The 57671-nt window shown below is 73.9% G+C and carries 49 protein-coding genes (2 of these 49 cut by a window edge); 17 read left to right on the plus strand and 32 right to left on the minus strand.

The window, feature by feature from the left end:
* A protein-coding gene (locus NX801_RS02160) for a malonic semialdehyde reductase (RefSeq protein ID WP_258784993.1) crosses the window boundary here: on the plus strand, positions 1 to 261 show its final stretch. The gene continues 330 nt to the left of window position 1, outside the view; 261 of the gene's 591 nt are visible here — the last part of the coding sequence; the start codon falls outside the window, past its left edge; the stop codon is at positions 259 to 261.
* A gap of 158 nt (positions 262 to 419) precedes the next feature.
* Here the strand turns inward: NX801_RS02160 and NX801_RS02165 are convergent, their stop codons facing one another.
* The gene (locus NX801_RS02165) at positions 420 to 1022 is read right to left on the minus strand and encodes a DUF4245 domain-containing protein (protein WP_309505765.1); all 603 of its coding nucleotides are present in this window, start codon (positions 1020 to 1022) and stop codon (positions 420 to 422) included.
* A gap of 126 nt (positions 1023 to 1148) precedes the next feature.
* Here NX801_RS02165 and glpX point away from each other — a divergent pair, with 126 nt between their 5' ends.
* Complete coding sequence (gene glpX, locus NX801_RS02170; RefSeq protein ID WP_258784994.1) at positions 1149 to 2180, plus strand: class II fructose-bisphosphatase; 1032 nt, start codon at positions 1149 to 1151, stop codon at positions 2178 to 2180.
* 359 nt (positions 2181 to 2539) lie between these two features.
* Here glpX and NX801_RS02175 read toward each other — a convergent pair whose 3' ends face one another.
* Together NX801_RS02175 and NX801_RS02180 are read right to left on the minus strand one after the other, a co-directional pair.
* A complete protein-coding gene (locus NX801_RS02175; RefSeq protein ID WP_258784995.1) occupies positions 2540 to 2914 on the minus strand; it encodes a WhiB family transcriptional regulator in 375 nt (124 codons plus the stop codon).
* A 208-nt stretch (positions 2915 to 3122) separates the two neighbouring features.
* Positions 3123 to 3788, minus strand: coding sequence for a DUF1707 SHOCT-like domain-containing protein (locus NX801_RS02180; protein ID WP_258784996.1), 666 nt, complete (start codon positions 3786 to 3788; stop codon positions 3123 to 3125).
* Between the two features lie 723 nt (positions 3789 to 4511).
* Here NX801_RS02180 and NX801_RS02185 point away from each other — a divergent pair.
* Positions 4512 to 6221: a fumarate hydratase gene (locus NX801_RS02185; RefSeq protein WP_258784997.1), complete on the plus strand. Its 1710-nt coding sequence runs from the start codon at positions 4512 to 4514 to the stop codon at positions 6219 to 6221.
* Between the two features lie 210 nt (positions 6222 to 6431).
* On the opposite strand, the gene NX801_RS02190 is transcribed toward NX801_RS02185, so the two are convergent.
* Positions 6432 to 8021 (minus strand): ricin-type beta-trefoil lectin domain protein, encoded by a 1590-nt coding sequence (locus NX801_RS02190; protein ID WP_258784998.1) that lies wholly within the window; start codon positions 8019 to 8021, stop codon positions 6432 to 6434.
* A 108-nt stretch (positions 8022 to 8129) separates the two neighbouring features.
* Between NX801_RS02190 and NX801_RS02195 the strand changes: the two genes are divergently transcribed.
* The 3 genes from NX801_RS02195 (at position 8130) to NX801_RS30955 (ending at position 13319) form a co-directional block, all read left to right on the plus strand.
* On the plus strand, positions 8130 to 9530 hold the full coding sequence (locus tag NX801_RS02195; RefSeq protein ID WP_258784999.1) for a class II fumarate hydratase: 1401 nt from the start codon (positions 8130 to 8132) through the stop codon (positions 9528 to 9530).
* A 755-nt stretch (positions 9531 to 10285) separates the two neighbouring features.
* Positions 10286 to 10906 carry a cytidylyl-2-hydroxypropylphosphonate hydrolase gene (gene fomD / locus NX801_RS02200; protein ID WP_258785228.1) on the plus strand — a complete coding sequence of 207 codons (621 nt, stop codon included), beginning with the start codon at positions 10286 to 10288 and terminating at the stop codon, positions 10904 to 10906.
* A 325-nt stretch (positions 10907 to 11231) separates the two neighbouring features.
* A complete protein-coding gene (locus NX801_RS30955; RefSeq protein WP_428986037.1) occupies positions 11232 to 13319 on the plus strand; it encodes a SpoIIE family protein phosphatase in 2088 nt (695 codons plus the stop codon).
* A 404-nt stretch (positions 13320 to 13723) separates the two neighbouring features.
* Here NX801_RS30955 and NX801_RS02210 read toward each other — a convergent pair whose 3' ends face one another.
* Complete coding sequence (locus NX801_RS02210; protein ID WP_258785000.1) at positions 13724 to 16015, minus strand: transglycosylase domain-containing protein; 2292 nt, start codon at positions 16013 to 16015, stop codon at positions 13724 to 13726.
* A gap of 362 nt (positions 16016 to 16377) precedes the next feature.
* Here NX801_RS02210 and NX801_RS02215 point away from each other — a divergent pair, with 362 nt between their 5' ends.
* Positions 16378 to 17322, plus strand: a complete 945-nt coding sequence (locus tag NX801_RS02215; RefSeq protein WP_258785001.1) for an SPFH domain-containing protein — start codon at positions 16378 to 16380, stop codon at positions 17320 to 17322.
* Complete coding sequence (locus tag NX801_RS30960; protein ID WP_428986038.1) at positions 17319 to 17723, plus strand: type II toxin-antitoxin system antitoxin; 405 nt, start codon at positions 17319 to 17321, stop codon at positions 17721 to 17723. Before NX801_RS02215 ends, NX801_RS30960 begins: the two co-directional genes overlap by 4 nt.
* A 166-nt stretch (positions 17724 to 17889) precedes the next feature.
* Here NX801_RS30960 and NX801_RS02230 read toward each other — a convergent pair whose 3' ends face one another.
* Entirely contained in the window at positions 17890 to 18843 is a 954-nt protein-coding gene (locus NX801_RS02230) for a hydrogen peroxide-inducible genes activator (RefSeq protein WP_258785002.1), read from the minus strand.
* 175 nt (positions 18844 to 19018) lie between these two features.
* Here NX801_RS02230 and NX801_RS02235 point away from each other — a divergent pair, with 175 nt between their 5' ends.
* The 4 genes from NX801_RS02235 (at position 19019) to NX801_RS02250 (ending at position 22289) form a co-directional block, all read left to right on the plus strand.
* Complete coding sequence (locus NX801_RS02235; protein ID WP_258785003.1) at positions 19019 to 19573, plus strand: peroxiredoxin; 555 nt, start codon at positions 19019 to 19021, stop codon at positions 19571 to 19573.
* Between the two features lie 2 nt (positions 19574 to 19575).
* Positions 19576 to 20109, plus strand: a complete 534-nt coding sequence (locus NX801_RS02240) for an alkyl hydroperoxide reductase (protein ID WP_258785004.1) — start codon at positions 19576 to 19578, stop codon at positions 20107 to 20109.
* 375 nt (positions 20110 to 20484) lie between these two features.
* Positions 20485 to 21291, plus strand: a complete 807-nt coding sequence (locus tag NX801_RS02245; protein ID WP_258785005.1) for a MerR family transcriptional regulator — start codon at positions 20485 to 20487, stop codon at positions 21289 to 21291.
* Positions 21288 to 22289, plus strand: a complete 1002-nt coding sequence (locus tag NX801_RS02250; RefSeq protein ID WP_258785006.1) for a BtrH N-terminal domain-containing protein — start codon at positions 21288 to 21290, stop codon at positions 22287 to 22289. The genes NX801_RS02245 and NX801_RS02250 overlap by 4 nt, the downstream gene beginning before the upstream one ends.
* Positions 22290 to 22447: 158 nt before the next feature.
* Here NX801_RS02250 and NX801_RS02255 read toward each other — a convergent pair whose 3' ends face one another.
* The 8 genes from NX801_RS02255 to NX801_RS02290 all read right to left on the minus strand — a co-directional run bounded on the left by NX801_RS02255 (position 22448) and on the right by NX801_RS02290 (position 34328).
* Positions 22448 to 23305 carry a hypothetical protein gene (locus NX801_RS02255; protein ID WP_258785007.1) on the minus strand — a complete coding sequence of 286 codons (858 nt, stop codon included), beginning with the start codon at positions 23303 to 23305 and terminating at the stop codon, positions 22448 to 22450.
* On the minus strand, positions 23302 to 24663 hold the full coding sequence (locus NX801_RS02260) for an AI-2E family transporter (RefSeq protein WP_258785008.1): 1362 nt from the start codon (positions 24661 to 24663) through the stop codon (positions 23302 to 23304). The genes NX801_RS02255 and NX801_RS02260 overlap by 4 nt, the downstream gene beginning before the upstream one ends.
* A 178-nt stretch (positions 24664 to 24841) precedes the next feature.
* Positions 24842 to 25567, minus strand: coding sequence for a lytic transglycosylase domain-containing protein (locus NX801_RS02265; protein ID WP_258785009.1), 726 nt, complete (start codon positions 25565 to 25567; stop codon positions 24842 to 24844).
* Between the two features lie 826 nt (positions 25568 to 26393).
* Positions 26394 to 27716 (minus strand): RNA 5'-3' helicase PhoH2, encoded by a 1323-nt coding sequence (phoH2, locus tag NX801_RS02270; RefSeq protein WP_258785010.1) that lies wholly within the window; start codon positions 27714 to 27716, stop codon positions 26394 to 26396.
* 712 nt (positions 27717 to 28428) lie between these two features.
* A complete protein-coding gene (locus NX801_RS02275; RefSeq protein ID WP_258785011.1) occupies positions 28429 to 29190 on the minus strand; it encodes an isoprenyl transferase in 762 nt (253 codons plus the stop codon).
* 1017 nt (positions 29191 to 30207) lie between these two features.
* Positions 30208 to 31728 (minus strand): DUF2079 domain-containing protein, encoded by a 1521-nt coding sequence (locus NX801_RS02280; RefSeq protein ID WP_258785012.1) that lies wholly within the window; start codon positions 31726 to 31728, stop codon positions 30208 to 30210.
* An 89-nt stretch (positions 31729 to 31817) separates the two neighbouring features.
* Entirely contained in the window at positions 31818 to 32573 is a 756-nt protein-coding gene (locus NX801_RS02285; RefSeq protein WP_258785013.1) for a prepilin peptidase, read from the minus strand.
* Positions 32574 to 33179: 606 nt separating this feature from the next.
* Positions 33180 to 34328 carry a hypothetical protein gene (locus NX801_RS02290; RefSeq protein ID WP_428986039.1) on the minus strand — a complete coding sequence of 383 codons (1149 nt, stop codon included), beginning with the start codon at positions 34326 to 34328 and terminating at the stop codon, positions 33180 to 33182.
* Positions 34329 to 34564: 236 nt separating this feature from the next.
* Between NX801_RS02290 and NX801_RS02295 the strand changes: the two genes are divergently transcribed.
* The gene (locus tag NX801_RS02295; RefSeq protein ID WP_258785014.1) at positions 34565 to 34984 is read left to right on the plus strand and encodes a DUF192 domain-containing protein; all 420 of its coding nucleotides are present in this window, start codon (positions 34565 to 34567) and stop codon (positions 34982 to 34984) included.
* Between the two features lie 141 nt (positions 34985 to 35125).
* On the opposite strand, the gene NX801_RS02300 is transcribed toward NX801_RS02295, so the two are convergent.
* From NX801_RS02300 to NX801_RS02365, 14 genes are all read right to left on the minus strand, one after another.
* Entirely contained in the window at positions 35126 to 35791 is a 666-nt protein-coding gene (locus tag NX801_RS02300; protein WP_428986040.1) for an OmpA family protein, read from the minus strand.
* Between the two features lie 8 nt (positions 35792 to 35799).
* The gene (locus NX801_RS02305; RefSeq protein ID WP_258785015.1) at positions 35800 to 36408 is read right to left on the minus strand and encodes a hypothetical protein; all 609 of its coding nucleotides are present in this window, start codon (positions 36406 to 36408) and stop codon (positions 35800 to 35802) included.
* A gap of 47 nt (positions 36409 to 36455) precedes the next feature.
* Positions 36456 to 37229 (minus strand): pilus assembly protein TadG-related protein, encoded by a 774-nt coding sequence (locus tag NX801_RS02310; protein WP_258785016.1) that lies wholly within the window; start codon positions 37227 to 37229, stop codon positions 36456 to 36458.
* Complete coding sequence (locus NX801_RS02315) at positions 37229 to 37450, minus strand: hypothetical protein (protein ID WP_258785017.1); 222 nt, start codon at positions 37448 to 37450, stop codon at positions 37229 to 37231. The genes NX801_RS02310 and NX801_RS02315 overlap by 1 nt, the downstream gene beginning before the upstream one ends.
* Before the next feature lie 256 nt (positions 37451 to 37706).
* Positions 37707 to 38672, minus strand: coding sequence for a response regulator (locus tag NX801_RS02320; RefSeq protein ID WP_258785018.1), 966 nt, complete (start codon positions 38670 to 38672; stop codon positions 37707 to 37709).
* Between the two features lie 91 nt (positions 38673 to 38763).
* A complete protein-coding gene (locus tag NX801_RS02325) occupies positions 38764 to 40269 on the minus strand; it encodes a sensor histidine kinase (RefSeq protein WP_428986041.1) in 1506 nt (501 codons plus the stop codon).
* Between the two features lie 93 nt (positions 40270 to 40362).
* Positions 40363 to 41250 (minus strand): type II secretion system F family protein, encoded by an 888-nt coding sequence (locus tag NX801_RS02330; RefSeq protein WP_258785019.1) that lies wholly within the window; start codon positions 41248 to 41250, stop codon positions 40363 to 40365.
* Positions 41251 to 41290: 40 nt separating this feature from the next.
* Positions 41291 to 42238, minus strand: coding sequence for a type II secretion system F family protein (locus tag NX801_RS02335; RefSeq protein ID WP_258785020.1), 948 nt, complete (start codon positions 42236 to 42238; stop codon positions 41291 to 41293).
* 10 nt (positions 42239 to 42248) lie between these two features.
* Entirely contained in the window at positions 42249 to 43586 is a 1338-nt protein-coding gene (locus tag NX801_RS02340; RefSeq protein WP_258785021.1) for a TadA family conjugal transfer-associated ATPase, read from the minus strand.
* Between the two features lie 58 nt (positions 43587 to 43644).
* Complete coding sequence (locus NX801_RS02345; RefSeq protein ID WP_258785253.1) at positions 43645 to 44211, minus strand: TadE/TadG family type IV pilus assembly protein; 567 nt, start codon at positions 44209 to 44211, stop codon at positions 43645 to 43647.
* Positions 44208 to 44612: a TadE/TadG family type IV pilus assembly protein gene (locus NX801_RS02350; protein WP_258785022.1), complete on the minus strand. Its 405-nt coding sequence runs from the start codon at positions 44610 to 44612 to the stop codon at positions 44208 to 44210. The genes NX801_RS02345 and NX801_RS02350 overlap by 4 nt, the downstream gene beginning before the upstream one ends.
* Before the next feature lie 225 nt (positions 44613 to 44837).
* On the minus strand, positions 44838 to 46127 hold the full coding sequence (locus NX801_RS02355; RefSeq protein WP_258785023.1) for a CpaE/TadZ family protein: 1290 nt from the start codon (positions 46125 to 46127) through the stop codon (positions 44838 to 44840).
* Between the two features lie 8 nt (positions 46128 to 46135).
* The gene (gene cpaB, locus NX801_RS02360; protein WP_258785024.1) at positions 46136 to 46852 is read right to left on the minus strand and encodes a Flp pilus assembly protein CpaB; all 717 of its coding nucleotides are present in this window, start codon (positions 46850 to 46852) and stop codon (positions 46136 to 46138) included.
* 154 nt (positions 46853 to 47006) lie between these two features.
* A complete protein-coding gene (locus tag NX801_RS02365; protein ID WP_258785025.1) occupies positions 47007 to 47942 on the minus strand; it encodes a hypothetical protein in 936 nt (311 codons plus the stop codon).
* 368 nt (positions 47943 to 48310) lie between these two features.
* On the opposite strand from NX801_RS02365, the gene NX801_RS02370 reads away from it, so the two are divergent.
* Complete coding sequence (locus tag NX801_RS02370; protein ID WP_258785026.1) at positions 48311 to 50110, plus strand: chitinase; 1800 nt, start codon at positions 48311 to 48313, stop codon at positions 50108 to 50110.
* A 34-nt stretch (positions 50111 to 50144) separates the two neighbouring features.
* On the opposite strand, the gene NX801_RS02375 is transcribed toward NX801_RS02370, so the two are convergent.
* Complete coding sequence (locus NX801_RS02375) at positions 50145 to 51665, minus strand: Nramp family divalent metal transporter (RefSeq protein WP_258785027.1); 1521 nt, start codon at positions 51663 to 51665, stop codon at positions 50145 to 50147.
* A 331-nt stretch (positions 51666 to 51996) separates the two neighbouring features.
* Here NX801_RS02375 and NX801_RS02380 point away from each other — a divergent pair, with 331 nt between their 5' ends.
* Positions 51997 to 53346, plus strand: a complete 1350-nt coding sequence (locus NX801_RS02380) for a M14 family metallopeptidase (RefSeq protein WP_258785028.1) — start codon at positions 51997 to 51999, stop codon at positions 53344 to 53346.
* Between the two features lie 179 nt (positions 53347 to 53525).
* Here NX801_RS02380 and NX801_RS02385 read toward each other — a convergent pair whose 3' ends face one another.
* The 3 genes from NX801_RS02385 to NX801_RS02395 all read right to left on the minus strand — a co-directional run bounded on the left by NX801_RS02385 (position 53526) and on the right by NX801_RS02395 (position 55869).
* On the minus strand, positions 53526 to 53918 hold the full coding sequence (locus NX801_RS02385) for a RidA family protein (protein WP_258785233.1): 393 nt from the start codon (positions 53916 to 53918) through the stop codon (positions 53526 to 53528).
* Between the two features lie 161 nt (positions 53919 to 54079).
* A complete protein-coding gene (locus tag NX801_RS02390) occupies positions 54080 to 54832 on the minus strand; it encodes an IclR family transcriptional regulator (RefSeq protein WP_258785029.1) in 753 nt (250 codons plus the stop codon).
* Positions 54829 to 55869, minus strand: a complete 1041-nt coding sequence (locus NX801_RS02395) for a sugar kinase (protein WP_258785235.1) — start codon at positions 55867 to 55869, stop codon at positions 54829 to 54831. Before NX801_RS02395 ends, NX801_RS02390 begins: the two co-directional genes overlap by 4 nt.
* 368 nt (positions 55870 to 56237) lie before the next feature.
* On the opposite strand from NX801_RS02395, the gene NX801_RS02400 reads away from it, so the two are divergent.
* On the plus strand, positions 56238 to 57578 hold the full coding sequence (locus NX801_RS02400) for an amino acid deaminase (RefSeq protein WP_258785030.1): 1341 nt from the start codon (positions 56238 to 56240) through the stop codon (positions 57576 to 57578).
* Positions 57579 to 57651: 73 nt separating this feature from the next.
* On the plus strand, positions 57652 to 57671 hold the 5' end (the start) of the coding sequence (locus NX801_RS02405; RefSeq protein ID WP_258785031.1) for an N-acyl-D-amino-acid deacylase family protein. It continues 1618 nt past the right edge of the window; the window shows 20 of its 1638 coding nt (coding positions 1–20); it begins with the start codon at positions 57652 to 57654; its stop codon lies off the right edge, out of view.

Raw genomic sequence — 57671 nt, forward strand, 5'->3', positions numbered from 1 at the left:
TTCTTCGGCGAGCGCCCGGCCCGCGAGAACTCCGCCCTGCTGAACGCCGCCCTCCAGGCCGCGTACTTCATCGTGGGCGTCCGCGCCGCCGGCCTGGCCGCCGGCCCGATGACCGGCTTCGACCCGGCGGGCCTGCAGAAGGAGTTCCTGGACGGCGACCACACCCCCCTGATGGTCGTCAACATCGGCCGCCCGGCCGAGAACGCCTGGTTCCCGCGCAGCCCGCGGCTCGCCTACGACGACGTGATCAAGACCGTCTGACCCGGTCCGCCCGGCCGGGCGGACCCCATGGACCGGCGGCCCCGGACACCCAGCCCCCCTCGGTGTCCGGGGCCGTCGTCATGCGTATCCGTGTCGTGCGGAGCCGGGGCCAGGACCGGGGGCCAGGGGCCCGGATCACCGCCCGGCGTGGGCCGGGGTCACAGCCCGGCGGAAGCTGCGGGAGCCGGGAAGGCCGAGGACACCGGGGCCGCCGGGGCCGCCGGAGAGGCGGCCGGGGACGGCTTCCCGGTCTCCAGCGCCGCCGCCATCTCGGCGAGCCGGTCGGCCGACGCGGTGCCGGTCACCACGGTGGTGACGCCGTTCTCCCGGAGCACCAGGGCGTCGTACTTCGAGCCCTCGAAGTGCTGCCAGGCGCGTCCGCCCACCTGCCGGGTCTTCCCGGTGTCGGCCGCCTCGTGGGTGACCCGGGCGATGTACTTGGCCGGGGCCGCCGTGGACTGCTCCACCGCCACGTACTGGCGCTCCGGGGTGAGGAATCCGAGGTGCCAGGCGTCACCGCTCCGGCGCTTGTACGAGACCGAGGTCGGCGTCCACTCGCCGGGGAGGCCCTCCGGGGCGACCACCGGGTACGGGGCGGCGCGCTGGGCCGTCAGCAGCTCCACCCGGTAGTCCACCGGCTTGATCGGGTCCGCCGTGTCGTCGTGCGGGACGAAGAGATAGATCACGCCGGCCGCGGCGCAGATGACCGCCATCGACTGGAACATCCCGCGCACTGTCTGCTTGCCTCGCATACCTGCCACGTCCCTATGGTCGCATCAGGGCCCCCTGCTCATCCGTGGGCCCCTCTGCTCAATATGTCGACGTACCGATAGAGTCGTCAGCACCCTCATCACCACGGCCGTCGCCGTACAGAAAGGTGCGCCTCGATGACCGAGCACCACCTCCCGTCCGAACTCGAGGTCTCGCCGGAGGCCCCCGACCGCAACCTCGCCCTGGAGCTGGTACGGGTCACCGAGGCCGCCGCCATGGCAGCCGGCCGTTGGGTCGGCCGGGGCGACAAGAACGGCGCCGACGGCGCGGCGGTGAACGCCATGCGCACGCTCGTCTCGACCGTCTCGATGAACGGCGTGGTCGTCATCGGCGAGGGCGAGAAGGACGAGGCGCCCATGCTCTACAACGGCGAGCGCATCGGTGACGGCACCGGGGCCGAGGTGGACATCGCCGTGGACCCGATCGACGGCACCACGCTCAACGCCAAGGGCATGCCGAACGCCATCGCCGTACTGGCGGCCGCCGACCGGGGCACCATGTTCGACCCCTCGGCCGTCTTCTACATGGACAAGCTGGTCACCGGCCCGGAGGCCGCCGACTACGTGGACATCAACGCCCCGGTGGCGGTGAACATCCGCCGGGTGGCCAAGGCGAAGCACTCCTCCCCGGAGGACGTGACCGTGGTGATCCTGGACCGCCCCCGCCACGAGGGGATCGTCAAGGAGATCCGGGAGACCGGCGCCCGCATCAAGTTCATCTCCGACGGCGACGTGGCCGGCTCGATCATGGCCGTCCGCGAGGGCACCGGCGTCGATCTGCTGATGGGCATCGGCGGTACGCCCGAGGGCATCATCAGCGCCTGTGCGATCAAGTGCCTGGGCGGCGTGATCCAGGGCAAGCTGTGGCCCAAGGACGAGGACGAGCGCAACCGGGCGATCGAGGCGGGCCACGACCTGGACCGGGTGCTCTCCACCAACGACCTGGTCGGTGGCGAGAACGTGTTCTTCGTCGCCACCGGCATCACCGACGGCGAGCTGCTGCGCGGGGTCCGGTACCGCGCCGAGACCGCGACCACCCAGTCGCTGGTGATGCGCTCGAAGTCCGGCACCATCCGGCAGATCGACTCCACGCACCGGCTGTCCAAGCTGCGCGCCTACAGCAAGATCGACTTCGACCGGGCGAAGTAGCGTCCGCACCCGGGCCGCCGCTGAGCAGGAACGATCCTGCGGGCGGTCCGGGCGGTCACGCCGTTCGCCCGACGCCCGGCGCGCGACCCGGGAGGTCCGGACGGCCGGTCAGCCGGCTGCCCGGCGCGCGGCCCGGGCGGTGGCACGGAAACGGAAGGGGCGCCCCGCCTGCCGTGGCGGGGCGCCCCTTCCGTGTGATCGGCTGTTCCGTGATCGGCCGTTCGGCGAGTGGCCGTCCCGTACCCGGCCGTCCCGCGAGGCGACCGCCCCGTACCCGCGTACGGATCGGTCCGGCGGGTTCGCCCGACAGATGGGTCCGGCGGGTCGGTCGAGCGGTCAGGCGGGCGGTGCCCGGGTCGTCAGCCGGCCGCCGCTATCTGGGCGCCCGACGAGGCCGCCTTCTTCAGCTCCACCTCCCGGCGCCGCCGCCGGGCGAGCACCACCCGGCGCTCGGCCGCCGTGAGGCCGCCCCAGACCCCGTACGGCTCCGGCTGGAGCAGCGCGTGCTCGCGGCACTCGATCATGACCGGGCAGCGGGCGCAGACCCGCTTGGCGGCCTCTTCCCGCGCCAGCCGGGCGGCCGTCGGCTCCTTGGAGGGGGCGAAGAACAACCCCGCTTCGTCCCGGCGGCAGACCGCTTCCGTGTGCCAGGGCCCGTCCTGGTCCTCGCGCGGGGGGACGCGCTGGGCCGGTGCGGCGGCGGCCTGGAGGGGCTGATGCGGCAGTTGCAGCACGGTCTACTCCTGACGACGGCTTCGCGAGTGAGCGAGAGGCGATGCAGCAAGCCTTACCCGCTGTGCGTGCGCCTATGCCGTGCGTGGCCCCGCGTCCCGGTGCGCGGGGGCGCGGGTGGCCGGAAATCGACCGCGCGCCCGGCTCCGGCGCCGTCCCCCGCGCCCCGGAGGGCCCCCCGGGGTCAAGTGCGCCGGGCGGAGCGGTGGTTCAGCCGCCGAGGTGCTTGCGCATCCGGGCGTGCAGGTCCGCGATGAGCTTGCCGCGCCGGGGGCGGGCGTCGACGCTGCCGAAGACCGCCCAGCCGTTGACCACCACCACCGGCGCCTCCGGGTCGGCGGCCTCCAGGTTCCGCACGTCGAAGCTGCCGAAGACCCCGGTGCCGTTGCCGCGCAGCGAGATGTTCTCCGGGACCCGGATGTCCACGCTGCCGAAGACGGAGGTGGCGCTGATGGTGGTCAGGCGCTGGGTGAAGAGCGCCTCGGTGAGATCGATCTCGACGCTGCCGAAGAGCGAGAAGGCGTGGGTCCTGCGGCCGATCCGCCAGCGGCCCTTCCGGGTGGTGGCGGAGAAGACGGCGACCAGCTTCTCGGCCGGCTCCCCCGTCCCCTCGGGCAGGTTCCACCGCTGGGGCCCGGGCTCGCGGGCCGGAGCGGCGGCGGGGAGGTCCCGGACGAGGGGTTCGAGCTCCCCCACGGTCTTGGCGCGGTACACGGCGTCGATCCGCTCCCCGTGCTCCTGCGCGTCGAGCCGCCCCTCGGCCAGGGCGTCCCGCAGGATGTCCGCGACGCGATCCCGGTCGGCGTCCGAGGCCCGGAGGGAGCCGCCGGGCCCTGCGGGGGCGGCGGAGTGCGGAGGCTGCTTTTCGAGGTCCACGGAAGCAGCCTAGCGAAACGCGATAGATCGCGACCAGGGGACGTACGGCGGCCCTTCGCGCCCGCGCCCCCCGTCCCATGGCCCAGTCGCACCCATCCGCCCTCTGCCTCGCCGGCCGCCTCGCCGGCCGGCGACGGAGCCGTACGACGGCGCACGGAGCACATGGACGGAAGGTGCCGCCGGCGGAGCAGTACCGGAGACCGGGCCGGGCGCCGGACCGGGCCGGGAAACGGAGCCGGACCGGCCGCCGAACCGGGCCCGGCCGGAAGACCCCGGCGGTACAGCCGGGGCGGGTGAGGAACCCGGCCAGAGAAGCCGCCCACGGCCGGCCGCCGGGGGTGTACCGCCGGGACCGGCCGTGGAACCGGACCCGGCCGACGGAGGCATACCCCGTGGTCGGGGCCGGTCGACGGGGGCGTATCGCAGAACCGCGCCGGAGAACCAGGACGGATCGGTCCGGGCCGGCCGCCCGGGGCAGTGTGACCGGGCCGGGAGGGCGCCGGACCGGCCGGGGCGCGCTCTCGAACCGGGCCGGAGAACCACGCCGAACCGGGTGGAACCCGGCCGTCCCGGGCGTACCGCGCGGCGGGACATACCGCACGGACCCGGTGGGCGACAAGTGAGCCTGACCTTACCCGGATGGGCGAAAGCGCCCGTTCTACGCTGGGGAACGCGCCGCCAAAGGGGGCGGTGCCGCTGTCCGGCCCGTGAGGATTGACCGTCATGCCCGCTGAGTCCCGTCCGTCCCAGCCTGAGTTCGCGTACACCGATCTGCTCCCCCTGGGGGAGGACACCACGCCCTACCGGCTGGTGACCGCCGAGGGCGTCTCCACCTTCGAGGCCGGCGGCCGTACGTTCCTCCAGGTCGAGCCGGAGGCGCTGCGGACCCTGGCGGCCGAGGCGATCCACGACATCCAGCACTATCTGCGCCCGGCCCACCTGGCGCAGCTGCGGCGGATCATCGACGACCCGGAGGCGTCGTCCAACGACAAGTTCGTCGCGCTCGACCTGCTGAAGAACGCCAACATCGCCGCCGCCGGGGTGCTCCCGATGTGCCAGGACACCGGCACCGCGATCGTCATGGGCAAGCGCGGGCAGCACGTGCTGACCTCCGGCGAGGACGAGAAGGCGCTCTCCCGGGGCATCCACGACGCGTACACCCGGCTCAACCTGCGCTACTCGCAGATGGCTCCGCTCACCATGTGGGAGGAGAAGAACACCGGCACCAACCTGCCGGCCCAGATCGAGCTGTACGCCACCGACGGCGGCGCGTACAAGTTCCTGTTCATGGCCAAGGGCGGCGGCTCGGCCAACAAGTCGTTCCTGTACCAGGAGACCAAGGCGGTCCTCAACGAGGCCTCGCTGATGAAGTTCCTGGAGGAGAAGATCCGCTCGCTCGGTACGGCCGCCTGCCCGCCGTACCACCTGGCGATCGTGGTCGGCGGCACCAGCGCCGAGTTCGCGCTGAAGACCGCGAAGTACGCCTCCGCCCACTACCTGGACGCACTGCCGGGCCAGGGCTCGGAGCTGGGCCACGGCTTCCGGGACGAGGAGCTGGAGAAGAAGGTCTTCGAGCTGACCCAGAGGATCGGTATCGGCGCCCAGTTCGGCGGTAAGTACTTCTGCCACGACGTCCGGGTGGTGCGGCTCCCCCGGCACGGCGCCTCGCTGCCGGTGGCGATCGCCGTCTCCTGCTCGGCCGACCGCCAGGCCGTCGCGAAGATCACCGCCGAGGGCGTCTTCCTGGAGCAGCTGGAGACCGACCCGGCGCGCTTCCTGCCCGACACCACCGACGAGCAGCTGGAGCAGGGCGGCGGGGGCGAGGCGGCCGGGGACGTGGTGCGGATCGACCTCAACCGGCCGATGGACGAGATCCTCGCCGAGCTGACCCGGCACCCGGTCAAGACCCGGCTCTCGCTGAGCGGCCCGCTGGTGGTGGCGCGGGACATCGCGCACGCCAAGATCAAGGAGCGGCTGGACGCGGGCGAGGAGATGCCGGGCTACCTCAAGGACCACCCGGTCTACTACGCGGGCCCGGCCAAGACGCCCGAGGGGTACGCCTCCGGTTCCTTCGGCCCGACCACGGCCGGGCGGATGGACTCGTACGTCGAGCAGTTCCAGGCGGCGGGCGGCTCCAAGGTCATGCTGGCCAAGGGCAACCGCTCCCAGCAGGTCACCGACGCCTGCGGGGCGCACGGCGGCTTCTACCTGGGCTCGATCGGCGGTCCGGCCGCCCGGCTGGCGCAGGACTGCATCAAGAAGGTCGAGGTCCTGGAGTACCCGGAGCTCGGCATGGAGGCGGTCTGGAAGATCGAGGTCGAGGACTTCCCGGCGTTCATCGTGGTGGACGACAAGGGCAACGACTTCTTCCAGGACCCGGCGCCCGCCCCCACCTTCACCTCCATCCCGGTCCGGGGCCCGGGACTCGGCTGACCCCCGCCGGGCGGGGACCGGGTCCGGCTGATCCCTGGTGGGCCCGGGCCCCGGCCGTCCGGATGGGCGGCCCGAACCCGGGGCCCGGCTGACGACCCTGGCGCCCGGTCCCAGGGCCTTGGCCGACGGTCCGGGGCTCGGCGCGCCGGGCCCCGGAGCCGCCCGCCGCCGATGACGCCCCGAGCCGGGAGGCCCGGCGGCGCGGCGCGGTCAGGCGAACCGCTGGGCCGGGGTGCCGTCGCAGGGGCGGAGGCGGGCCGGGTCCTGGGCGGCGGCCAGCGTGACGCAGAGGCCGGTCGCGGCGGCGGGGCGCAGGGTGCCGGCGTCCCGGACGAAGCGCTGGTTGGCCGCGCCGGAGCACTTCCACACGACGAGCGCGGCGCCCGGTTCGTACTTCGCGCCCGGCACGTCCAGGCAGCGGTCATGGGTGAGTTCGGTGATCAGCGTCTGCCGGGCGGTGTCGTACCACCAGCCCTGGTTCCGGCCGCCCTGGCAGGCCCAGCCGCCGACCGCCGTGCCGTTCCGGCTCACCGCGCCGGTCACGTCCAGGCAGCTCCCGGTGGCGGCGTTGCGCAGGGGCGCGAACCGGTCGTCCCAGGCGCCCGGCACCAGGACCGGGGAGCCGGTGGTGGCGGGGTCGGCGCAACTGCCCTCGGTCAGCCCGGAGTCGTACAGCTGGGTCAGGCAGGAGGCGAAGGCGCCGTGGCCGCCGGCGTTCGGGTGGAAGGACTGGCGGACCGAGTTCTCGTCCGGCAGCCCCGGCTTGGTCACGTCGACGTAGAGCCCGCGCGCCCAGGGCTGCTCCTGGCACACCTCGCGGCCGTGGAAGAGCCGGGAGTTGTCGAGGTAGGCCGCCCCGGCGCCGGCCGCCGCCCGGCGCAGCCCGCGCTCGAAGGCGGGCACGGCGGTGTCCCGGCCCCAGACGGTGTCGGAGTCGTAGCCCATGCCGCCGCAGATCAGCTTGCCGGGGAACTTCGGGTTGTCGCGGAAGTCGGGGCCGATCGGGCTGGGGTAGCTCATCAGGACGAGCCGGTAGTCGCCGTCGGCGTATCCGGCGTCCCGCATCACGGTCCGCAGATCGCGCAGGGTGCCCTCGATCTTGGGGACCAGGGCGTCGACCCGGGCCTGCCAGCCGCCCGCGTACTTGGGCTCGCAGGGGCCCTGGAGGGTGAGGTAGCGGATCACGCAGTCGGTCATCACCGGGCCGAACTGGAGGTCGTCGTTGGCCCCGGCGACCAGCAGCACCAGCTTGATCCGGGTGTTGCGCGCCTTGACGGCGAGGTTGTCGCTCTGGACCAGCTCGTCGGCGTACTGCTTCGTCCCGCCGATCCGGATGTTGGCGCTGTTCGCACCGGAGCAGGCGACGTTGTACGTGACGTCGGCGGGGATCCCGGTGCGGTGGACGGCGGCCTGGGGCGAGCGGTGGCACCAGTTGCCGGGGCGGTTGGTGGCCGGGTCGTAGCTGCCGACGCCCTCGCCCGAAATCTCGCTGTCGCCCAGCGATATCAGGCCGGTCTTCCGCTCGGCGAGCGGCCGCTCGGCCGGGCTCCCGTAGAGCGCGGTGGCCTCGGCGGCCCGGATCGCCTCCAGCTCCGGCGGCAGCGGGGTGGCGGCGGTGCGGGCGGCGGACCGCGCGGCGCCGGGGGCGGTCGCGACGGCCGAGGTGACCGGGACGCCGGTGGCCGGCGCGGTTCCGGCGGCGGTCGCGGGTACGGTGGCGGCAGCCGTCCCGGCGAGCGCCGCGGCGAGCACGGCCACGGCCGCGGCCATCCGGCGCGGCCTGGTTCTGGTGCGCGTCATTGCGCCTCCTGAAAGGTGGGGTTACCCACGGTATTTACTGGCCGGTACGGCGCTTGGGAACGGCCCGAACAAGACAAGTGCTCCAGCTGCCAGGAGGTTTGGACGAACATGAGCGACACGAGCGAGTTCCGGATCGAGCACGACTCCATGGGCGAGGTGCGGGTTCCGGCACACGCCAAGTGGCGGGCCCAGACCCAGCGGGCGGTGGAGAACTTCCCGGTCTCCGGGCAGCGGCTGGAGCGCGCCCACATCGAGGCCCTGGCCCGGATCAAGGCCGCCGCCGCCAAGGTCAACGCCGAGCTGGGCGTGCTCGACAAGGAGGTGGCCGAGGCCGTCCAGGAGGCGGCGGCCGAGGTGGCCGAGGGGCGCTGGGACGACCACTTCCCGGTCGACGTCTTCCAGACCGGTTCGGGCACCTCGTCCAACATGAACACCAATGAGGTGCTGGCCACGCTGGCCGGGGAGCGGCTGGGGAAGCCGGGCGCCGTCCACCCCAACGACCATGTGAACGCCTCGCAGTCCTCCAACGACGTCTTCCCGTCCTCCATCCACATCGCCGCCACCGCCGCCGTCACCGGTGACCTGGTGCCGGCCCTGGAGCACCTGGCCGGGTCGCTGGAGCGGAAGTCGGCCGAGTTCGCCGAGGTGGTGAAGTCCGGGCGCACCCATCTGATGGACGCCACCCCGGTCACCCTGGGCCAGGAGTTCGGCGGTTACGCGGCGCAGATCCGGTACGGCGTGGAGCGGCTGCGCGCCTCGCTCCCCCGGCTCGCGGAACTGCCGCTCGGCGGCACGGCGGTGGGCACCGGCATCAACACCCCGCCCGGTTTCTCGGCCGCCGTCATCGCGGAGGTGGCCCGGACCACCGGACTGCCGCTGACCGAGGCGCGCGACCACTTCGAGGCGCAGGGCGCGCGGGACGGGCTGGTCGAGACCTCCGGCCAGCTGCGCACCATCGCGGTCTCGCTGACGAAGATCGCCAACGATCTGCGCTGGATGTCCTCGGGCCCGCGCACCGGTCTCGCCGAGATCAACCTGCCGGACCTGCAGCCCGGTTCCTCGATCATGCCGGGCAAGGTCAACCCGGTCATCCCGGAGGCGGTGCTGATGGTGGCCGCCCAGGTGACCGGAAACGACACCACGGTCGCGGTGGCGGGCGCGGCGGGCAACTTCGAGCTGAACGTGATGCTGCCGGTCATCGCCAAGAACCTGCTGGAGTCGGTCCGGCTGCTGGCCAACGCCGCCCGGCTGCTGGCCGACCGCACGGTGGACGGCATCACCGCCAACGCGGAGCGGGCCCGGGAGTACGCCGAGTCCTCGCCGTCCGTCGTCACCCCGCTCAACAAGTACATCGGCTACGAGGAGGCGGCGAAGGTCGCCAAGAAGTCGCTGGCCGAGCGGCGGACCATCCGCGAAGTGGTTCTGGACGGCGGCTATGTGGAGCGCGGCGACCTGACGCTGGAGCAGCTGGACGAGGCGCTCGACGTGCTGCGGATGACCCGGCCCTGATCCCGGCCGCACCCCGGCACCCCCTGGCCCCGGCGCCGTTGCCCCCGCCGGGGTACGGCTCCGGTGGCCGGTGCACGGCCCCTGTACGGCTCCGGTGGCCGGTGCACGGCCCCTGTACGGCTCCGGTGGCCGGTGCACGGCCCCCTGTACGGCTCCGGTGGCCGGTACGGGGCCCTGTACGGGCTCCGGTGGCCGGTACGGCCCGGCCCTCCCCGGCCCCGTGACCCGCGTCGCGGCGGCGCCGGCCGGGGGCGACCTAAGATCTGCGCATGACAGCCGGGACCACGGGGAGCAGCGGAAAGGGCACCGGGCGCGCGCCCGCACCGGTCGGCGCACCGCCGCGCGCGGGCGCGGAACGGACCGACTCGGGCGCGCGGGCGGCGGATCCGGGCGCCGAACGCAACAACTCGGGCGCGCGGCGCCCGGATTCGCGCACGGACCGGCCGGATCCGCGCACGGACCGGACCGGACCGGGCGCGTACGGCACCGAGGCGGGGGCCGTACGGGCGGACCCCGGCGTCCCGGCAGCGCGGCCGGGCACCGGACGGACCGGCCGCGCGCCGGAGGTGCCGGGACAGTCGCCGGAGGCGCCGGGGCGGCAGGCGGGGACAGCCGGACGGACGGCAGCGGGGACGGGGACGGCCGGCCGGACGGCGGCGGCGGCAGCAGCGGCAGCGGCAGCAGCAGCAGCCGGGAGTGCCGGACGAACGCCGACGGCGACGGGGGCGGCCGGACGCTGGGCGCCCGGCACCCCGATCCTCTGGCGGTACCGGGACAACGCCGGCGGCGGGTTCCACATCTGCCGCCCGGTCACCGTCGTCCAGGACACCGAGGAGCTGCTCGCGGTCTGGATGGCGCCCGGCACCGAGTGCGTCAAGCCCGTGCTGGCCGACGGCACCCCGGTCCATCTGGAGCCGCTCCCCACCCGCTACACGGCGCCCCGCACCACCCTGCGCACCCGCTGGACCGGCACCGGGGTGCTGAAGCTGGCGCGCCCCGGGGAGCCCTGGTCGGTGTGGCTGTTCTGGGCCGCGGGCTGGGAGTTCCGCAACTGGTACGTCAATCTGGAGGAGCCGGGGGTCCGTTGGCCGGGCGGTGTGGACTCGCTCGACCACTTCCTGGACATCTCGGTGGCCCCGGACCGCAGCTGGCGCTGGCTGGACGAGGACGAGTTCGCCCAGGCCCGGGCCGACGGCCTGGTCGATCCCGCCCGGGCCCGCCGGGTGCGGGCCGCCGGGGAAGCGGCGCTGGAGGTCGTACGGGCGTGGGGCTCACCGTTCGCCGACGGCTGGGAGCGGTGGCGGCCGGACCCGGGCTGGCCGGTGCCGTCGCTGCCCGCCGACTGGGATCGGGCCCCGGAACGGCCTGCTCCGTGAGACCCTTGAAGTGTCCCCGGGGCGCGACCGTAGGATCGCCCCCGTCCTTCCCGGAAGACGCTTCCCGGAGACCGGAGAACCGGACGCCCGGCGCCCGCCGGCCGCCGGGGGTCCGCGAGACGACCCGCACCATGTGGCCATCCTGTGACCGACCAGCACTGAGCACGGAAAACGAACTGACCGTAAGTCATCAGGAAAGGGGTTGGGCGGTGTCCGATGTGTGCCCGAATCCCTCATCCTTTGTCAAAGCCGGCCCCGGAGCGGGTATAGCGCCTGACAGAGCGATCGCCTCGCCCCACCGGCCCGGACGGACGGAATCCCACGCGTGACGGAGCATCCCACCTCCCACGATGGCCGGCAGCCCCTCGCTGCCCGGCCGCAGGAGCGCACCAGGCCGCGGCAGGAGGCGCCCCCGGCGCCCGCCGTGCCGGGCGCTCCCGCGCCCGCGCCGGGTCCCGGCCCGGGTGGGGGCCGGCGCGACGCGGGACGGCCGGCGGCGGCAGCCGGCCCCGGAGCCGAACCGGTCGCGGCGACCGGTGGAGCGCCCGGCGCGGCGACCGGTGACGGCGGGACCGCCGGGGCACCGGCCGGTCCGCCCGGTCAGGCCGGGGCGCCCGGTCCCCTCGGAGCCGTACCGGCGCAGTCCGGGCCCGGGCCGCAGGAACCGGCCGGGACGGCCCGGCGGGAGGGCGACCGGCTGCGTTTCGTGGGCGCGGCCACCCGGCGGATCGCCCGGGGCATAGACCTGGACGAGATCGTGCTGGGCCTCTGCCGGGCCACCGTGCCGACCTTCTCCGACGCCATCCTGGTCTACCTCCGCGACCCGCTGCCAGTGGGCGACGAGCGGCCGGTGGCGCCGTTCGTGCTGCGGCTGCGCCGGACCGACCGGCTGCGTTTAATGACCCCCGACACCGCGCCGGCCGCCGCCCCCGGCGGCCCCGAGGCGGACTTCGGCACGGTCGGCCCGGTGCTCGGCCTGGAGAGCGAGCCGGGGCCGGCGGCCGAGTTGTGCGAGGTGCGGCCCGGCGGCGCGCTCGCCGAGGTGCTGCGCGGGGTGCGCCCGGTCTTCGGAGACTCGGCGGCGGCCCGCGCGGCGCTGCCCGAGCTGCTCGGGGACGGCCGCGCGGTGCCGTCCGGGCACCGGGCCATTCTCGCCCCGCTGCGCGGCCGGCGGCGGGTGATCGGCGCGGCCGTCTTCCTGCGCCGTCCGGACCGGCCGCCGTTCGAGCCCAACGACCTGCTGGTCGCCGCCCAGCTGGCCACCCACACCGCGCTCGGCATCGACAAGGCGGTGCTCTACGGGCGGGAGGCGTACATCGCGGACGAGCTCCAGCGCACCATGCTGCCGGAGAATCTGCCGCAGCCGACCGGGGTCCGGCTCGCCGTGCGCTATCTCCCGGCCGCCGAGACCGCCCGGGTCGGCGGCGACTGGTACGACGCGGTGCCGCTGCCCGGCAGCCGGGTCGCCCTGGTGGTGGGCGATGTGATGGGCCACTCGATGACCTCGGCCGCCATCATGGGCCAGCTGCGCACCACCGCGCAGACCCTGGCCAGTCTCGATCTGCCGCCCCAGGAGGTGCTGCACCACCTGGACGAGCAGGCCCAGCGGCTGGGCGAGAACCGGATGGCGACCTGCCTGTACGCGGTCTACGACCCGGTGTCGCACCGGATCACCATCGCCAACGCGGGCCACCCGCCACCGATCCTCCTCCACCTCGGCGGCCGGGCCGAGGTGCTGCGGGTGCCGCCGGGCGCGCCGATCGGGGTGGGCGGCGTGGACTTCGAGGCGGTCGAGCTGGACGCCCCGGCCGGCGCCACCCTGCTGCTCTACACCGACGGCCTGGTGGAGTCGCGGCTGCGGGACGTGTGGACCGGGATAGAGCAGCTGCGCGAGCGGCTGGCCACCACCGCCCAGCTGACCGGCCCGGACCACTCGCCGCCGCTGGAGGCGCTCTGCGACGACGTGCTGGACATGCTGGGCCCGGGGGACCGCGACGACGACATCGCGCTGCTGGCCGCCCGGTTCGACGGGATCGCGCCGAGCGACGTCGCCTACTGGTTCCTGGAACCGGAGGACGCGGCCCCGGGCCGGGCCCGCAGGCTGGCCCGCCGGGCGCTGGCCCGCTGGAACCTGGAGGAGCTGACCGACAGCGTGGAGCTGCTGATCAGCGAGGTCGTCACCAACGCGGTCCGGTACGCGGAGCGCCCGGTCACCCTGCGGCTGCTCCGTACCGACGTGCTGCGCTGCGAGGTCGGCGACGACTCGCCCCAGCTGCCCCGGCAGCGCCGCGCCCGGGACACCGACGAGGGCGGGCGCGGGCTCTTCCTGGTCAACCGGCTGGCCCGGCGGTGGGGCGCGACCCGGCTCTCCACCGGCAAGGTGGTCTGGTTCGAGCTGCCCACCCGGGTCTGAGGGACGGGCGCGGGCGGGGCGGGAGACCGGGGCACCCCGGAGACCGGGGCCTCCGGGAGACCGGGACGTGCGGAAGACCCCGGCCTCCAGGAGCCCGGGGCGTACGGGAGGCCGGGGCGTACGCGGCCGGAGCCGTACGACGACGGGATGGTACGAAGACGGGGCCGGACCCTTCGGTGGGTCCGGCCCCGTTCCGCTGCCCGGCCGGCGTTCCGGCCGGTGCCGCGGCAGGCGTCGTACGGCTCCGGTCACGGCCCTCCCGGGCGCCGTACGGGCTCCGGGGGCGTACCTCCGGGCCCGTCACGGCTTCCGGACGCCGTACGGCTCCGGAGACGGTCCTCCGGGCGCCGTGCCCGGCCCAGTCGCCGTACGGCCCCGGGAACGGCCGCCCCGGTGCCGTACGGCTACGGCTGCGGCTGCAGCAGCCCCGGCTTGCCGGGCTTGCCGGCGGTTCCGCCGTCGTCCTCGCCCGGGTCGCCCGTGTCACCGCCGGGACCGCCCGGGTCGGGGTCCGAGTGGCTGGGCGACGGGGAGGACGGCGAGTGACTCGGGCTGGACGGCGTGCTCGGGCTGTGGCTCGGGCTGGTGGTGGTCCGGCTCGGCGAGGGGCTGTGCGACACCGAGGGGCTGGGCGAGGTGTCCGGCTTGTCACTGCTGCGGCTGGGTGACGGCGAGGTCGACGCGGAGCCCTCGGACGGCTCCTCCGGGCCGCGCGCGGCCTGGCCCCAGGCGCTGTCCGGGACCTCCAGGTCGAACTCCCCGCCGGAGCCCACCGCGTCCTCGGTGTAGTCGGCCCAGATCCGGGCCGGGAAGCCACCGCCGTTGGCCCGGCCGGAGTTGGCGGTGCCGGTGAGGCTGACCTGCTCGCCCTTGGGGCCCTCGCCGAAGAGCGCCACCACGGTGGTGAGCTCCGGCGTGTACCCGGCGAACCAGGCCGACTTGTTGTTCTCCGAGGTGCCGGTCTTCCCGGCCGCCTGGTACGACGAGGAGGCGGCGGCCCGGCCGGAACCCTCGGCCACCACGCCGGTGAGCACCTTGGTGACGGCGTCGGCGGTGTCCCGGCTGACGGCCTGGTCCCCGACCGGGTCGCGGAGCTGGGGCACCCGGTCCTTGTGCTCGGCGGACCTCACGATGCTCGGGGTGACCTTCTTGCCGTGGTTGTCCAGGGTGGCGTACGCCCCGGCCATGTCCCAGGTGGAGGCGTTCATGGTGCCCAGTGACATCGCGGGCCCGGTGCCGAAGCCCTCGCCGTCCTTCAGGCCGAGCGACAGCGCGGTCTTCTTGGCCTTCTCCGCGCCGACGTCCACCAGCATCTGGGCGTAGACGGAGTTGACCGACTTGTTGGTGGCCTCCTGGACGCTGATCGGGCCGTAGCTCACATCGTCCTCGTTCTGCGGGGCGAAGTGGGCGTCGATGCCCTTGACCGGGCGCTGGCTGGTGCCGTCGTAGGAGGTGTTGATGCCTATCCGGCGGCCGTCCTGGGTGGTCGACTCGTTCTCCAGGGCGGAGGCGAAGACCAGCGGCTTGAAGGTGGAGGCCGGCTGGTAGTCGCGGCGGGTGGCGTTGGAGACGTAGTGCTGGGTGGCACCGGCGCCGCCGTACATCGCGACCACCCGGCCGGTCTTCGGGTCGACGGAGGTGGCGCCCGCCTGCACGGTGGCGTCGACCTTGTTCTTCTTGCGGTCGAGCCGGTCCTCCAGCTCCTTGTCGACCGCCTCGGTCAGCTCCTTCTGCCGCTTCTCGTCGATGCTGAGGGTGATGTCCCAGCCTCCGGCGTCGATGTCGGCCTCGCTGACGCCCTGCTGCTGGAGCTCCTTCTTCGCCGCCTCGACCAGATAGCCGGTCTGGCCGTCCATGCCGGGCGCGGGCTTCGGCTTGTGCGGCACCGGGAACTTCAGCCCGGCCCGCTCGCCGCGGTCGAGCCAGCCCTCCCCGACCATGTTGTCCAGTACGTAGTTCCAGCGCTGGGCGACCAGCTTGCGGCTGGTGGGCGAGGCGGTGGTCCAGTCGTACTGGGTGGGGGCCTGGAGCAGCGCGGCCAGGTAGGCGCCCTGGGCCACGTTCAGCTTCTCCGCGTCGACGCCGTAGTACGCCTGGGCGGCGGCCTGGATGCCGTACGCGTTCCGGCCGTAGTAGCTGGTGTTGATGTAGCCGGCGAGGATCTCGTTCTTGCTCATCCGCTGGTCGACCTTGAGCGAGATCACCAGTTCCTTGAGCTTGCGGGTGGCCGTCTGGCTCTGGTCCAGGTAGTAGTTCTTGACGTACTGCTGGGTGATGGTCGAGCCGCCCTGCTTGCCCCGGCCGGCGAGGGTGTTGAACACCCCTCGGGCGGTGCCCTTGAAGTCCACGCCGTTGTCCTCGTAGAAGGACTTGTTCTCGGCCGCGACGAAGGTGTGCTGTACGGGCTTCGGGATCTTGTCGAGGGCGATGATCTCCCGGTTGACCTCACCGGTGCGGGCGAGGATCTTGCCGTTGGCGTACCGGTAGACGTTGCTCTGCATGGTCGCCTGGGCGTTGGCCGTGGGGACCGGCACCATCAGGTAGATCACGTAGAAGGTGCCCATGGCGAGCAGGCAGAGGCCGAAGAAGGCGCCCAGCAGCTTCTTCCAGGTGAAGAAGCGGCGTATGCCCGTGCCCTCTCTGTCCGCCCGGCGCGCATCGCGCTGCCGGGCCCGTCGCGCTTCCGCTCGGCCCATCGCTCCGTCGCTCCGCTCGTCAGTCTCGTACGCGCCCGCACTCGTGCTCGTACTCGTGGTCGTGGCTCGTGTTCATGGAACGCGATCGTGGTTCGGCCGGTCAGCCGGTCAGTCAGCCAGTCCGTCGGATTGCCGTCTCTCCGTACGACCGGATTGCCGTACGGCCAGATCAGCTCAGCAAAGTAGCACCGCCAGGGTCGACAAAGGCCGTCGGATCGACTCTTTCCGGACGTGACAATCAGCACCCACCCCCGAATGAACCGACTCCTCAGGGGTGCGTGAGGTTGCGGGAGGAGTTAAAGTGATATCACTTTGCTAGAGGCGGCCGGACCGCGGCCGCCCGGGGAATGACGGGGTGCTCCATGTCCACGACCAGCACGAACACATCCACCGACGCGCCGGACACGCCCGACATGCCGAAGCCGCGTGTGACGGAATTCGCTGCGCAGAGCATCAGCGGCGGACTGGCGCTGCTGCTCGGCCTGGTGGGTCTGGCGGCCGGAATCGGCCTGGTGCTCGCGGGCGCCGCCGCCTCCGCGACGGGCGTCAAGGCCGGCCTCATCGTGGCCGGGATCCTCATCGGCCTGGCCGCCTTCCTCGCCATGTGCGGACTGAACATGGTGGCGCCGGGCGAGGCGCGGGTGGTCCAGCTCTTCGGCCGCTACCGGGGCACCATCCGGGAGGACGGGCTGCGCTGGGTCAACCCCTTCACCTCGCGGGAGAAGATCTCGACCCGGGTGCGCAACCACGAGACCGCCGTACTGAAGGTGAACGACGCCTACGGCAACCCGATCGAGCTGGCCGCGGTGGTCGTCTGGCGGGTGGAGGACACCGCCCAGGCCAGGTTCGAGGTGGACGACTTCCTGGAGTTCGTCTCCACCCAGACCGAGGCGGCCGTCCGGCACATCGCGATCGAGTACCCGTACGACGCCCACGAGGAGGGCGGTCTGTCGCTGCGCGGCAACGCCGAGGAGATCACCGAGAAGCTCGCCGCCGAACTGCACGCCCGGGTGGAGGCGGCCGGTGTGCACATCATCGAGTCCCGCTTCACGCACCTCGCCTACGCCCCGGAGATCGCCTCCGCGATGCTCCAGCGGCAGCAGGCGGGCGCGGTGGTGGCCGCCCGCCGGCAGATCGTGGACGGCGCGGTCGGGATGGTCGAGGCGGCGCTGGAGCGGCTCACCGAGCGGGAGATCGTGGAGCTGGACTCGGAGCGCAAGGCCGCGATGGTCTCCAACCTGATGGTGGTGCTCTGCGGCGACCGCGCGGCCCAGCCGGTGCTGAACACGGGCACCCTGTACCAGTGACCGAACAACGGCCGCGCAAGCAGGTGTTGCTGCGCCTGGACCCGGTGGTCCACGAGGCGCTGGCCCGCTGGGCGTCCGACGAGCTGCGCAGCGCCAACGCGCAGATCGAGTTCCTGCTGCGCAAGGCGCTCACCGACGCCGGGCGGCTGTCCTCGGCCCCCGGCCCGCTCCCCCGGCGCGGCCGGCCCCCCAAGGCCGGGGAGCCGCCCCGGGCCGACCCGCGGGGCCGCCCCGCACCGGGCTCCGCACCGGGTCCCGGGCCGGGCCTCCCGCCGGGCCCCGCGCCGGGCACGGGCCGGGAGCCCCCGCCCGGACCGGCCCGGCCCGAACGGCCGGACGCCCCGCCGCACGGGGCCGGCCCCGGTGGCGGCCCGCCCGGGGCGCGCGGCGGCGACGCCTGAGACCCGAGCCCCGGGGGCGTACGCGATCCGGGTCCGGGTGTACGTGCCGGGCCCGGGGCGTACGCGTCCCGGGCCCGGCACGCACATAAGCGGGTACGGCGGCACAGCCCGTACGCCACCGGTACACCCCCGGTACGACGGCGGTACGCCCCCCCCGGCGCGGCCGCTACCCGGACACCGGCGTGACCGGCAGTTCCGCCAGCGCCTCCCGCAGGGCGGCGGCCAGTGCGGTGAACTCCGCCTGGCGGGCCGCCCCGGTCCGCATGGCCAGCGCGATCCGGCGGGAGGGCGCCGGGTCGGCGAAGCGGCCGGTCATCAGTCCGGGGTCGCGCCCGGTCTCCACCCGCACGGCGGTGCGCGGCAGCAGGGTGGCGCCGAGGCCGCCCGCCACCAGCTGGACCAGCGTGGCGAGCCCGGCCGCCGTCGTGGTGACCGGGGCGCCCTCCGCGCGCCCCGCCTCCCGGCAGATGTCCAGTGCCTGGTCGCGCAGGCAGTGCCCCTCGTCGAGCAGCAGCAGCGGCAGCTCCCGCAGCGCCTCGCGCGGAATGTCCTGCCGCCCGGCCAGCTCGTGGTCGCCCGGCAGGACCAGGACGAAGTCCTCCTCGAAGAGGGGCAGTTCGGTGACGCCCGGCATCCCGAGCGGCACCGCGAGCAGCAGCAGGTCCAGCCGTCCGGCGGCGAGCCCCTCCAGCAGCGAGGCGGTCTGCTCCTCGTGCACCTGGAGGTCCAGCGCGGGATAGCGGTCCCGGACCAGGCGCAGCACGGCGGGCAGCAGATAGGGCGCCACGGTCGGGATCACCCCGAGGCGCAGCACCCCGGTGAAGGGCGCCCGGGCGGCCTCGGCCTCCTCCAGCAACTCCCCCACCGCCTCCAGCACCGCCCGGGTCCGGGCGGCCACCCGCTCACCGGCGGGCGAGAGCAGCACCTTGCGTGTCGTACGCTCGACCAGCTGGACACCGAGTGCCTCTTCGAGCGCCGAAACCGCGCCCGAGAGGGCCGGCTGGCTCATCCCGATGGCCGCGGCGGCGTCCCGGAAGTGCAGATGCTCGGCCACCGCGGCGAAGGCCCGGAGCTGGGCGAGGCTGGGCTGCTTGCCGTTGTACTGGGTGTACGGGGACACCGTTCCTCCCGTCGTCGGTCACGACCGTCCATGGCGATGATCGACTGATAAGCCTGGCCAATCAACGCGAGCCAGTCTAGCTATTTCACTGATCAATGCACTCCGTGCCACGATGGGCGCTGTCCAACCCCCAATGGGAGATCTTGACCGGACCTCCCTTCTGCAAGGAGAGCGCGTGCTCACTGTCGGTGACCAGTTCCCCACATACGACCTGACCGCCTGTGTGTCGCTGGAGAGCGGCAAGGAGTTCGAGCAGATCAACCACAAGTCCTACGAGGGCAAGTGGCGCGTGGTGTTCTTCTGGCCGAAGGACTTCACCTTCGTCTGCCCCACCGAGATCGCCGCCTTCGGCAAGCTGAACGACGAGTTCGCCGACCGCGACGCCCAGATCCTCGGCGCCTCGGGCGACTCCGAGTTCGTGCACCACGCCTGGCGCAAGGACCACGCCGACCTGCGTGACCTGCCCTTCCCGATGCTCGCCGACTCGAAGCACGACCTGATGCGCGAGTGCGGCGTCGAGGGTGCCGACGGCTTCGCCCAGCGCGCCGTCTTCATCGTGGACCCGAACAACGAGATCCAGTTCACCATGGTGACCGCCGGCTCCGTCGGCCGTAACCCCAAGGAGGTCCTGCGGGTGCTGGACGCCCTGCAGACCGACGAGCTGTGCCCGTGCAACTGGAAGAGCGGCGACGAGACCCTCGACCCGGTCGCGCTGCTGGCCGGTGAGTGACCATGGCCCTCGATGAGCTGAAGTCCGCCGTCCCGGACTACGCCAAGGACCTGAAGCTCAACCTGGGCTCGGTCATCGGCAACAGCGACCTCCCGCAGCAGCAGCTGTGGGGCACGGTCCTGGCGTGCGCGATCGCCTCCCGGTCGCCGAAGGTGCTGCGCGAGCTGGAGCCCGAGGCGAAGGCGAACCTCTCGCCCGAGGCGTACCAGGCCGCCAAGGCCGCCGCCGCGATCATGGCGATGAACAACGTCTTCTACCGGACCCGCCACCTCCTCTCCGACCCGGAGTACGGCAACCTGCGGGCCGGTCTGCGGATGAACGTCATCGGCAACCCGGGCGTCGAGAAGGTCGACTTCGAGCTGTGGTCGCTCGCGGTCTCCGCGATCAACGGCTGCGGCATGTGCCTCGACTCGCACGAGCAGGTGCTGCGCAAGGCCGGCGTGGAGCGCGAGGCGATCCAGGAGGCCGTCAAGATCGCCGCGGTGATCCAGGCGGTCGGCGCCACGGTCGACGCCGAGGCCGTCCTCGCGGAGTAGTCCCCCCGGAACCAGGAGCCCGGCCCCCTCGGGCCCGGGAACCAAGAGCGGTGGGGGTCACCGGCACCACGCCGGCGACCCCCACCGCTCTTTCCGTCCCCCCGAGGCATCCGCGCCGAGCCCCCGGCCGCGCGAGACCGGCCCCGGCGCGGCCGGCACGTTCCGGCACATTCCTCGACGCCACGGCGCCGCCTCGTGCAGGATCGGACGAGGAGGGCGACACCGTCCTTGCCACCGGTTCGGCATCACCCCACGGTGCCCTGCCGGGGACTGTGCCCACACAGTCGAAACGACGGCGGCGAATAGGGCGTCCTTGAGCCGGCCCATTGGCTCAGCGCTGGACTCTCCCACGGTGGGAGGGTCCCGCATGAGGGCGTGCAAGACGCACTTCTCACCATCGGGCGCTTCGCTCGCCTGTGTCGCCTCAGCGTGAAGCAGCTACGACACTACGACGACACGGGGCTGCTGGCTCCCGTCCGCGTGGACTCCGGCTCTGGCTACCGCTATTACGCACCCGAACAGGCGCGTGATGCCCTGACCATCGCCCTGCTGCGCGAGATGGATCTTCCCCTGGCCGTGATCGCCCAGGCACTGGCTGCCGGGCCCGAGCGCAGGGCAGGGATCCTGCGTGCCGAGCGGGACCGGCTGGCCGAACGGATCAGCCGATACCAGGCCCGGCTGGAGATGCTGGAGCGGCTGGCAGAGGGCGGCCTGCCCGGCTATGAGGTGAGGCTCGGCAGGGAGCCGGAGCGACGGCTGGCGGTGGTGCGGGCGGTCTGCTCTCCCGCAGGGATCGGAGCGGGGGTCGAGGAGTGTATGGGCCGGCTCCTGCCCCTGCTCGGCACGAGGGCAATCGCATGGGAGCCGCCGCTGTGGGGGCTGTACCCGCTGGACCTGGAAGAGCGGATGGAGGTCGCCGTCGGAGCGCAGACCCCGCAGGGGGAAGGCGTGCCCGGCCCGGAATTCGAGGTGCTGCCCGGTGGACTCGTTGCCGAGACCACGCACCTCGGGTCCTACGGGCAACTTCCCTTGGCCTACAACGCGCTCTTCGCCGCCATCCATGAGCGCGGACTACGCCCGCGAGCCCCCGTACGCGAGGCGTATCTCGTCGGACCGGCGGAGACACCGCAAGAAGAACTGATGACCCGACTGGTCATCCCCGTCCAGGAGAGCACGGCATGACCACGGTCCCAGACATCGATGCCCGCGGCACGCAGCACTGCGAGACGACGGCCCTGGGGGTGTTGCTGCGACACCAGGGACTTGATCTGTCCGAGCCCATGCTGTTCGGCCTCGGCTCCGGTCTGTCCTTCATCTACTGGGACAGCAAGAACATGGACTTCCCCTTTCTCGGGGGACGGGTCAAGCCCTTCGGCCTGACCCGCAACCTGGCCCCCAGGCTCGGGCTGGAACTCCTGATCCAGGAGACCTCGTCCCCGCGCAGGGCATGGGACACCGCGGTGACCTCCATTGACGCCGGTCACCCCGTCGGACTCCAGCTCGACAGCTACTACCTGGACTACTTCGACTCGAAGATCCACTTCGGTGGGCACGTCGTCGCCATGTACGGCTACGACGATCACAAGGCCTACCTGGTGGACACCGACCAGCAAGGCGGAGCGGTCTCCACGAGCCTGACCAGCCTCGCCCAGGCCAGGGCCGCCCGAGGCCCGATGACCGCCAGGCACCGGTCCTTCACTCTCACCGCCCCCGAAAACCTGCCCGCCCCACATGCGCAGATCGTCCCCGCCATCACCGCCTGCGCCGATGCCTTTCTCAACCCGCCGATCGCCAACCTGGGCCACCGCGGCATCGAGAAGGCCGGCAAACTGGTACGCACATGGCTCCAGCGCACCGACGACTCACAGCGGGACCTGCCACGGGCCGCCCTGCTGATGGAGAAGGCCGGCACCGGCGGCGCTCTGTTCCGCAACCTCTACCGCGACTTCCTCGCCGAATGCGCCGATCTGTTCAGCAGCGGTCATCTGCGCACCGGCCACACGCTGTACACCGAGGCGGCCATCCTGTGGACGGAAGTGGCGGCACTGATCAAGAAGGCTGGTGAATCGGGCGACGCGCAGTGCCTCGTCCAGGCCGGCTCGGTCCTTGGCGATCTCTCACGTGTAGAGCGCGAGGCGATGCGAGCACTGAGCCGCCTGGGGAACGAGACCCCAGCGTGATCCAGCCCTGACAGCCTTCACACAACCGTCGCGGTCGGGGCGGAGAGTGGCTGCCGAGTTCTCCACGGGCATCACGGCAGACATGAGGGGCACAGCGCTTCTCCTCGCCGGACGAACCCCCCGGGGCAGTCCGGTGCCGACCGCCCGGCCGGCAAGCGTCAGGTGCGCAGGCGGGTCATCAGGGTGCGGAGGTCCGTGACCATGTCGGGGCGGAGGGGTGCCAGGTCCCGCTGGTCCCCGAGCAGGGGCTCGCCCTTGGCGTCGTAGGCCATCTCCTGGCTGACGGTCAGCTCCAGCACGGCCGGCCCGTCCAGCACGAAGAGTTCCGCCCGGCCCTCCTGTGCCCGGAAGAAGGCCCGGTCGCCGAGGCCCGCGAGCGGCGACCACTCCGGCTCGGCGGCGAAAGGTCCCTTGATGAGCCGCGGCTCGAACTCCGGTGCCGGGTCGGTGCGCTTGTGGAGCTCGTAGTAGAGGTCGACGGAGTAGGACGGTGCCGTCGGGGCCGACGGCGACCCGTCGCCGCTCCGCGCGTACGACCGGGAGCAGTAGCTCTGGTCCAGCGCCTCGTGCCTGGTGTCCTCCGCGCCGGAGGTGCTCCGTTTGCGGCCGAGGGCCAGGCTCAGCGACCGCAGCTCGGCCAGGGCGCAGAGTTCACCGTCGGCGGACCGGTAGCCGTCCTGGTCCGGATGGTCCTGGGGGACGTACCGGAGAAAGGCGCCCGCCCAGAGCGCCGAGGCGAGCGCGGCCCCACCCAGCGCCCACAGCCAGGGGCGCCGGCCGGGGCGGCGGTCCGGCGGCCCGGCCGGGGGCGGGGGCGGTCCGGCGATCGGCCCGCCCCGCTCCGGCCCGCCCGGCTCCGGCCCGGATCGCCGGGGCCCGGGCACCTCCGGCCCCGACCGCCCGGTCCCGGGCGCCTCCGGCTCGAACCGCCCTGACCCGGGCGCCCCGGCCGGCCGGCGGTCCGGCGCCGGGTCCTCCTCGGGGGCGCCGCCGACCAGTTCGGGCTCGGATATCACTCGGGGTCACCCGGGACGCCCGGCGGCGGCGTGGGCGCCGTGGCGTGCGCCGTCGCCCCGTGCGGCTTCGGCAGATTGCGGAGCGCCTGCTCCTGGCTGTACGCGCGGAGGTAGCCGACCACCGTGTTGGTGACCGCGACCAGCGGCACCGCGACCACCGCGCCGCCGATGCCCGCCACCAGACCGCCCGCCGCCACCGCGAGGACCACGGCGAGCGGGTGGACCCGTACCGCCCGGCCCAGGATGAAGGGCTGGAGCACATGCCCCTCGATCTGCTGCACGGCCAGCACCACCACCAGCACCATCAGCGCGGTGAACACGCCCTGGGTGACCAGGGCGACGACCACCGCGAGGGCACCCGAGACGACCGCGCCGACCAGCGGGATGAAGGCGAACAGGAAGATGAAGACGGCGAGCGGCACGGCCATCGGGACATCGAGGAAGTAGATGCCGAGACCGATGAAGATGGCGTCGATCAGCGCGACGATCACCGTGCCGCGCACATAGGCGGTGAGGGTGCGCCAGGCGCGCGGTCCCGCGCCGGCGACACCCGGCCGCGCGGCGGCCGGCACCAGGCCGAGGACCCACTGCCAGACCTTCCTGCCGTCGTACAGCAGGAAGAGCGTGGAGAACATCGCCAGCAGTATCCCGGTCATGATCTCGACGATGACCGTCACCCCGGTGAGCCCGGCGGAGGTGATCTCCTCGGTGTTGGTGCCGATCGTCTCGCTGAGATTGGAGGCGATGTCGTTGATCTGCGACTCGGTGACATGGAACGGGCTGTCCAGCAGCCACTGCTTGAGTTCCTCGATGCCGTCCCGCACCCGGGCGGAGAGGGTGTCGAGGTTGTCCATCACCTGCCAGACCACGAACCACCCGACCAGCCCGAGCACCGCGAAGCCGAGGATCGCGGTGACGGCGGTGGCGAGCCCCCGGGGCAGCCCCGTCCGCTTGAGCCGGGCCACCGTCGGCTGGAGCAGCGCCGTGATCAGCAGCGCCGAGACAAAGGCGAGGATCACCAGTTGGACGGCGCTGATCACCTTCATCAGCACCCAGAGCGTGCCGGCCAGGACCAGCAGCCGCCAGCTCGCCTCGGCGGCGACCCGCATGCCCCAGGGGACGGCGGCCACCGGATCGGGCCGGGCGGCGACGGCGGGCGCGTACGAGGGGGGCGCGGGGACGCTCTCCACCCCGGGCGGCGGCTCGGCCGGGACGGCGGGACCGGCCGGACCGGAGGGGTCGGCCGTGAGGTCCTCGCTCTCCTCGGCCTCCTTGCGCGCCCGGCGCTCCTCCAGCCGCTGCCCCATATGAGTGAGTCGGGCACCCAGCCGGTCGAGCCACCCTGGCATCTTCGTCATGCTCTTCCCTCTTCCCCCGCCGCTCCCCGGAAGTCCCGGGACCTCGACAGCACCGCCGCCGCCCCGGAGCCCGGGATGGCGAATTCACGACGGTACACGGCCGGAGCCCCCCACCGTCGGACGGTGGGGGGCTCCGGGAAACCGTGCGGACCGGTCGGCCGGGGAAGGCCGGGGGCCGCTAGTACCAGCTGTTGGCCTGCCAGAAGCTCCAGGCGCCGCAGGGGCTGCCGTAGCGCTCGTTCATGTAGTTGAGGCCCCACTTGATCTGGGTGGCCGGGTTGCTGCGCCAGTCGGCACCCGCCGAGGCCATCTTGGATCCGGGCAGCGCCTGGACCAGGCCGTACGCGCCGGAGGAGGCGTTGGTCGCCCGGTAGTTCCAGGTGGACTCGTGGTTCACGATGTTGCTGAAGCACTGGAACTGGTCGCCCGGCACCATCTGGCGGGCCATCGCCTGCACATCGGAGACCGAGTAGGAGGACTGCGGCGCGAACTCGGAGGCGGAACGGGTCGCGGACCGGCTGGCGCGCTCCTCTTCCTTCTTCTCGCGCTCGGCCTTCTCCTTGGCCTCCTTCTCCGCCTTCTCCTTGGCCTCGGCGTCGGCGGCTTCCTTCTTCGCCGTCGCGTCCTTGGCGGCCTGGAGGCGGGCGGCCTCCTCGGCGGACTTCTGGGCGGCGGAGTCGGCGGCGGCGGCCTGCGCGTCGGCCTGCTGGGTCAGGGACGAGACCTGTACCCCTGCCTGCTGTCCGAGGGGAACGTCCGCCAGGAGAGTGGTGTCGGCCGCGGCGGCCTCGAAGTTGTCGTCGGGCACCTGAGTGCTGCCCGAGGCGACGCCCACGACGGCGCCGACGGTGGTGACCGCGGTGGCCGAAGCCACTGCGAACCCCCGGACCGAGATCCGGCTCACACGGTTTCCTTCCAGCGTCGCCCGCTTAGGTGACCTCGCGGGCGCGATCGTGCCCCTTGGCACAGGTCCCCCCACTGCTGGGTCACGGGGGACGCGGGCCCGGTGGGCTGCTCCCCTGCGGGAGCGCCGCGTGGTGCTGCGGGCGGCGTACGGCTGACAGGTCTTGAGTTGTGGGGTCCGCTCCCCTCGGACGCGCCCATGGGCGTGCCTCGGGATGCGGGTGTGCCGTACGCGGGGCCTGACGGAAGCAAGACTTTGCCGGAACCGGGCGGCGCAAGGCAATTCTTCACCGGGTGTGAAAGCTCACACCTCGTTCGTCCCGCCAGTTTCGGGGAATCCGATGCGCGCTCGGCCGCCGTCCGGATAAGCTCTCGGGCTTTGTCCGGAGCCCTCAACTCCGGGACATCGGAGGAGACTTCCCGAACGGCCCGGTACTTCGAGCTTGCCCCGTTACGTCCCCTCCACGGAGCCCGCGCCGGGCCCGGCACCTCCCGCTCCGCCCCCCGACCGTCCCCGGTCGGCGTGTCGCGGCCGTGGCGACCACCGGGACCACCGGGACCACCGGGACCACCGGGACCACCGGGACCACCGGGACCACCGGGACCACCGGGACCACCGGGACCACCGGGATTGTTGGGGCCGTTGGGGCCGTTGGGGCCGTTGGGGCCGTTGGGGCCACCGGAACCGGCGAACACCCGCCGGGTCCGCCGGATATGCCGGACATGCCGGACCGCGCACACCGGACGGTGCGCGCGGTCCTTGTTCTCCGGGTTCTCCGGGTCTCCGGGTCTCCGGGATTCCGGACGCCGGACGTCCGGGCGGTGGGTCAGATCTGGACGTCCTCCAGCATCTCGGTCACCAGGGCGGCGATCTGGGAGCGCTCCGACCGGGCGAGGGTGACATGCGCGAAGAGCGGATGCCCCTTCAGCTTCTCCACGACGGCGACGACTCCGTCGTACCGGCCGACCCGCAGGTTGTCCCGCTGGGCCACGTCATGGGTGAGGACCACCCGGGAGTTCGCCCCGATCCGGGACAGCACGGTCAGCAGGACGTTCCGCTCCAGCGACTGGGCCTCGTCCACGATGACGAAGGCGTCGTGGAGCGAGCGGCCCCGGATGTGGGTGAGCGGCAGGACCTCCAGCATGCCTCTGCCCAGCACCTCGTCGATGACCTCGCGGCCGGCCACCGCCGAGAGCGTGTCGAAGACCGCCTGCGCCCAGGGGTTCATCTTCTCGGCCTCGGTGCCCGGCAGATAGCCCAGCTCCTGCCCGCCCACCGCGTACAGCGGCCGGAAGACCATCACCTTCTGATGCTGACGCCGCTCCAGCACCGCTTCCAGACCGGCGCAGAGGGCCAGCGCCGACTTGCCGGTGCCGGCCCGGCCGCCCAGCGAGACGATGCCGACCTCCGGGTCGAGGAGCAGGTCGAGCGCGATGCGCTGCTCGGCGCTGCGCCCCCGGATGCCGAACGCCTCCCGGTCGCCGCGGACCAGGCGTACCGTTCCTTCGGGCGTGACCCGGCCGAGCGCCTTGCCGCGCTCGGACTGGAGCACCAGACCGGTGTGCACCGGCAGGCCGTCGGCCTCCGGGACCCGCAGGATCTCCTCGGCGTACAGCAGGTCGATCTGCTCGGCCGTCAGCGGCAGCTCGGTCATACCGGTCCAGCCGGAGTCGGTGATGGCGAGCTCCGCGCGGTACTCCTCGGCCAGCAGGCCGACGGAGGACGCCTTGATGCGCAGCGGCAGGTCCTTGGAGACGACGGTGACGTCGTACCCCTCGGCCTGGAGGTTGCGGGCGACGGCGAGGATCCGCGCGTCGTTGTCACCGAGGCGGTAGCCGGCCGGCAGCACGCTGGCGTCCGAGTGGTTGAGCTCCACGCGCAGGGTCCCGCCGAGCTCCCCGACGGGCAGCGGGACGTCGAGACGGCCGAACCGGACCCGGAGGTCGTCCAGCAGGCGTAGCGCCTGCCGGGCGAAATAGCCGAGTTCGGGATGGTGCCGCTTGGCCTCCAGTTCCGTGACGACCACGATCGGGAGCACGACCTCGTGCTCGTCGAAGCGGGACACGGCGTTGGGATCGGCCAGCAGGACGCTGGTGTCGAGAACATAGGTGCGCCTGTCGGACATACGGCGCTTTGTGCTGGTCACCACGGAAGGACGTACCCCCTCGGATCAGGTCGGGGTGCGACGGCGGCGCGCCGGGCGCCGCGGGGGGATGGGCCAGGAAGCGGGCCACGACGCCCGGACCGGCGGGCGGTCCCCGGCGTCGTCCGTGCGCGGACGGCACGGTTCGCACGGCGGTGGTCCTGGTGCAAAGGGCCTCCCTGGGTGGGCGGGCTCCTGCCGCTCACTCAGGGAGGGATATTCCCTCCAACGCGCGGGGCCATGCCATGGCATATGACGACGCGTCGGTGAACGCCGGGTGACCGGCGTGAACTCCCGGTGGCCGGCGGCGGTAGGACCGGGGGCCGGAGCGGGTGCCACCAGGGCGGGGCGGTGATACGGCCCCGGGGCCGGCCGGTACGGCCCGGGGGCGGCCCCGCGGGTGAGGCGGGGCGGCCCCCGGCCGGGCCCGAACCGCGCGGCTGCGCCGTCCGGGTGAGGCCGGGTGTTGGGGTACGGGTGGCCGCGGAAGGCGGTCCGCAAACCACCGGATCGGGCGACGGATCGCCGCTCCGGGCGACCGGGGCCGGGCGACCGGGCGCCGGCGACCTCGGGACCGGGTGCCGGCTTCCCGGCGACCGCGGGGCCGGGTTGCCGGAGGGCCGGGGTTACCGGCGACCGCGGGGCCGGGGGCCGGGTTACCGGAGACCCGGGCGGCCCCGGGGTCGGGGCCGGGATGCCGGGCTCCCGGGCGGCGCGGTCAGGTGCCGTAGCGGCGGTGGCGGGCGGCGTAGTCGCGCAGCGCCCGCAGGAAGTCGACCTTGCGGAAGGCCGGCCAGTGGACCTCGCAGAAGTAGTACTCGGAGTGGGCGCTCTGCCAGAGCATGAAGCCCGAGAGCCGCTGCTCCCCGCTGGTGCGGATCACCAGGTCCGGGTCGGGCTGGCCCCGGGTGTAGAGGTGCTCCGCGATCAGGTCGATGTCGACGACCTCGGCCAGCTCCTCGAAGCTCGTGCCCTTCGCCGCGTGCTCCAGGAGCAGCGAGCGCACCGCGTCCGCGATCTCCTGCCGGCCGCCGTAACCGACGGCCACGTTGACGAGTATGCCCGTGTTGTTCCGGGTGGCCTGTGCGGCCTCCTTCAGCACGGTCTGGGTGCGGGCGGGCAGCAGATCGAGGCCACCCACATGGTGGACGCGCCAGCGGCCGTCGGCGGCGAGCGCCCGTACGGCGCCCTCGATGATGCCGAGGAGCGGGACCAGCTGCTCCTCGGGGCGGTTGAGGTTGTCGGTGGAGAGCATCCAGAGGGTGACGACCTCGACATCCGTCTCGGCGCACCAGCCCAGCAGCTCCTGGATCTTGCTCGCCCCGGCCTGGTGCCCCTGCTCGGGCGTGCCGCCGGACGCCTTGGCCCAGCGCCGGTTGCCGTCGAGGATGACGCCGATGTGCTTGGGCACCTGATCGTGGTCGAGGCGGCCCTCCACCCGGTGTGCGTAGAGCCGGTACACCAGGTCGCGCAAGTTCACCGATTCTCACCTCTCGATTTTTCTGGGGTCCCGGGGCTTCCCCGGGCCGCCCGGGGGCCCGCCCATCCGTCCCGGAGTCGGGAGGTACGGCGTCGGCCCGGGGGAAGGCGGCACGGCTCTCGGCCTCGGCTCGCCATGGGGTTCCCGAGTCCGCCACATTACTGGGCGGGGGTCACAGCCACCCAACCCGGTCTGTCACAGCTCCGTGATAAGGAGGGCCACCCGCCTGATACCCCCTCATACCGTGCGGCCGGCGAGCGCCCCGGCGCCGTGGCGCGCCGCCGGTGCCCGCGCGGTGGTCCGGGACCGCCCGCCGCCCCCCACCCGGGCCGGGGCTCCCTGGTGTCTCCGCCGGGACCGGCTCCGCCTCCCTCCGGGCCGTGGGGGGCGGCGGAGACGGGCTCGTACGTGTGTGTCTATGTGTGTATGTGGTACGTGCTTACGCCTGTCCGCCCGCGCCGCTCGGGGTCTCATCGGGGCCGCCGGAGCTCGCGCCGGGCGGCCGGGATCGCGCGGGGGGGGCGGCCGGGGTTCGCCGGGGGCGGTCGGGTGACGGAGTGCGCCGGTGTCTGCCGCGGCCGGCGAGGGCGGCGGGGGCGGACCCCGGAGGCGGGCCGGGCCGGGAAAGAGAAACGGGCCGGTCCGTGGGGGGGGATACGGACCGGCCCGAGGGGGGGTTTCCACCATAACCCTTCGTAAGGGCCGGCGGGTGCCACGACAGGCCGCGATGACTCGCTGGAGTCGGAAATCCCCAGTACGGACGGCCGCGTGGCCGGGCAGGAGCGGTCACCCGGCCCTCTTTCGCCACTCCGGTGCGTCACCCTTGCGGAAGTGCGCCCGGTTGACGCCCCGGCGGTACTCCTTCGGCGGCCCGCGTCCGCCGGCGCGGAAACCGGGCGGCCGGCGCCGGGGGCGGGCGGCCCGGACGGGACCGGGTGAGCCGGTGCGAGCCGGGGTGAGCCGCGTGAGCCGGGCGGTCCCGAGCGGTACCGGGCGGCCCGGGTCGGCCCCGGGCGGTCAGCCGTGCCGGAGCAGGGTGATCCCGTCCCGCTCGGCCACCAGGGTGTAGCCGTACGACCGCCGGGCGGCGGCGAGTTCGGCCTCCTGCTGCTGCGGCGGATAGGGCCAGTGCCCGGTGCGGTACGGCCATGCCTCGGGCGCGCGGCGGTCGTGGACGATCCACTCGGCGGTCGGCGGCGGCAGCCGCTTCCGGTCGTACTCGTAGAGCCTGCCCGCCACCGGGAAGGTCGGGAAGATCACCACGGTGCAGCGCGCGGTGAGCTGGGGGGCCAGCCGGTTGGAGGCGGCCACCGTCGCCCCGTCCGGGATCCGGGCGAGCAGGGCCCGGGCGGCCTGGATGTGCGGGGTGGTCCGCCAGGTGGCCCGCTGGGCGAGCTGGGCCAGCGGGAAGGACGGCAGCAGCACCAGGGTGACCCCGAGCACGGTGGCGAGCGAGGCCCGGACGTGCCGGGCGGCGGCCGGACCGCCGGCGCGGCGCCAGGGGGTGAGCGCGTCGATCAGCCCGGCGAGGACGACGGGCATCAGCACCGCGCTGTAGTGGAAGGCGGTGCCCCAGTGGAAGCCGTTGGCCGAGAACATCCGCCAGGTGAGGGTCGGCAGGGCGATCAGCGCGAGCGGGGAGCGCAGGGCGAGCAACGCGGACGGGGCGAAGACCAGCACCAGGGTGGTCGCCTTGACCTCCGGGCGCAGCGCGTCGAGCGGGGCGTGCGCCAGCGTGCCGAGCAGGGAGCCGTACCCCTCGCCGAGGTTGTCGCCGTGCGCGTAGCCGCCGCCCGGGTTGAAGGCGGGGAGCAGCAGTTCGATCTCGGCCAGCGAGCCGCCGAGCCCGGCCGCGACGGTGAGGAGGCCGAGCCTGCGGGGGCCCTTGACGGCGATGTACGCGCCGACGGCGGCGAGGGTGAGCCCCAGGTCCTCCTTGACCAGCAGCAGGGGCGCCGCCCAGGCGACGGCGGGGCCCCAGCGCCGGGCGCCGAGCGCCGCGAGGGACCAGGCGAGCAGCGGCACGGCCAGCGCGACCTCGTGGAAGTCGAAGGCGGCGGCCGAGGCGACGCCCCAGCTCAGCCCGTAGCCGGCGGCGACGGCATGGGCGGAGCGCGGCCCCAGCGCGCGGGCCGCCCAGCGGGCGAGCGGCACCACGGCGAGGGCCAGCAGCGCGGACTGGGCGACGAGCAGACAGAGCGGGGACGGCCAGAGCCGGTAGAACGGGGCGAGTACGGCGAGCAGCGGGTGGAAGTGGTCGCCCAGCAGGTTGAAGTTCTCACCGCGCAGCGGGACGACCGGCGCCCGCAGCTCGGCGTAGGCACGGACCGCCTGCTCGAAGATGCCCAGGTCGTAGCCGGTGGTGCGGAGCAGGGCATGGCGGCGCACGGCGACCGTGGCGTAGAGCGCGAACAGGCCCGCCGCCCAGGCCCAGGGGAGCAGGGCGGCGGCCGGGCGGCAGGCGGTCGGTTCTCCGGCGGGGGCGGGGAGGACGGCGTCGGCCGGATCCCGGTGCACAGTGTCAGGGAATGTCCGCATACGCCGGAATGCTAGGCGGGTGGAACGCCGGGCCCGGTGAGGCCGGGAGCGTGGTGCGGGTCATCGGGGATCCCCGGGCCCGGAGGCCGTCAGGGGTTCGCCGCGAGGGCGGCGAGGAGCAGGGCGGCCAGGGTGCCGCCGAGCATGAAGGGGCCGAAGGGGATGGCGCTCCGGCGGCTCGCGCGGCGCAGCAGGATCAGCGCCAGCCCGTACACCGCGCCGAGGACGAAGCCCGCGAACGCGCCGAGGAAGAGCACGCCCCAGCCGTACCAGCCGAGCGCGACGCCCAGGCCGAGGGCGAGCTTCACGTCCCCGAAGCCCAGGCCGGCCGGGTTGACCAGGAACAGCACGCCGTAGCCGGCGCCCAGGACCAGCCCGCCGAGCAGGGCGGTGGTCCAGGAGCCCCGGTGGCCCGGCAGCAGGGCCGCGGCGCCGAGCAGTACGGCCGTCCCGGCGGCGAGCGGCAGGGTCAGCCGGTCCGGCAGCCGGTGGACCCGGGCGTCGACCAGCGCCAGCAGCACCGCGACCGGCGCCGCCGCCAGCCATCCGGCCAGCTCCGGGCGCGGCCCGGTGGCGGCGGCGAGGGCCGCGCAGACCAGCGCGGTCACCACCGGTGCCGTACGGGCGCCCGGGGTGCCCGGGCCGGCGGGGCCCGCCCCGGCACAGGCTCCGCACCGGCCGGCGCCGAGCCAGCCGCCGGCCGGACCGGTGAAGGGGTGCCCGGCCGGGCAGCTGTCCCGCCACGGCTCCTCCGGCTCGACGGCCAGCCGGTAGGCGGCACGCGGCAGCAGCGACCCGGTGGCGGCGCCCCAGAGGGTGGCGGCGGCGATCAGCAACGCGTACACGCGCCGACCCTAGGGCGGCCCGCCGCGCAGGTCATGGGCCCACGGACCCAGGCCGGGACCCAGCCGGACACGACCCGGACGAGCGGGGCCCGGGGCCCGGGCGGACGACTGTCCGGGCGGGCGCGGCCCGGGCGGACGGCGCCCCAGTCGGACCCAGCCCGAGGCAGACGGGGCCTGGGCGGCGCGGCCCGGTGGCCGGAGCCCGGACGGACGACGGCCCGGCCGAATGCGGCCCGGGAGGACGGGGCCTGGGCGGACGGAGCCCGGTCGGACGCGGCTCACCGGGACGACCCGGACCGACAGAGCCCGCACGGAAGCGGCTCCGGCGGACGCGGCCCGGGCGGCGGGACCTGGCCGGACGTAACCCGGGCAGGCCCCGGACGCGGCTCGGCCGGACGGAGCCCGGGCGGGCGCGGCCCGGAAAGACGGGACCCAACCGGACGGGGCCCGGACGGGGCGCGGCTCGGACGGACACGACCCGGGCGCGGCCCGGACGGTGACCCAGCCGGACGCGGCTCAGCCGGACGCGGCCCGGGCGGGCGGGACCCAGCGGACCGGCCCCGGGCGGGCGCTACGGCGGGCCGGCCAGGCGCCGGTCCCGCTCGGCTACGGCGGGCCGGAGCCGAGCAGGGTCAGCGCCCCGTAGACCCCCGAGGCGACCGCCAGCGGGGCCAGCACCAGCGCCGTGCGCCGGTCCCGGAGCCGGGCCAGCGCCACCGCCGCCGGAAGCAGCAGCGGGAAGGCGGGCATCATCAGCCGGGGCCGGGAGCCGAAGTAGGCGGCGCCGATCAGCGAGACCACCACCAGCGTCAGCGTGTACACCAGCACCGGGAGCGGCTGGCGCTGCCGGACGCAGAGCAGGCACACCCAGCCGACCAGCGCCAGCGCGGCGAGCAGCCCGACTCCGGCGAGCGGCGCCGGACCGGTCAGATTGGCCCAGATGAAACGGGCGAGGGCGACTCCCCCGTCGACGCTGTTGCCCCAGGCGGCCTGGATCTCGAAGTACGCGGTGGGGCTGGACCGGCGGACCGCCACGAACACCACGTATCCGAGCCAGCCCAGCGGGGCGAGCAGCACCCCCGCGACCATCCGGAGCCCGGCCCGGCGCTCCCGCACCGCCCGCACCACCGCCGTCACACCGAGCGCGGCAATCAGCGCGACGGCCGACGGACGGGTGAGCCCGGCCACCGCGCAGAGGGCGCCCGCCAGGATCCACCGGTCGCGCAGCACCGCGTAGAGCGACCAGGCGGCGAAGGCGGTGAAGAGCGTCTCGGTGTACGCCATGGACTGGACGAACGCCGTCGGATACCCGCCCCAGAGCACGGCCAGCAGCACCCCCGCCCGCCGCCCGGCGACCAGCGTCCCGACCGCGTACATCCCCCAGGCGGCCCCCAGCGCCGCTGTCCAGGAGACCAGCAGCCCCGCCTCACCGGCCGTCAGCGGCAGCACCGCCGACAGGCCCCGCTCCAGGGCGGGCAGCAGCGGGAAGAAGGCCAGGTCGGAGTGGACCGCCCCGTCCGGCAGGGTGGCCTGGTACCCGTATCCGTGCTCGGCGATCCGGGCGTACCAGACCGCGTCCCAGCGGCCGGTGAGCCGGTGCCACGCGTCCTCGCCGGCCGGCACGGCGGCGACGGCGAGCGCCAGCAGACCCACCAGGCGGACCGCCGCGTATCCGGCCAGCGCGACCAGGGCACCGCGCCCCGCGACGGCACCCCGGCCGGCGGGCGGTACCGCACGGTCATTCCGGTCGATCAAGGTGTTCTGCGCGTTCCGGGATTCTCGGCCTCTCCGGGCTTTCCGGTCCAGGAGCTGGGACATGCGGTCGATTATGTCGGTACCCGCCGACAACCGGCCCGGGGCCGGTGAGGGGCCCGGTGGGGAGGCCCGGTCCGGCGGCCTCGGACCCGTACGGCGAAGCCCGTGAAGGCGGTGAAGGCAGCGAAGGCGGTGAAGCCGGCCGGTGCGGGGCCCGGCGGCGGTACGGTCGGGCCATGGGGAAGGACAGGGACGGCAGGGGCAGGAGCAGGGGCAGGAGCACAGGCCCGGGCACGGGGGCGGGGAAGTGGCGGGACGGGGCGGCCACCCTGACGGTGCCGGACCGGCCGGACGCGCGAGTGCCGCTGGAGATCGCCGCCTCCTACCGGACCCGCGCCCGGGGGCTGCTGGGCCGGGACGGGGTGACGGGCGCGCTGCTGCTGACGCCGTGCGCGAGCGTGCACACCTTCCGGATGCGGTTCGCCATCGATGTGGCCTATCTGGACCGGCGGCTGGCCGTTCTCGCCGTCCGGACCATGCCGCCGGGCCGGCTGGGACTCCCCCGGCTCCGTGCCCGCCATGTGCTGGAGGCCGAGGCGGGCGCCCTGGCCCGCTGGGGCGTCCGCCCCGGCACCCGGCTGACGATCGGCCCCTGAGCGACGCCGCCGGGGGCGGCCCTCGGGAGCGACCCCCGGGGCCCCGGGCCGGGCGGCCCCGGGGCCGGTGTGCGTCGCCAGGGGCCCGCCGGTGTCAGCCGGCGGGGCGGGCCGGGGTGAGCCGCCGGGAGCCCGTCGGTGTCAGCTCGCGGAGCCGCCGTCCGTGCGCGGGAAGGACACCTCCACCCGCCGGTTCTTCTTCCGGCCCTCCTCGGTGGCGTTGTCCGCGATCGGGTACTGCTCGCCGTAGCCCCGGATCTCGTAGTTGAGCCCCGGCAGTTGCTTGGACAGCACGCCGTGCACGGCCGCCGCCCGCTGCTTGGACAGCACATCGCCGTGGGCCGAGGTGCCGAGGTTGTCGGTGAAGCCGAAGATCCGCACCCGCTGGGACCCCTGCCGCCGGATCTCGGCCGCGATCCCGGCGATCCGGGCGGTGGCCTCGCCGCCGAGCACCGCGCTGTCCCTGCCGAACAGCACCTCGGCCTGGAGCGCCAGCTTCACCTGCACATTGGTGTCCTCCCGGCGCTCCTCGCCGCCCTTGTCCTCCACGACCTGGACGAGGTCCAGCACCTTGGGGGCGGCGAGGGTCCCGCCGTCGGGCATCTTCAGATCGGGGTCGCGGCCGTCCACCTGTACGGGCGGCACCGCCGAGGCCTCGGTGCCGGGCGGCACGCTCGGGCCGCCGTCGGCCGCGACGGGCCCGGCGCCGAACAGCGCGGCACCGGTCAGCAGTACGGCCGCCGCGAGGCACGTGCCGGCGGGCGGCACCGGCCCCCGGCGGGTGGTGGAGCGAGGCATCCGGGTCATCGCCGGCCTCACCCGGAGATCTTGATCGAGGCGGTGTCGAAGGTCGGCAGCGTGAAGTCGACCTCGGTGGTGCCGTTCGGCGGGGCCGGGAACTGCATGAACACCGGCGTCGACGTACCGGCCTGGAGCGGGGTGATCCCCGTGGTGCACAGGCAGCGGCCGTCGGTGTCCCGGAGGACGTAGTAGCGCTTGCGCCCGGCCGGGTCGACCAGCGAGGCGCCCGCCACGGAGTTGGGGTTGGCCGCCACCACGGCGCTCTCCGAACCGGCCCAGCCCCCGGTGTTCCGTACCTGGTCGCCGTCGTTGCGGATGACCCCGCTCACCGTGACGAAGCCTCCGGAGTCCCGCTCCACCTGGTTGATGACGAGCACCACCTGACCCTGTCCCCGGACCTCGGCCAGCGTCACCGCGGGCCCGGGGCTGCCCTGGCCCGCGGCGTCCGGGGTCCCGGCCTTGCCGTCACCGGCTCCGTCACCGGCCCCGTCGGCGGACGAGGAGGCGCCGGCCTTCCGGCCTCCGCCGTCGTCCGCTCCACAGCCCGCGACGGCGAGGGACAGCACGGCCGTCAGGGCGACGGCCGCGGCCGGACTTCGGAGGGTGGTGCGCCGCATGCTCATGGGGATCCGGTTTCCTTTTCTGATTCTGGTTGTTCGCTGCTGCCGGCTCAATCGACCAGACGCACGCCGAAGAGTTCCTTGCCGAGTTCGGCCCAGACGTCCGGGTCGAACGGCTGGGCGGGATCGAGGGAGAAGGGGTCCGAGCCGTCGCACCGGAAGGTGACGGGACCGGGTGCCTCGGGGGTGTCCGGGCGCTCACCGCCGCCCTCCGTGCTCCCGGTGTCCCCGCCCGTTCCCCCCGCGCCGCCGTTCGCTCCCCCGGTGGCGCCCGTACCACCGCTCGTCCCGGCCGTGCCGCCGCTCGGGCCGCCGGAGGCGGCCCCTCCGTCCGGTTCCCCGGGGGCCGGCTGCCAGTCGCAGCGGAACTCGACGGCCGCGGTGGCACCCGCCGTGGCGTGCCGCTGCTCGGTGCCGGGGAGCACCGAGTCACCGACCGTGTAGCGGGTGCGCACCTCGACGGTGACCTCGTCCCGCCGGACGCCGCTGTCCCAGGAGCATGAACCCGCCACCACGTCCGAGCGGTTGAGCCCGGCCAGCCGCTGGGCCTCGCCGCAGGTGTCGCCGGTGAAGTGGGCGCCCCGGAAGTAGCCGTCCAGGCCGTCGGGCAGGGCGAGCGCCGCGAAGAAGAGCGGGCCCATCAGCGCACGGGCCTCCTGGGCGGCGCCCAGCGCGGCGGCGTCGGCCGCGCTCTGCGCCCCGTTGCGGGTGGCCGAAGCCTTGCCGACTGCAAAGAAGACCAACGCGAGAAAGAGCAGGCCCGCCACCGTCATCACATAGACGGGGAAAGCCTGCCCTCGCTCGTCGCGGCGCGCCCTGGTCATCAGCCGGCCGTGATGCTGTTGACGAGGCCGGTGATCCGGGCGGTGATGGCGCTGCCGATGCCGGAGGCCACCATGCCGCCGATGATCGCGACGACCACCAGGATGATGCCGAGGTACTCGAAGGCCGTCTGGCCGCGGTCGCCCCGGTCGTGGATCTTCGTCAGGGCGGTACGGGCCCAGCCGTGGACGCGGACGGCGGTGGCCAGGGTGATCTTCGACATGGTGTTCCCCTCCGGGGTGCGGCCGGCCGGCGGCCGGACGACGGGTAAGCCCCCGAAGTGCCACCCGGCGGTACCGCTCCGCACTCCGCCGGGGCCCTCGGAGACCCGGGAAAGGTACGTCCGGCGGGGACGCGCGCCGAAGGGCCCCTGGGCCCAACGGGGGGCCCAAAGTACGGCGTGTCCCCCGGCTCCGGCGCCTCGCCCCGCGGCTCCCCCGCGCCCGGCGGCCCGCTCGCCCGTGCGCCCGCTCAGGAGCTCACCCATGGCCGGCCTCCCCCACGGACCCGGGCGGCGGGGACGGAGCCGTACCGATCCACCGGGCGATGGCCTCGCTGCGGCTTCCGCTGTGCAACTTGCCGAAGATCCGGTTGATGTGGTTCTTCACGGTCTTCTCGCTGATGAAGCAGGTGGCGGCGATCTGCTGGTTGCTCATCCCGGACGCGATCAGGTCCATGACCTCCACCTCCCGTGAACTCAGGCCGTACACAGGCTTGTTGACGACCCGTCGGGTCACCGGTGATGGTGAAGACTGTGCCACAGTCGGTTGCATTCGCGAAAGCCCCCCAGGTCGTCCCGGGGACCGGCCGGCCGTCGGACCCCCGGCCTCCGGACCCTCGGACTCCGGGCCGGCGGACTCCGGGCCGGCGGACTCCGGGCCGGCGGCGCCCCCGTCGGCCCGGACCTCCTCGCGTACGTGCCGGAGCAGGGCGTCGGCGGCGGTGACCGTGAAGTGGGCCCGGCCCGCGCAGAGATCACGGACGGCCTGGACGAGCCGGTCGGCGGTGAACTCCCCGTGCACCAAGTACCCCCCGGCGCCCCGCCGGAGGGCCTCGCGCACGATCTCGCTCTCCCCGCTGTAGGTGAGCATCAGCACCGCCGAGATCCCCACCAGGTGCGGCAGGGCGGACAGTCCGTCGACCCCGGGCATCCGGACGTCGAGCAGCACCAGGTCCGGACGGTGGCGCAGCGCCGCCTCGCAGGCCCGGCGTCCGTCGGCCGCCTCGGCCACCACCCGGATGCCGTCCCGCCCGTCCAGCAGGGCGGTGAGGCCGGCCCGTACGACGGGGTTGTCGTCGGCCACCACGACCCGCAGCGGCTCCGGGGGCTCCGGCACCGGCCCGGCGGGGAGGGCCGGGGGGCCCTGGGCGCCCGGGGGACCCGGCGGGGCGGCTTCGGGCGCCCCGGTTCCGGGGTGCGGCACACGGGTGCGGTCGGCGGGCATCCGTGGCCTCCTCTCTGTTCTCCGGGTCTCCGGGTCTCCGGGGTGGGCGGTACGCGTTCCACCGGACTCGACCGGACGGACGGTGACGGGCTCAGCGCGGCCGGGAGGCGCCCGCGGACGGCCGGGGCCCGGCGGGCCCCCGGGCGACGGCCGGGGCGCGCGGCGGAGCGGCACGCAGCGCGGCGACGGGAAGCTCCACGCGTACCTCCGTCCCGGTCGCCCCGGCCATGGCGGTCAGGCCGGTCGTCCCGGCCGCCCCGGTCGGGGAGCGGCCCCGGCCGATGTCGATCCGGGCGCCGATCGAGGCGGCCCGCTCCACCATGCCGACCAGCCCGAAGTGCCCGGTGTCGGCGAGGGTTTCGAGGGTGGTGCCAGCCGGAAGCCCCCGTCCGTCGTCGCGCACGCTCAGCCGGAGGTCGCCGTCCAGCACCCCGAGGGCGACCTCGACGGCCGTGCACCGGGCGTGCCGGCCCGCGTTCTCCAGGGCCTCCGCCGCGATGGCCAGCAACTGCCGGGCCACGGGCCGGGGTACCGGCGGCGCGGCCCGGTCACCGGTCCGGCGGAACGCCGTCGGCAGGCCGTACCGCTGCTCGAAGTCCTCCGCCATGGCGAGGAGTTCGCCGGCCAGGTCGTCGCCGTGGGTCAGCCCGGACGACCGGCGGAGGTCGGAGAGCAGCTCCCGGGCCTCGGCCGCCGCGCGCCGGGCGGACCGGGCGACCAGTTCGGCCTGGCGTCCGACGGTGGCCGGATCGGTGCGGGACGCCGAGTGGGCGAGGCCGTCGGCCGCGAGCGCGAGCCCGTACAGCGTCTTGGCCACCGAGTCGTGCATCTCCCGGGCCAGCCGCCGCCGTTCCGCCTCGACGGCCTCGTTCACCGCGAGCCGGGCGCGGGTCTCGGTGAGCGCCTGGCTCGCCCGGCCGAACCGGAGCAGCAGATTGCGCAGGGTGACGCCGAGCGCGCCGGTGATGACACAGAAGCCGGGGAGCAGCAGGGCCGTGGCGTCACCGGCCGACAGCTTCGGATCGGCGGCGTACACACCGAAGACGATCAGCGTCTGGAGGGCGGCGAAGACCGCGGCCACCCGCCAGCCCCGGATCAGCCCGGCCAGCAGCGGCGTACAGACGGTGACATAGGCGAGGGTGGACTCCGGGGTGGCCGTGACCAGGAGCAGGGCGCCGAAGGCGGTGTCGACACCCAGCAGCCAGGGGTGGCGCAGCAGCAGCGGCCCGAAGCGCTCCCAGTCCCGGAAGAGGGCGTACGAGACCATGAAGGTGACCAGGACGGCGGCACCGACCAGCCACTTCGCCAGGCCGTCGGCGGCGCCGTCCACGGCGAACGGGGTCGCCATGCCGATCATGGCCAGCCGGAGGCCGAACACCTGGCGGCAGAGCGCCTGGAGGGCGTTGACCTGGAGGGCGACCCCCGGGCGGTCTCCGGGGCGGTCTCCGGGCCCGGGCCCCCTGCCGGTCCCGGCGGCTCCGGGGAGCCCGGAAGATCCGGAAGGTTCGGGCGTGGCTCCGGCGGCACCGGAGATTCCGGTGGCCGGTCCGCCGCGCGGCCGTGGCGACCGTAACCCTCTCAACGCCCTGAATCCCATGGCCGGTTCCTCCTCCCTCGCACCTGCCGGGTCTCGCGGATCTCGCGGGTTGTCGTGGCTCGGGCCTCGCGAGTCCTCGTGTGGCCCGGGTGCTCAACCGCCGGTCAGGAAGCCGAAGTCCACATCGGCGCCGTAGACGAAACCGGCGGTCAGCAGTACCAGGGTGCCCGGCAGCAGGAAGGTCGTCACGGCGAAGGTGGCCTTCGGCACCGCCCTGGCGGCCTTGCGGCGGGCGTTCTGGGCGTCGGTGCGGCGCATGTCGTTGGCGATCTGGATGAGCGTGTCGACGATCGGGGCACCCAGCTCCTCCCCCTGCTGGAGGGCGGTGACGAACATCGCCACCTGCTCGGAGTCATTGCGCCTGCGCAGCTCCTCGAACGCCTGCCGGCGGCTCATGCCCATGTCCATCTGGCGCAGGGTGATACGGAGTTCGTCCGCCCAGGGGCCCTGGTACTTCTCGGCCACCCGCTCCAGCGCCTGCCGGAAGCCGAGGCCGGCCGAGACGACCACCGCGAGGACGTCCAGGAAGTCGGGCAGGGTGCGTTCGATGTGGTCCTTGCGCACCCGGATCGCGGACCAGATGCCGACCTCCACCCAGAAGAACCCGAAGGCGAGCAGCAGCAGGGTGAGGATCACCTGCCCGCGCAGCACGGTGGTGAGGGCCCCGAAGAGGCCGAGCGCCCCGTAGACGGCGCGGCGGGCGGCGTACCGGTCGATGGTGAGTCCGGCCGGGTTGCCCGCCAGGTCGATCCGGCGGCGCTTGCGGGCCACCGCCCGGGGGCCCATCATCCGCAGCACCAGCGGGGCCCAGCGCATGCCCAGGCGGTCCACGGCCGAGCCCACGGCCCCGGTCCGGGTCGACCCCACCTCCAGGGCGAGCGCCAGGTCGTCGGGGAGCCGGACGTCGGCCCGGTACATCCGGACGCCGTGCAGCGCCCCGTACACCGCGAGACCGACGACGGCGGCCAGCAGCAGTCCCATTCTCAAGTCCTCCAAGTCCTCCGAGCCCTTTCGGGCCCGCTCAGACGTCGATCCGGGACAGCCGGCGGATCACCACGAAGCCGACCGCGTACAGCACGAGCGCGACCACCACCGCCGCCTGCCCGACGCCGGCGCCGGTCATCCGGTCCAGCGCCCCGGGCATCACCGCGTTCATCAGCAGCATGGCGCCGAATCCGAAGACCGGTACGGCGTAGGCGGTGACCGTCACCTGGGAGAGCTGGGTGCGGACCTCGCGGCGGGTCTCCTTCCGCTCCTCCAGCGTCTCGGTGAGGTTGCGCAGGGAGCTGACGACCGTACCGCCGGCCCGGTTGGAGAGGACCAGCGTGGTGACCAGGACGACGAGTTCGCGGGACGGCAGCCGCTCGGTCAGCTCCGCCAGCGCGTCCTCCAGGGACTCCCCCACCGCCAGTCGGCGGGCCACCCGGGCCAGTTCCTCGCCGGCCGGGTCCTCCAGTTCCTCGGCGGCCATGGAGAGCGCGGTGCGCAGCGCCAGGCCGGCCTGGGTGGCGTTGGCCAGGATCCGGGACAGCTCGGGCAGTTGGTTGATGAAACGCTCGGTGCGCTTGGCCCGCTGCCAGTTGAGGAACGTATGGGCGCCCCAGAGCCCGGCGAGCGCGGCGACCGGTCCGAAGAAGGACGCCAGCAGCGACGCGGCGAGCACCCAGAGGCCGGCCGCGCAGACCAGCGCGCCGACCGTGAACTCACCGGGGGTGACCGTCAGTCCGGTCGCGGCGAGCTTGCGCTCGATCCGGCGGCCCGCCCGGGTGGTGCGGAGCCACCGGTCGAGCCGGCGGAACCGGCGGCGGTGCCCGGGTGCGGGCGGCAGCTCGGCCCGGGCGAGCCGGTCCACCAGCTCCTGGTGCTCGGCCCGGCCCCTGGCGTAGGCCCGCAGCCCCAGGACGCCGAGAAGACAGGCGAGCAGCGCGATGCCGAGGGTGGGCAGGGTGAGGGAGGACGTCTGGGACATCGGGGGCTACCTATCGGGCCTCTCGCATGTAGAGCTGGTGGTCGTCGGCGGCGACTCCGAACGCCTGCGGCACCGGCTGGCCCGCCAGATAGAGGCGCTCGGCCAGCCGGCGCGGCAGCGGGAAGTACTGGAACCGTCCGTGCACCCGGCCGTCGGCGGCCGGCGGCAGGGCGTCGAAGCGGACCAGCGAGACGATCCGGTAGGCGTCCCGGCCGTGGGACTCCAGGCAGACGATCTCGGTGACCCGGCGGGAGCCGTCCGGGTGCCGGGTCAGCTGGACGATGATGTCCACGGCGCTGTTGATCTGGTCGTGCAGCGCCTCGAAGGGGACGTTCACCTCGGACATCGACGCCAGCGTCTGGAGCCGCATCAGCGCGTCCTCGGCGCTGTTGGCGTGCACCGTGGCGAGCGAGCCGTCGTGGCCGGTGGACATGGCCTGGAGCATGTCCAGCGACTCGCCGCCCCGGACCTCGCCCACCACGATCCGGTCGGGGCGCATCCGGAGGGAGTTGCGGACCAGGTCGCGGATGGTGATCCGGCCCTTGCCCTCGACATTGGCCGGCCGGGACTCCAGCCGGATCACATGGCTCTGCTGGAGCTGGAGTTCGGCGGAGTCCTCGATGGTGATGATCCGCTGGTCGTCCGGGATGAAACCGGAGAGCGCGTTGAGCAGGGTCGTCTTCCCGGTGCCGGTGGCGCCCGAGACAATGATGTTGAACCTGGCCTGGACGAGCCCGGAGAGCAGGAAGAGCATCTGCTCGTCCAGCGACCCGACGGTGATCATCTCCTGGAGGGTGAACGCCCGGGGGAAGCGGCGGATGGTGAGGGTGGCCCCGGAGAGCGCCAGCGGCGGGATGATCACATTGACCCGTTCCCCGCTGGGCAGCCGCGCGTCCACCATCGGATTCGCCTCGTCCACCCGCCGGTTGACGGTGGAGACGATCCGCTCGATGGTCTGCATCAGCTGCTCGTGCGAGCCGAAGCGCAGCGGGAGCCGCTCCACCCGGCCGCCCCGCTCGACGAAGATCTGGTCCGGCCCGTTGACCATGATCTCGGTGATGGAGGCGTCCTCCAACAGCGGTTCCAGGATGCCGAGTCCGAGTGCCTCGTCCACCACCCGCCGGATGAGCTGGGCGCGTTCGAGCGTGGAGAGGACCGGGCCCTCGCGGCTGATGAGATGGCCGAGCACCCGTTCCAGCCGGGCCCGGCGCTCGGCCGCGGCCAGCGAGGACATCTCGGCGAGGTCGATCTCCTCCAGGAGCTTGGCCCGGTAGGTGGCGACGAGATGGCCGTCCTCGGCGCCGCCCGCGCTCTCCTCGGGGGCGGTGATACGTGACCGCAGACTCATACGGCTCCTCCTGCTTCCGCTGCGGGGCGCTGCCGGCTGTCGCGGGGCGGGCGGGGGCTCACCGGCTCGGCAGGGGCATGGTGGCGCTCCGCTCGACCGGGCCCCAGTCCAGGCCGGGCACGATGACGGGGATCCGGACGCGCGCGGTGTACGTCACATCCCTGGCGCCCTCGCTCGGGGAGAAGTCGCTGTTCCGGGCGAACCAGCCGCCCATGGCGCTCCGCCCGGCCTGCTCGGGGCTGGTCTCCGGCCGGTCGGTGGCGGCCATCCGGGCGGCCGCCCGGGCGCCGGTGCCCGCCTGGTTGGCGGCGTACGCGGCCGCGCCGAGCTGGATGGCCAGCAGGCCGACCAGGAGCAGCAGCGGGAGGAAGCCCAGGTACTCGATGGCCACCTGGCCCCGGTCGGAGGCCGCCCGCCCGGCCCGGTCGGGGCTGCGGTCGTGCAGGTCGCGGTGCCGGGCGCGGGTCCCGTTCGGGTCGCGGTGCCGGGCCCGGGGCCGGTCGGGGTTCCGGAGCCCGTGGCGATAACCGGTCCGGTCACGGCCGGGGGCCGGCCACCCGGCACGGTCGGGGGCGTGGCGGGTCCGGGACCCGGGGGTGGGTTCCGTCTGCGGGGGCGCGCTCATGGCCGGTCCTCCTTCACCGCGGCCGCCCGGCCGTGCACGGCGAGCGGGAAGTCCAGGACGCCGGGCACCAGCACCGGCACATTGAGCGTGATGGTCGCGCCGTACATCCCCGGCCCGCCGCCGGAGCCGCAGCCGTAGCCGGCCCGTCCGGCCCAGGCGCCGGGCAGGTCCTCGCGGGCCGCCGCCGCGCAGGCCCCGTCCCCGCCGTCGCCCGCGCCGGCCCGGGCGCCCGCGTCGGCCGCGTTGCCCGCCAGGCTGAAGGTGTAGCCGATCAGTACGCACTGCCAGATCGCGACCAGCAGCAGCAGGATCAGCGGCGTCACGCCCACGAACTCGATGGCCGTCTGCCCCCGGTCACGGCCCGCCCAGCGGGTCCCGGGCGCCCGCCGGGCACCTGACACCCGCTGTTTCCGGCCCGCCCAGCAGGCCCCGCGCGAACACCGGTTCCGATCCTGGTCCGCCCAGCGGGTCCCGGACGTCCGCTGATTCCGGTCCCGGCCCCGGTCCGCCCAGCGGCCTCCGGGCAACCAACGGCTCCGGCCAGTCCGGCCGTTCCGGCGGGCCCGGGCGGCCTCGCCGGACGCGCAGGCCCCGGTCCGCGACCCCGCCCCCACCGTGCTCATCGTTCAACCAGCTCCCTCGGTACGGGGGCCGGTGCCGGCCCCGCGGCGGCGGCGCTGACGGCCGATCGCCCCCCGGTCGCCCCGGAGCCCGCCGCCCCTGGCTCCCCGGGCGGCCGGTTCGGCCGGCTTCACCAGCTCCAGTTCGGCGGCCAGCGCCCAGAGGGCATGCTTCACCGTGCTCCGGGCGTCGAGCTCATGGAGGCGGCCGGTGTCCACCACCCGCTGAAGCTCCTTGAAGGCGGCGGGGACCGTCGTACCGGCCACCCGGGTGCCGGTGATCCGCCGGATCAGGGCGGGCTGGATCTCGGTGCCCCGGCCGTACCGGTTCACCACCGTGACCGTCTCCTCGGCCTTCCGGATCTGGAGCCGGTCCCAGAGCCGTACGACCCGCTTCGCCCCGCGCACCGCCACCACGTCCGGGGTGGTGACCAGCAGCGCGACGTCCGCCATCTCGATGGCGGCGGCGTTGGCCCCGTGCATCTGGCTGCCGCAGTCCACCACCACCAGTTCGTAGCGGGAGCGCAGGGCGCCGACGATCCCGCGCGCCGAGCGGTCGGTGACCTCCTCGCCCCGCTCCCCCTCGGCCGGGGCCAGCAGCAGGGCGAGCCCCGACTCATGACCGAAGACGGCGTCCGCCAGGACCCGGGGCGAGATGTCGGTGATGGCGGCCAGATCGGCCAGCGAGCGGCGGAACTGCACATCCAGGTACGACGCCACGTCGCCGGCCTGGAGGTCCAGGTCCACCAGCGCCGTGTTCCGGCCCGACGCCGCGGCGGCCAGCGCCAGGTGGACGGCCGTGAGGGTGGTGCCGACACCGCCCTTGGCGCCGGTGACCGTGACGACCGTGCCGCCCGGTCCCGCGACCAGTTCGGCGCCCCCGCCGAGATGGCGGCGGACCCCGGCGGCCCACTGGGCGGCGGCCTGGACCCGATGGGCCAGCTCCTCGTATCCGAGCGGCAGGGTGACCAGGCCCCGGGCGCCCGCGTCCATGGCCGCCGAGAACAGCCCGGGGCCGGCGTCCCCGGTGATCAGCACGACCCCGACGGCCGGGAAGCGGAGCGCCACCTCGCGGATCAGCTCCAGCGCGGGGACCGGCCCGATGCGCTCGTGCACCAGCACGACCTCGGGGAGTTCGTCGAGGGAGTCGGCCGCCAACCGCGCGAGCGTGTCGACCAGTTGGGTCGAGTCGCCCACCGGGGCGGCCGGTTCGGTGGCGGGGAGCTGGCTGAGGAGGGTGATGACGGACCGGGCCGCGTCGGCGTCCCCGACCGCCGGGAGGATTCGTGTGGTCATCCCCGTCCTCACTTGTCCTTGTCGAGGGTGTAGGTGCGGTCCGCCGGGGGGACCGGGGTGGTGCTGCCGGGGGCGACGAGGGCGAGGCGCACGTGCTCCGCGAAGGACTCGGCGTAGGCCACCCGCTGGGTGTCCAGGGTGCCGAGCGCGAAGGTGATGGGGACGGCCTCGGTGGCCCGGCCGGACCTGCTCTCCCGGTCGGGCTCCAGCGCCGTGAGCCTGCCGACGTCCAGAACCCGGGCGTGCGAGACGATGACCCGGGACTGCGGGGACCGGGCGGCCTGCTTCTCCCGGTCGCCCGCGAAGGTGGCGTAGATGTTCACCGTCGCCCCGGGAGTGATCTTCCCGGCCACCCCGGTGGCGGCGTCGATCATGATGGCGATCTCCTGCTCCCCGGGGCGGAGGGCCGGCCGCTGGACGACCATGTCGTCCTGGAGGAGCGAGCCCGCGCGGAGCCGGGTGACGGCGATCTTGCCGCTGATTCCGGAGAGGTCGGTGACGGCGGTGCGGGGCAGCCAGCGCTCCGGCATCGAGATCTTCTCGAACTGCCCGGTGCCCAGGGCGGTGTAGGGCGCCACATCGCTCTTGACCCGGTATGCCGTCACCTCGGGGCCGACCTTGGAGTTCACGTCACCGATGACCGACAGCACTCCGGCGAACGCCGCGAAGGCGCAGAGAACCGACAGCAGAAGGAGTATGACGCCGCGGCGCTGGCGGGAGTTCATGGCCGTACAACCTCGATCAGTTACCGGGACGGTCAGTTACGGGAACGGGCAGTTACGAGAACGGGCAGTTACGGGAACGGGCAAGAAGAAGGATCGGGCGGAAGAAGGATCGGGACGGGCGGTCACGGGGGCGGGCGGTTGCCGGGACGGGTGGTCACGGGGACGGGCGGGAGAGGGACCGGGACGGACGGGGACGCGACGGGCCCTGGCGCACGGTCGCGGAGTCCGGGCGTACGGTCCCGGGGGCCGGGCCCGGCGGCGCCGAGACCGGGCGCAGGGGTGCGGAACAGAAGCCGCAGCGGTCGCCGATCAGCTCCAACCCGCACCAGTGGCAGTTCTCCCGCCGGACCGACGCGACCAGTTGGTAGAGCACCGAGACGTCCGGCAGATGGGCGGCGAACTCGACCAGTCCGGTGGTGCCCCACCACCGTGCCGAGCCGGCGGGCAGCGGCACCTCCTCCACGGCGCCCGTCACCTGCCAGGCGGGGGCGAGCACCGTCTCGGGCCAGTCGCTGCCGAGCCGGCCCCGGGCGACGAGCAGCCGGGTGGCGAACCCCGGGCCCGGCGGTACGTCCGCGCCCTGGCCGATTTCGGCCAACCGCGGTTCCGGCCCGGCGAGTACGGCGAACCGGGCACCCGGCAGCCAGCCCTTGACATGGGCCTTCAGCCCGACGGGGATCCGGTCGAGCTTCGCCACCGAGCCGAGCACGGCGCCGGTGTACACATAGTGCGCCAGCAGCCGGCCCGCCGAGGCCAGCACACCGGGGCTGAAATCGCACCCCGCCAGCTGGCGGAGCTGCCGGACGACGACCGCCACCCCGAGGGGCGGCAGATCCAGGCTCAGCAGCGCGATACGGTCGCTCTCCAGCACGGCGCGGACCATGCGCAGCCGCCGCTCCTCCTCGGCCGCCACCGCCGCGGAGTGGACGACGATGACATGATCGCGCTGCTCCAGCAGGGCCTGCATGTGGTCGACCGCCGAGTCCAGCGACTGGTCACGCGCCCCGGGGAGCACCGCGGCAGCCGGGGTCTGGCGGTCGCTGGGCGGTAACACCAGATCAGCACTGGTGACCGCAATGGCTGTCGGCACGTATGGATTCCCGTCCGCTCCAGCCACCGGGCACCCGGCGGCCGCAGATCGTTCGTTACGCAGTGCTGTTGCATGAGCACTGTATCCACGACTTCCGGATGGGAGAACACCCGTCTTTTCAAGCCGGGTTCCGGCGCGAACGCCAATCAGCGGCAAACCGGTGCAGAGCGGGCGCGATATCGAACAGGTCGTCCCTTACCGGATCCCGCCGTACGGGACACGGTTCGTCCCGCCCGGCAACACCGCGACTCCCGCCAGGGGTTGACAAGCCTATTGGTCTGGACCAAATTCGGCGCAGCGAAAACCCCCACCTCACCCCCCACCCCCCGCTCCGTTCCCACCCCATCCGCCCCCACCGGAGGCAGCACATGGACCGCACCAGAGGCAGTTCGTCCCCCACCAGGAGCAGGTGGCTTCCCGGCGCGCTGGCGCTCGCGCTGGGCGCCGGGCTCGGGCTGGCCGGCGGGACCGGCGGCGCGCTGGCGGCCGAGCCGGCGGCCGGTCCCGGAGCGGCCCACCGGAGTGGCGCCGCCCAGGCGACCGAGCAGGTGGCCGAGCAGGCGGCCGACCTGAACGTGGCCAGGAACGCCGGGTTCGAGTCCGGGCTGAGCGACTGGTCCTGCGGCACGGGCGGCGCGGTCACGCAGGCGCCGGTGCGCACCGGGACCGGCGCGCTGCGCGGGACGCCCGCCGGACAGGACAACGCCCGCTGCGCCCAGGTCGTCCGGGTGAAGCCCGACTCCAGCTACACGCTCAGCGCCTGGACCCAGGGCGGGTACGCCTACCTGGGCGCGACCGGCACCGGGACGACCGATGTGTCCACCTGGTCGCCCGGCTCCGGCGGCTGGCAGCAACTGACGACACGGTTCACCACCGGGGCGGCCACGACCTCGGTCACCGTCTACACCCACGGCTGGTACGGGCAGGCCCCGTACGTCGTCGACGACCTCTCCGTCTTCGGGCCCGACGGGGGCGGCGGCTCCGACCCCGGCCCCGCCGTGCCCGCCGCCCCGGCCGGGCTGACGGCCGGCGGAGCGACCTCCTCGTCGGTGACGCTGAACTGGAGCGCGGTGAACGGGGCCACCGGCTACCACGTGTACCGGGACGGCGCCCGGGTCCAGTCGGTGAGCGGCACCTCGGCCACCGTGACCGGGCTGGCCGCCGACACCGCGTACGGCTTCCAGGTCACCGCCGCCAACGCGGCCGGTGAGTCGGCCCGTTCGGCCACCGTGACCGCCCGGACCGCTCCCGGCTCGCCCGGCCCGGGCCCCGGCCCGAACCCGGCCGTGCCCCGGCACGCGGTCACCGGCTACTGGCAGAACTTCGACAACGGCGCCACCGTCCAGAAGCTGCGGGACGTGCCGGCCCAGTACGACATCGTCGCCGTCTCCTTCGCGGACTCCACGGCGGTGCCCGGCCAGATCTCCTTCACTCTGGACCCGGCCGTGGGCTATGCCTCGGTGGCCGACTTCAAGGCCGACATCGCCGCCAAGAAGGCCGCCGGTGTGTCGGTGATCCTCTCGGTGGGCGGGGAGAAGGGCAATGTCACGATCAACAGCGACACCTCCGCCACCGCCTTCGCGGACAGCGCCTGGGCGCTGATGCGGGAGTACGGCTTCAGCGGGGTGGACATCGACCTGGAGCACGGGATCAACTCCACCTATCTGGCCAGGGCGCTGCGCGGGCTCGCGGCCAAGGCCGGCTCCGGCCTGGTGCTGACCATGGCACCGCAGACGATCGACATGCAGTCCACCGGGACCGAGTACTTCAAGACCGCCCTCGCCGTGAAGGACATTCTCACGGTGGTCAACACTCAGTACTACAACAGCGGTTCGATGCTGGGCTGCGACGGCAAGGTCTACTCGCAGGGCTCGGTGGACTTCCTCACCGCGCTCGCCTGCGTCCAGCTGGAGGGCGGTCTCGACGCCTCCCAGGTCGGCCTGGGCGTACCCGCCTCCGGCCGGGGCGCCGGCAGCGGCTACGTACCGCCCTCGGTGGTGAACAACGCGCTGGACTGCCTGGCCCGGGGCACCAACTGCGGTGCGTTCAAGCCGTCGAAGACCTACCCGGCGCTGCGCGGCGCGATGGCCTGGTCCACCAACTGGGACGCCACCGCCGGCAACACCTGGTCGGGCACGGTCGGACCGCACGTCCACGACCTGCCGTGACAGCCCCTGGTGGCGGGGCCCGTCTCCGGCCCCGCTACCAGGGCAGTTCGCGGACCTGCTGGACGCAGAGGACGACGAAGAGCACGCCTGCCAGGACGAGCATTCCATTGCTCAGCCACCCGTTGCGCCACTCACGGGGCGTACGGGAGGAGTTGAGCAGCCAGACCAGGGTCAGCGCCAGGAACGGCATGAAGAAGGCGCCGATCACCCCGTACACGATCACCAGCCCGAACGGCTCGTCCAGGAAGAGCAGGCTGATCGGCGGGAAGGTGAGCCAGAGGAGGTACGCCCGGAACGGCAGCGACCGCTCCCGGGCCCCCGAGGCCACCGCCACCCCGCCGTCCGGCCCCGGGCCCGAGCCCGGGTGATCCGCCGCCGGGCCCGCCGCCCCGGCCATGACCGGGTCCGGGCGGCCCGGGTCACCCGCCACCGGGCCCTCCACCGCCGGAGCCGTAGCCGATCGCGGGTCACCCGCCACCGGAGCCGTCGCCGGAGCCAGGTCCAGATCCAGGTCCGGAGTCCCGGCGGCGGCCCGGGCGCGGAAGTTGGCCACGAAGTCCGCGAACATCAGGCTCACCCCCTGCCAGACCCCGATCAGCGAGGTGAAGGAGGTGGCGAAGAAGCCGACCAGGAAGAGCTTGGCGGTCGCCGTCCCGTACCGCTCGGCCAGGATGTCGCTGAGCGACAGCAGCCCCCGGTCGCCCTTGGCCAGCGCCACGCCCGAGGAGTGCAGCAGCTCCGCGCCGACGAAGAGCATCGCCACCACGAAGACGCCGGTGGTGACATAGGCGACCCGGTTGTCCAGGCGCATCACCCGCATCCACCCGGCGTCGGTCCAGCCCTTGGCGTTGACCCAGTAGCCGTACGCCGCCAGGGTGATCGTGCCGCCGACGCCGCCGATCAGGCCCAGGGTGTAGACCAGCGAGCCGTCCGGCAGGACGGGCACCAGACCGGCGAGCGCCGGGCCGAGGTGCGGGGCCACCCGGACGGCCAGATAGACCGTGACCACGAACATGACGCCCACCAGCACGGTCATGACCTTCTCGAACACCGCGTACCGGTTGAACCAGACGAAGACCAGCCCCACCAGCCCGCACAGCACGCCCCACCACCGCAGGTCCATGACGTCCGGGAAGAGCGCGCCCAGCGGCAGCGCGCTGGAGGACATGGCGGCGGCGCCGTAGACGAAGCCCCAGATGGCGACGTAGCCGATGAAGTAGACGCTGGTCCAGGGGCCGAGGCTGCGCCAGCCGTCGAACAGGGTACGTCCGGTGGCCAGGTGCCAGCGCCCGGCCGCCTCGGCCAGCGAGATCTTGACCAGGCAGCCGATGACGGCCGCCCAGAGGAGCGTGTAGCCGAACCGGCTGCCCGCGATCAGGGTGGCCACCAGGTCGCCCGCGCCGACCCCGGTGGCCGCGACGACGATGCCGGGGCCGATGTGCCGCCAGCCCGCCCCGCGTGGTGGCGCGCCGGCCGCCGCCGGGCCCGCCGCCGTCCGCCCGTCCGCGCTCTCCGCCGGGCCCGCCACCGCCTGCCGCTCCGCGCTCTCCGCCATGCCGTACCGCCGCCCTCCGGTCGTACCCCGTGCCCTGCCCATGGCCGGACCCCGGCCCTAGGCCCTGTCTGACAAATGTCGCCTGGGTGCCGACGCCCTTCGGGCGGACGACGCTCTTTGTCAGACAGGACCTGGTCCGCTCCCGGCGCCCGGGGCGGGCCGGCCGTGACCGCACGGCCACCAAATCCGGTACCGGGTGATCGCGCAAGACCGCCACGGGGAACAGGTGCGGGGACCGGGGTGACCGAACTGCGACCTTGACGTGCCCACGCCACAGTCGCACCATGCCTCGCACGGGGACACCCCCCGTACCCCCCACTCAGGAGACAGCATGCGACTTCGCATCCGCGGGAAGCTCGGCCCGCGCGCGAGCCGGACCGCCGCCCTCACGGCGGTGCTGGCGCTGGCCCTCGCGGCGCCGCTCGCCACCGCCGCGCCCGGCGGCCCGCCGTCGGCGCCCACCGCCTCCACGGAGGAGGTGGTCCGGCAGTACGAGATCCACGGCCCGGCCACCCCCGCCGAACGCACCGCCCTCACCGCCACCGGTGTCGCCATCGACGAGGTGCACGAGCACTCGGTCGTGGTCAGCGCCGACGCCGAGCAGGCCGCCCGGCTGCGGGCCCGGGGCCATCAGCTCAAGGCCCTGCCCGCGCCCCCGGACCGGCGGATCAAGGGGGAGGCCGTCCAGCCGATGGACTTCCCGTCCGCCGACTCGCGCTACCACAACTACGCCGAGATGAACGCGGAGATCGACCAGCGCATCCGGCAGTACCCGAACCTGATGAGCAAGCGGGTCATCGGCAAGAGCTACCAGGGCCGGGACATCATCGCCGTCAAGGTCAGCGACAACGTGGCCACCGACGAGAACGAACCCGAGATCCTCTTCACCCACCACCAGCACGCCCGTGAGCACCTCACCGTCGAGATGGCGCTCTATCTGCTGCGGGAGTTCGGCGCCGGCTACGGCTCCGACGCCCGGATCACCAACATGGTGAACAACCGCGAGATCTGGATCGTGCCCGACCTCAACCCGGACGGCGGCGAGTACGACATCGCCGGCGGCTCGTACCGCAGCTGGCGGAAGAACCGGCAGCCCAACTCCGGCTCGTCCAACGTCGGTACGGACCTCAACCGCAACTGGGCCTTCAAGTGGGGCTGCTGCGGCGGCTCATCGGGCTCGACCGGCTCGGAGACGTACCGCGGCCGGGCCGCCGAGTCGGCACCCGAGGTGAAGGTGGTCGCCGACTTCACGCGCTCCCGGGTGGTCGGCGGGAAGCAGCAGATCAAGGCGGCCATCGACTTCCACACGTACAGCGAACTGGTGCTCTGGCCCTACGGCTACACCTACGACGACACCGCGCCCGGCCTGACCGCCGACGATCGGGACGCCTTCGCCACGGTCGGCCGCAAGATGGCGGCCAGCAACGGTTACACGCCGCAGCAGTCGAGCGATCTGTATGTCACCGACGGGTCGATCGACGACTGGCTGTGGGGCAACCAGAAGGTCTTCGCGTACACCTTCGAGATGTACCCGACCGGCGCCGGCGGGGGCGGCTTCTACCCGCCCGACGAGGTGATCGAGCGGGAGACCGCCCGGAACCGGGACGCGGTGCTCCAGCTGCTGGAGAACGCGGACTGCATGTACCGATCGATCGGCAAGGAGCAGCAGTACTGCTCCTGAACTTCGGTCGGCAGGCAGGCCCGTGAGCCGGTGGACGGGCCCATGGACGGGCCGGTGGGCGGGGCGGTGGGCGGGGCGCGGCACGGCGGACGTCCGTACCGCGCCCCGCCGCCGCTCGCTCCACCTCCGCTCGCCCGGCCGCCGCCCGGCCCGGCACAACGCGGCCTCGCCCCGCCCGCTCAGTCCAGGACGGCGAGGGCGTCGATCTCGATGAGCAGCCCCGGCGGCAGCCCGACATAGACGGTGGTGCGGGCGGCGGGGGCGACGGTGAGATCCGCGAAGTAGGCGTTGTAGATCTCGTTCATCTCCGCGAAGTGCTCCACCTCGGTGAGATAGACCCGGATCATCAGCACGTCGTCCCAACTCGCCCCGCCCTCCCGCAGGATGGCCTCGACATTGGCGAAGGTCCGGAGGGTCTGCTCCCGGAGCGTCGGCCCGGCGGGCACCGGCGGCTTCCCCGGCTCGGCGGGCAGAAAGCCGACCTGGCCCGCGACTTGGAGGATGTTGCCCTTCCGGACGCCGTGCGAGAACTTCGCGGGCGGGGCGGTGTGGGTGGCCGGGGTGAGCGCGATCTTCTCGCTCGACCCGAGCTTCTTCCCGGCCCGTTCGGTCTGCTCGGTCTTCCCGGTCTGCTCGGTCCTCCCGGTCTGCTCGACCTGCTCGGTCTTTCCGGTCTGCTCGGTCATGTCGGTGGTGACCTGGCCTTTCTCGTGGTGCGGAACGGTGGTGGACGTCAGGCGGCCGGCGGGGCGCCGGAGTACTCACGGCTGACCGCCTCGGCGGTGCGGCGCACCAGCGGGAGCAGGGCGAGCAACTCCTCGGTGCCGATCACCACATTGGGCGCGGAGACGGACATGGCGGCCACCACCCGGCCGTCGGCCCCCCGAATGGGCGCGGCCACACAGTTGATGGACTCCTCATGGCCGCCGAGGTCGGTGGCCCAGCCCTGGGCGCGTACGGTCGCCAGCTCCTTGAGGAAGGCGGCGGCGTCCGGCGTCGAACGGGGCGTGTAGGCCGGGTAGTCGAGCCGCTCGGCGAAGGACCGGCGCTCGGGTTCGGGGAGATCGGCCAGGAGCAGCTTGGCGACGGCGGCGACCGTGATGGCGACCGGCTTGCCGATCCGCGAGTACATCCGGACCGGGTAGCGGCTCTCCACCTTGTCGATGTAGAGCACCTCGCCCTCCTCCCGCACGGCGAGGTGGACGGTGTGACCGGTCCGCTCGCCCAGCCGTACGAGATGGGGGTGGGCGATCTCCCGGACGTCCAGGCTCTCCACCGCCTCCTGGGCGAGCGCGAAGAGGCGGGCGCCGAGGCGGTAGCGCTGGTCCTGCTGGCGGTGGACCAGGCCGTGCGCGTGCAGGGTGCGGAGCAGCCGGAGCGCGGTGGACTTGTGCACCCCGAGCCGCTCGGCCACCTGCCCCAGGTCGGCCGGGCCCTGCGCGAGCAGCGGCAGGATGCTCAGCGCGCGGTCGACGGTCTGGCTCATGACGTAGGTACCTCCTGGTCGTTCCCCGTCCAGCCGGGGGCGAGGCGCAGTGCGGCCCAGTCGGCGCCGGGCAGGGCGGCGAGCCGGTCGGCCCGGTCCCGGCCCGGCGGCGCGGCGAGGTCGCCGGGGACGGTGAGGGCGGCGGCGGCCATGAGGTGGCCGTGCCGGAGCCGGGCCCGGGGGTCCAGGCCGCGCAGGGTCGCGGAGAGGAACCCGGCCGCGAACGCGTCCCCGGCGCCCACCGGGGCGACCACCGCCACGCGCGGCGCGGGCTCGGCGTACCGGCGGTCGGCGGCCGGGGCCCCGGAGTCCCGGTGCCGGGCGCTCCCGGTGAGGGAGCCGGCCCCCTGGCCCAGCGGCGCCCGGAGAAAGAGCGTCGCGCCCTCGGCGCCCCGCTTCACCACCAGGGCGGCCGGCTCCGGGAGCGCGGCCCGCACGGCGTCCGGGCCGCGCAGCCCCCAGGCGGTCTCCGCCTCGTCCTCGCCCACGAAGACCAGGTCGGCGCCCCGGGCCAGCTCCAGCAGCACCCCGGGGCCGTCCGGAGTCCGCCAGAGCCCCGGCCGGTGGTTGACGTCGAAGGAGAGCAGCGGCCGGCCGGGGCGCCGGGCGGTGAGGTCCCGCAGCAGGGCGAGGCAGCCGTCGGAGAGGGCGGCGGTGATGCCCGAGAGATGGAGCACCCGGGCGCCCAGCAGCGCGTCGTACCCGACCGTGGCCGGGGACATCGCGGACGCGGCGGAGCCGGCCCGGTAGTAGAGGACTTCATGGGCGCCGTCGGCCCGGTCGGTGGCCGTGCGGAAGTACACCCCGGTCGGCCGGTCCGGGTCCCGCCGTACGGCACCGGTGTCCACGCCGTACCCGGCGACGGCCGCCACCAGGTGGTCACCGAACCCGTCGGCACCCACCCGGCTCACCCAGCGCACCCGGTGTCCGGCGGCGGCCAGGGCGCAGGCGACATTGGACTCGGCGCCGCCGATGGCCCGGGTGAAGACGGGCACGTCCGCGAGCCGGCCGGGGCGCGCCGGCAGAAAGGTGATCATGGACTCCCCGAGGCAGACCACCTCCACCGCCTCCCCGGCAGGGGCGCCCGCACCCGGCCGGGCCGCCGTCCCGGGCCCGGCGGCGTGGCCCGTCCCTGGCCGGGGGACGTCGTGGTCCGCCGCGACCCCCGGTACGGCGGGCCGCTCGGCCGCTGCTCCGGTCACTCGGGGCTCCTCACCGGTCGCGCCGGTCCCGGATCCGTTGACCCGGCGACGACCCGGATGCTAGACAGCAGCGAGCGATACACGCAACGACTGTTGCACAGTACGCAACGCATACGATGTCTCGCCCGTCAGCAGAGCGTGCGAATGTGCCGGTGACCCGGCACGGCGACACCGCACGGCGCCACGGCCGGAGAGGGAGCGCGATGGCCACCGACCACGACCAGCCCCATGGGAGCCCCGACGAGGGCACTCGTCCGGACCGCGCGGCGGACGAACGGGTACTCCGGCTGGCGGACGAACGGATCGACCACCGCTTCAAGGGACTGCCGCCGGACGCCGAAGGGCTGACCGTCGGCCGGCTGGCCGCCCAGCGGCGGAACCTCTTCACCGGCGGCTTCACCACCCCCGTGCTCGCCCTCTCCGCCGAGGCCCTCGACCACAATCTGCGGCTGCTGGAGACCTACGCCGACCGCCACGGCCTGGCCTTCGCCCCGCACGGCAAGACCTCGATGGCCCCGGTCCTCTTCGAGCGGCAGCTCGCCCACGGGGCCTGGGGCATCACGGTGGCGGTGCCCCATCAGGCGCGGGTCTGCCGGGCCTTCGGAGTGCGGCGGATCTTCCTCGCCAATGAGCTGGTGGACGAGGCGGCGCTGCGCTGGCTCGCCGCCGAGCTGGCCGCCGACCCGGAGTTCCGGTTCCTCGCCTATGTGGACTCGGTGCGGGGCGTGGAGCTGATGGACCGGGCGCTGACCGCCGCCGGTGCGGACCGGCCGGTGGAGGTGGTGATCGAGCTGGGCACCGGCGAGGGAGCCAGGACCGGTGCCCGCACCGAGGCCGACTGCCTGGCCGTCGCCGGGGCGGTGGCCGGGGCGCGGAGCCTGCGGCTGGCGGGGGTCGCCGGGTACGAGGGCGAGGTGCCGGACGCCACGCCCGAGGCGGTACGCGCCTGGCTGCACCGGCTCACCGAACTCGCCGTCACCCTGGACCGGTCGGGGGCGTTCGGTCCCGAGCTGGACGAGATCGTGGTGAGCGCGGGCGGCAGCGCCTGGTTCGACACGGTGGCCGAGGTCTTCGCCGAGCTGCCGGAACTGTCCCGGCCGGTGCTGAAGCTGCTGCGCTCGGGGGCGTACGTCTCCCACGACGAGGGCCACTACCGCGAGCTGACCCCGTTCAACCGGGTGCCCGGGGAGGGCGCGCTGCGGCCCGCCTTCCGGCTCTGGTCGCAGGTGGTGTCCCGGCCGACCGGGGAGCAGGCGTTCGTCAACGCGGGCAAGCGGGACGCGGCGTACGACCTCCATCTGCCGAGCGCCCAGGTGGTGCGCTCGGCGCGGGACGGGGCGGAGCGCCCGGCGACCGGGATCACCGTGACCAAGCTGTCCGACCAGCACGCCTGGCTCGCCACGGCGGAGGGCGCGGAGCTGGAGGTGGGCGACTGGGTGGGCCTGGGGCTCTCCCATCCCTGCACCTCCTTCGACAAGTGGCAGCTGATCCCGCTGGTGACGGCGGACGGCACGGTCACCGACTTCGTGCGCACCTTCTTCTAGGGCTTCCGGGGCTTCCGGGGCGTGCTTCCCGGGCTTCCGGGGGGCGTGCGCGCCTTCTTCCAGGGGTGAGGCGATGGAACTGGTCCTCTGCGG

This window comes from Streptomyces pyxinae, from assembly GCF_024756275.1.
GTDB classification, from domain to species: Bacteria; Actinomycetota; Actinomycetes; order Streptomycetales; family Streptomycetaceae; genus Streptomyces; species Streptomyces pyxinae.

Coding starts and splice junctions, on each gene's coding strand:
- NX801_RS02320 (WP_258785018.1), bottom strand. CDS start 38,672: ATGCCCGCCGACCGCACCCGTGTGCCGCACCCCGGAACCGGGGCGCCC.
- NX801_RS02295 (WP_258785014.1), top strand. CDS start 34,565: ATGGGGAAGGACAGGGACGGCAGGGGCAGGAGCAGGGGCAGGAGCACA.
- NX801_RS02185 (WP_258784997.1), top strand. CDS start 4,512: ATGCCCGCTGAGTCCCGTCCGTCCCAGCCTGAGTTCGCGTACACCGAT.
- NX801_RS02380 (WP_258785028.1), top strand. CDS start 51,997: ATGCGACTTCGCATCCGCGGGAAGCTCGGCCCGCGCGCGAGCCGGACC.
- NX801_RS02355 (WP_258785023.1), bottom strand. CDS start 46,127: ATGACCACACGAATCCTCCCGGCGGTCGGGGACGCCGACGCGGCCCGG.
- NX801_RS02335 (WP_258785020.1), bottom strand. CDS start 42,238: ATGTCCCAGACGTCCTCCCTCACCCTGCCCACCCTCGGCATCGCGCTG.
- NX801_RS02370 (WP_258785026.1), top strand. CDS start 48,311: ATGGACCGCACCAGAGGCAGTTCGTCCCCCACCAGGAGCAGGTGGCTT.
- NX801_RS02345 (WP_258785253.1), bottom strand. CDS start 44,211: ATGAGCGCGCCCCCGCAGACGGAACCCACCCCCGGGTCCCGGACCCGC.
- cpaB (WP_258785024.1), bottom strand. CDS start 46,852: ATGAACTCCCGCCAGCGCCGCGGCGTCATACTCCTTCTGCTGTCGGTT.
- NX801_RS02195 (WP_258784999.1), top strand. CDS start 8,130: ATGAGCGACACGAGCGAGTTCCGGATCGAGCACGACTCCATGGGCGAG.
- NX801_RS02315 (WP_258785017.1), bottom strand. CDS start 37,450: ATGTCGAAGATCACCCTGGCCACCGCCGTCCGCGTCCACGGCTGGGCC.
- NX801_RS02375 (WP_258785027.1), bottom strand. CDS start 51,665: ATGGCGGAGAGCGCGGAGCGGCAGGCGGTGGCGGGCCCGGCGGAGAGC.
- glpX (WP_258784994.1), top strand. CDS start 1,149: ATGACCGAGCACCACCTCCCGTCCGAACTCGAGGTCTCGCCGGAGGCC.
- NX801_RS02400 (WP_258785030.1), top strand. CDS start 56,238: ATGGCCACCGACCACGACCAGCCCCATGGGAGCCCCGACGAGGGCACT.
- NX801_RS02325 (WP_428986041.1), bottom strand. CDS start 40,269: ATGGGATTCAGGGCGTTGAGAGGGTTACGGTCGCCACGGCCGCGCGGC.
- NX801_RS02310 (WP_258785016.1), bottom strand. CDS start 37,229: ATGACCAGGGCGCGCCGCGACGAGCGAGGGCAGGCTTTCCCCGTCTAT.
- NX801_RS02305 (WP_258785015.1), bottom strand. CDS start 36,408: ATGAGCATGCGGCGCACCACCCTCCGAAGTCCGGCCGCGGCCGTCGCC.
- NX801_RS02215 (WP_258785001.1), top strand. CDS start 16,378: ATGTCCACGACCAGCACGAACACATCCACCGACGCGCCGGACACGCCC.
- NX801_RS02260 (WP_258785008.1), bottom strand. CDS start 24,663: ATGACGAAGATGCCAGGGTGGCTCGACCGGCTGGGTGCCCGACTCACT.
- NX801_RS02250 (WP_258785006.1), top strand. CDS start 21,288: ATGACCACGGTCCCAGACATCGATGCCCGCGGCACGCAGCACTGCGAG.
- NX801_RS02330 (WP_258785019.1), bottom strand. CDS start 41,250: ATGGGACTGCTGCTGGCCGCCGTCGTCGGTCTCGCGGTGTACGGGGCG.
- NX801_RS02390 (WP_258785029.1), bottom strand. CDS start 54,832: ATGAGCCAGACCGTCGACCGCGCGCTGAGCATCCTGCCGCTGCTCGCG.
- NX801_RS02395 (WP_258785235.1), bottom strand. CDS start 55,869: ATGATCACCTTTCTGCCGGCGCGCCCCGGCCGGCTCGCGGACGTGCCC.
- NX801_RS02240 (WP_258785004.1), top strand. CDS start 19,576: ATGGCCCTCGATGAGCTGAAGTCCGCCGTCCCGGACTACGCCAAGGAC.
- NX801_RS02190 (WP_258784998.1), bottom strand. CDS start 8,021: ATGACGCGCACCAGAACCAGGCCGCGCCGGATGGCCGCGGCCGTGGCC.
- NX801_RS02300 (WP_428986040.1), bottom strand. CDS start 35,791: ATGACCCGGATGCCTCGCTCCACCACCCGCCGGGGGCCGGTGCCGCCC.
- NX801_RS02210 (WP_258785000.1), bottom strand. CDS start 16,015: ATGGGCCGAGCGGAAGCGCGACGGGCCCGGCAGCGCGATGCGCGCCGG.
- NX801_RS02280 (WP_258785012.1), bottom strand. CDS start 31,728: ATGCGGACATTCCCTGACACTGTGCACCGGGATCCGGCCGACGCCGTC.
- NX801_RS02340 (WP_258785021.1), bottom strand. CDS start 43,586: ATGAGTCTGCGGTCACGTATCACCGCCCCCGAGGAGAGCGCGGGCGGC.